The organism is Thermomonas brevis (genome assembly GCF_014395425.1).
GTDB classification, from domain to species: domain Bacteria; phylum Pseudomonadota; class Gammaproteobacteria; order Xanthomonadales; family Xanthomonadaceae; genus Thermomonas; species Thermomonas brevis.
In genome coordinates this window covers 794,781-849,977 of the sequence record NZ_CP060711.1, presented here as the reverse complement: position 1 = coordinate 849,977, position 55,197 = coordinate 794,781, and the positions used below count along the sequence as shown (strand labels likewise).

Below are 55,197 nucleotides of genomic sequence, written 5' to 3'. Positions count from 1 at the left end.
GCGCTGGCGGACAGCCCGCACGGCGGCTTCGCCCTGCTGCCGCTGGCCGAGCTGCGCCCGGAGTCCTCCACCGAGCTTCGCCGCCGCATCGCCGCGGGCGAGCAGTGGCGGGACTGGGTTCCTGAACGGGTCGCGGCCCGTATCGTCCAGCTCAATCTCTACCGCGACCCGGCCGTTATACTGCCTGCATCTTCATCGAGCGTTCGCCCTTGACCACTGCCGCCCACGTCATCAAGACCAGCCTGCCCACCCCGCCGCCCTCCGTGGAGGCCCTGCTGAAGGCCGTGCACGGCGGACTGGAGGAGCTGAAAGCCAAGGACGTGGTGCAGATCGACGTGCGCGGCAAGAGCAGCGTCTGCGATTTCATGGTCATCGCCTCCGGCACCTCCACCCGCCACGTGAAGTCGGCGGCGGACGAAGTGGTGCGCTTCGCCAAGAAGCTCGACGTCGTCCCGCTCGGCGTGGAAGGCGAGCGCGAGGCCGAATGGGTGTTGGTCGATCTCGGCGACGTGGTCGTCCACGTCATGCTGCCGCGCGTGCGCGAGTTCTACGCGCTGGAGCGGCTGTGGTCGGTGGGCGACCAGCCGCCGGCCGCGGCGAGTGCCGACGAAGAGGAGTGAGCCGCAGCGCCCGCTGCGCCTTCCTCGTCGCTGATTTCTCGGAATGAAAGCCCGCCTCGTCGCCGTCGGCGAACGCGCCCCCGGCTGGGTGGCGCAGGGTTTCGCCGAATACCAGAAGCGGCTGTCGCACTGGCTGCCGCTCGACCTCGTCGAAGTGGAGCCCGGCGTGCGCGGCAAAGGCCGCGACACCGTCAGGGCGACCGCAGACGAAGGCGCGCGCGTCCTCGCTGCGCTGCCGAAGGGCGCCCACGTCGTCGCATTGGACGGACGCGGCAAGATGCACAGTTCCGAACACCTCGCCCAGCGCCTCGAACACTGGCGCGGGCAGGGCCGCGATCTCGCCTTCCTGATCGGCGGCCCGGAAGGCCACGCGCCCGAGGTCATCGCCCGCGCCGACGAACACTGGTCGCTCGGCCCACTGACCCTGCCGCACATGCTGGTGCGGCTGGTGCTGGCCGAGCAGCTCTATCGCGCGGCGGCGCTGCTGGCGAACCATCCCTACCATCGCGCCTGAAGCGGACGCGGGCGGCCTGCCGCGCTGCATCACCCCGTGCGCTCGTGCTCCAGCGGCAATTCGCACAGGAACAGCACGGCATGCACCTTGCGCAGTTCCTCCGCGTGCTCGCGCATGAAATCGCGCAGCCGCTGTTCGGTGTCCAGCAGCTCCAGGCACTGCGGATGGCGCATGTCCGTGAGTTCCGGATGGTGGTGCGAGAGTCGCTCGCCGGGAAGATAGCCGGAGCTGACGTGATGCAGGATCGCTTGCACGATCTGCGCCTCGCGGGCCGCCAGCAGCAGATGCCGGGCGAGCGCCGGCGCGCTCAGCCGATGCCAGAAACGCGTCGGCCTGGCTTGGGCGACGTGCGGGAAGTAGAGCCGCAGGGCGGCGATGGTCGGTGCCTGCCGGGAGCTCATGGACGCGTTTCCTCGGTGGTGGTCGCGGTCGGGAGATCGCATGCCGGCCGCGCGCCGGCGCGTTCGGCTTCCGCGCTGCGGAACAGCGCGAGCTCGGCGAGGCGCAGGTGTTCCGGAGCGGCGAGCCGCCGCTTGTGGTGCTTGCCGTGGCCGATGCGCTGAGCGCGGTAGATGCCGGTGTGGCCCGAGAACAGGTAGGCGGTGACGCAGCCGATGGCCGCCAGCGGGCCGATCTCGGCGCCGAATAGTTCCATCGCCATCAGCGTGGTCGCGATGGGCGTGTTGGCCGCGCCGGAGAACACCGCGACGAAGCCGATGCCCGCCATCAGCGAAAACGGCATGTGCAGCAGCGGCGCCAGCGCGTTGCCCAGTGTCGCGCCGATATAGAACAGCGGCGTCACTTCGCCGCCCTTGAAGCCGGTGCCCAGCGAGACCACGGTGAAGCCGAACTTGCCGAAGAAATCCCACGGCGCCATCGGCTGCTGAAACGCACGCACGATGTCGGGGATGCCCAGCCCGATATAGCGATAGCCATCCAGCGCCCACAACGCAAAGGCGATCGCCAGGCCGCCCGCGAACGGCCGCAGCGGCGCCTGCGCGATCCGCCGCTTGACCAGCGCGCCAAGGCCATGCGCCGCGCTGGAAAACAGCATGCCGACAAGGCCGAACACGATGCCGGCGATCACCACCGCCAGCACGCTCCACGCACCCACAGGCACGATCCCGGCCACCGCATACGGCGTGTGATGGATGCCCCAGGCCAGACACACCTGATCGGCCACGATGCCGGCGACCATGCACGGGAACAGCGCGTCGTAGCGCATCCGGCCGATGGCGAGGATTTCCAGCCCGAACACCGCCCCGGCCAGCGGCGTACCGAACACCGACGCGAAGCCCGCGGCGATGCCGCACATCAGCAGCACGCGGCGGTCTTCGCGCTGCAGGCGCAGCAGGTGGGTGAGCTGGTCGGCCAACGCGCCGCCCATCTGCACGGCGGTGCCTTCCCGGCCCACCGATGCGCCGAACAGGTGCGACACCACCGTGCCGCCCAGCACCAGCGGCGCCATGCGCAGGGGCACGACCTTCTTCGGATCGTGGATTTCGTCGATGATGAGGTTGTTGCCGGCATTCACCTGCTTGCCCAGCAGGTGATAGACCAGCCCCACGCCGAAACCGGCGACGGGCAGCAGCCAGATCGCCCAGCGATGGGCCTCACGCCAGGCGGTGGCGCGGTCCAGGGCGAGCAGGAAGAACGCCGACGCGCTGCCGGCGAGGACGGCGACGAGGCTGGCGATGATCAGCCACTTCCCCAATCGGGGAAGCAGTTCGATCTGTTCGGAACGATGGAAAAAGGATGGCATTGGTCGTTGCTCGAAGATTCATCGGGCCGACCAATGCGGGGCGTGGGCGCGTGCCTACAGCCCCGACGTTGGTCAGGTGGCTGTAGGCGTCATCAGCAGCGGACGCTGCGGTTCGATTCACGGGAGGAACGCCATCTCCTGCGCGCACTCTAGCCGGCGGCACGGCGTCCGTCGAGTGGATGCCGCGCAACAAAAAACCCGCCGTCGCCGGCGGGTTCTTCGTGCATCGGGTGAAGCGGAAGATCAGACCTGCATCGCCTTGGCGACTTCGGCCAGATAGTCTTCCTGCACCTTCTCGATGCCTTCGCCGACCACCAGGCGCTGGAAGCCGACCACGTCGGCGCCGGCGGCCTTCAGCACGGCTTCGACGGTCTTGTCGCTGTCCAGCACGTAGTTCTGGCCGTACAGGGTCACTTCGCTGACGATCTTGTTGAGCTTGCCGCTGATGATCTTCTCGAGGATGTCGGCCGGCTTGGCCTTGTCCTTCTCGCTCATCTTCGCCAGTTCGATTTCCTTTTCCTTGGCGATGAACTCGGCCGGCACGTCGGCGGCCTTGTTGTGCGGCGGGTTCATGGCGGCGACGTGCATCGCCAGGCCGCTGGCCAGTTCGGCGCTGCCGCCGGCCAGGTCGACCAGCACGCCGATCTTGCCGTTGGTGTGCACGTAGGCGCCGACCGTGTTGTTGCCGTCGATCTTGACCAGGCGGCGGATCTGGATGTTCTCGCCCAGCTTCTGGATGGCAGCGGCGCGGGCTTCCTCGACGGTCTCGCCGGAGGCCAGCTTGGCGGCCTTCAGGGCTTCGACGTCGGCGGCGCCGGACGCCAGTGCGGCCTGCGCGACGGCATCGACGAAGGACTTGAAGTTGACGTCGTTGGCGACGAAGTCGGTTTCCGAGTTCACTTCGACCAGCACGGCCTTGCCGCCGGCCTGGGCGACGCCGATGCGGCCTTCGGCGGTGACGCGGTCGGCCTTCTTGTCGGCCTTGGCGGCGCCGGACTTGCGCAGCGCTTCGGCCGCGGCGTCGATGTCGCCGTTGGTTTCGGTGAGCGCCTTCTTGCACTCCATCATGCCGGCGCCGGTGCGCTCGCGCAGTTCCTTCACGAGGGAAGCGGTGATTTCAGCCATTGGGGAATACCTCTAGATGTATGTAAACGTCATCCCCGCGAAGGCGGGGATCCAGCGGTTGATCCGCTGAAATGCTGGGAAAGCTGGATTCCCGCCTTCGCGGGAATGACGAGCAAATGCAAATGCGAAACCGCAGCCGCGCACTATGACGCGGCCGCGTGACGGGACGATTACTCGCCCTTCTTGCCGCGACGCGCCGGCTTGGCAGCTTCCTCGCCTTCGACGGCGGCGGCGAAGTCCTCTTCGCGCACCGAAGCCGAGTTCGGCGCGGCGGCCTTGCCTTCCAGCACGGCGTCGGCGGCGGCGCGGGCGTACAGCTGCACGGCGCGGATGGCGTCGTCGTTGCCGGGGATGGCGTAGTCGACCAGGGCCGGATCGTAGTTGGTGTCGACCACCGCGATCACCGGGATGCCGAGCTTCTTGGCTTCCTTGATGGCGATGTCTTCATGGCCGATGTCGATCACGAACAGGGCGTCGGGCAGGCGGTTCATGTCCTTGATGCCGCCCAGCGAGGCCTGCAGCTTGTCGCGCTCGCGGCGCAGGCCCATGACTTCGTGCTTGACCAGCTTCTGGAAGGTGCCGTCGGTTTCCGCGGCTTCCAGTTCCTTCAGGCGGGCGACCGACTTCTTCACGGTGGCGAAGTTGGTCAGGGTGCCGCCCAGCCAGCGCTGGGTCATGTACGGCATGCCGCAACGCTCGGCTTCTTCCTTGACCGCCTCGCGCGCGCTGCGCTTGGTGCCCAGGAACAGGATGGTGCCGCGCTTCTGCGCCACGCCGCTGATGAAGTTCATCGCGTCGTTGAACAGCGGGACGGTCTTTTCCAGGTTGATGATGTGGATCTTGCCGCGGGCGCCGAAGATGTACGGGCCCATCTTGGGATTCCAGTAGCGGGTCTGGTGGCCGAAGTGGACGCCGGCTTCCAGCATCTGGCGCATGGTGATCTGGGGCATTGCAGAAACTCCGATGTATGGAATCCGCGCCGGGGGAATGAAGGCGCTGCGCCTGGCCGCGAGCGGCGGGCGCTGGATTCCGGGGTTGGGCCTCCCCGTCGTCACCGCTTCCGAACCCGCTTGCGCGGGCACCCCGGAGCGGGGATTGCCGACAGGTGTGGATTCGACGATGCGCTCGTCGTGGCGGCGATAAAGCCTCGGAAGTATGACCGAATCTGGCATTCGGGGCAAATCGCCGGGGATCGCGGGCGCGGAGGCCGCGCATCCGCAGCCTTCCAATGCGGGGAAGGGCGGGCATGGCGCGGGCGGTTGATCTGCGTCAAATGAAATGAGAATCAGTTTCGTTAACGTCTGCGGCATTCGCCCTGGACGCCGTCGCAGGGCCGCGTCTTTCCCTCTGGAGATCGTCCCGTGACCCGTCTTTCCCGCGTTTCCCCCCGACGGCGGCAGCGCCGCCGGCTGCTGGCCCTGTCGATGCTGCTGGCGCTGCACGCGCCGGCGTTCGCCGCCGATGGCGACGCCGACAAGGACAAGCCGGTCACCGAGTTGCAGAAGGTGGTCGTCACCGCCACCACCAGCGAGCGCAGCGCGGACACCGCGCCGGCCAGCGTCACCGTCGTCACCGGCGAGGAACTGCGCGCGCGCCCGGCGCGCGACGTGCTGGACGCCCTGCGCGACGCGCCCGGCCTGAACATCCGCGCGGTCGGCGGGCTGGGCCGGCGGGTGGTCAGCATGCGCGGCATGGAGAGCCGGCACACGCTGGTGCTGGTGGATGGCGAGCGCATCGCCGCCACCGACCAGGTGTTCGGCCTGAGCGACCTGCAGTTCGGCTGGGTGCCGATGGAGGCGATCGAACGGGTCGAGATCGTGCGCGGGCCGCTGTCCTCGCTGTACGGCTCCGATGCGCTCGGCGGCGTTATCAACATCATCACCCGCGACGCCGGCAGGCAATGGAGCGGCGGCGCGCGCCTGACCGCGGGCAACACCACCCGCGACGCCGGCGGCGACAACAAGCAGGCCAGCGTGCACCTGGCCGGGCCGCTGGGCGAACGCGTCTCGCTGGTGGTCGATGCGGCCTGGCAGAAGCAGCAGCCGCAGCCCGATCCGGCCAACGCGCGGATCGACCAACGCGAGGGGCAGGAGCAGTCCAGCCTGCGCGCCCGCCTGCAGTGGCGGCCGAGCGAGAACCAGCGGCTGGCGCTGACGATGATGAAAAGCGACGAGGATCGCTGGTACGGCACCAGCACCGGCAAGGTGCCGCTGTACTACCGGCAGTCCTACGATTTCGACCGCAGCCAGATCAGCTTGAGCTACGACGCCGGCATCGGCGGCGGCACCCTGCACCTGGCCGCGCAGGTGGCCGACATCCACCAGGTGCAACGCAACACCAACGGCGTCGCGCCGTCGCCGGAGCAGGGCGCGCGCGAAACCACCGTCAACGGCCACTACGGCATCGCGCTGGGCGAGGACCACCAGCTCACCGCCGGCTTCGAGGCGCGCGAGGAATGGCTGGAGCATCCCTCGTTCGCGCGCGGCCACGAAGCGCTGCGCCAGTACGCCGGCTTCTTGCAGGACGAGTGGACGCTGACCGACCGCTTCGACCTCGTCGCCGGCGCGCGCCTCGACCACCACGAGCTGTTCGGCAACGAAGTCAGCCCGCGCCTGTACGCGGTCTGGCAGCCGGCGGACGGCTGGATGCTGAAGGGCGGCTACTCGCGCGGCTTCAAGGCACCGATGCTCAAGCAGATCTCGCCCGAGTACCGCTTCGACGGCCCGCACAGCTTCATCGGCAACCCGGACGTGAAGCCGGAGAAGAGCGGCAACTTCGAGCTGTCGCTGGGCTACGCCAACGCGGACTACTGGCTGCGCGCCACCGCCTACCGCAACAAGGTCGAGGGCCTGATCGACGCGGTCTGCATCAGCCTGTGCGCCAAGCCGCTGGGCCGGCTGTACCGCTACGAGAACGTCAGCGACGCGCGCATTCGCGGCGCGGAGCTGGAAGCGGGCGTGGAGCTGCCGCACAACCTGCGCCTGAGCGGCAACTACGGCTACACCGACGCGCGCGACGCGACCGCCGACCGCCGCCTGGCCGAGCGGCCGCTGCAAAGCGGCAACGCGCGCCTCGCCTGGAGCAGCGCCGACCGCGCCTGGCAGTGGGAACTGCGCCACGACTACATCGGCAACCAGCTCACCGCCGCTGGCCAACATCAGCGTTCCTACCGCCTGTGGAGCGCCTCGCTCAAGCGCAGCCTGTTCGGCAACGCCAGCGTGCAGGTGGGCGTGGAGAACCTGGCCGATCATCGCGTCGAGGATGACGGCGCCTACAACTACCTCGAACGCGGCCGCTACGTGTACGCCATGTTCGGGATCGGGTTCTGACGATGACGCGCTGGGCACGATGGTGCGGCGCCGCGCTGCTGGCCGTCGCGGGAATGCTCACGATGCCGTCCGCCGCCGTGCGGGCGGCATCGCCGCAAGCGGGGGAGGCGCGGCTGGCGCTGGTGGGCAGCGGCTTCTTTCCGCAGGGCAAGCTGGCCCTGTACCGGCAGCTTGCCGCGCGCGAGGGAGTGCGGCTGGACTACGCGAGCACGCCGCTGACGCCGGAGGCGCTGGCCGCGCTCGACGGCGCGGATCTGGTGCTGGCCGAACTGCCGCCGGTGCAGCAGTGGCGCGACGAGAAATTGCCGCGGCAGCTGGGAGGGCTGCCGCGCACGCTGGTCATCGACCGCGACGGCGAGCAGGCACGGGGATTGGACAAGGCGCAGGCCACGCTGCTCGCGGCCTACGCGCGCAACGGCGGCGAGCGCAACCTGACCGCGCTGCTGCGCTACCTGCGCCAGTGGAAGGCCGAGGGCAGGCCGCCCGCCGATCCGCAGCCGGCGCTGGTGATGCCGCGCACCGGCATCTACCACCCGGACTACCGCGACCTCGCGTTCTCCTCGCTGGACGACTATCTGCGCTGGCTGGGGCCGAAGGTGAAGCCGGGCCAGCCGGTGGTCGGCATCTCGATGTTCGCCTCGGCGATCGGCAGCGATTCCACCGCCCACATCGACGCGCTGATCCGCGAGATCGAAGCGCGCGGCGGCATCGCGCTGCCGTTCTTCCGCGACACCGACGGAGGCGTGCCGGTGGAGTCGCTGCTGATGCGCGACGGCAAGCCTTTCGTGGACGCGTTGGCGAACTTCGAGATCCTCTACCGCGGCGACATCGGCAGCGACTACGCGCGCCTCGGCGTGCCGGTATTGCAGGCGATCACCTACTGGGACGGGCCGGAGCCGGTGTGGCAGGCCGACCGTCAGGGCATCTCGCCGGGCATGACCTCGTTCTACCTGGCGATCCCCGAACAGGCCGGCATGATCGACCCGCTGATCGTGGCCGCCGGCAAGTCGCGCACGCCGCCGCAGCCGATCCAGGCGCAGATCCGCGCGCTGGCGAACAAGGCGCTCAACTACGCCAAGCTGCGGCACCTGCCGGCGGCGGACAAGCGCGTCGCCATCGTGTTCTACAACTATCCGCCGGGCGAGAAGAACCTCGGCGCATCGGGCCTGAACCTGCCGCGCAGCCTGCACGCCGCGCTAGCGGCGATGCGCGAGGCCGGCTACGGCACCGACCTGCCGACCGAGGACGGCCTGCTGGCCTCCTTGCAGCGGCTGCTGTCGCCCTCGTATCGCGGCGTCGGCGAAGTGGACGCGCTGCTGCGCGAAGGTCTGGCCGGCTGGCTGCCGCTGCGCGATTACCGGCGCTGGTTCGATGCATTGCCGGAGGCGACGCGCGCGAAGATCGTGTCGGCGTGGGGCGAGCCGGAATCCAGCCCGTGGCTGCGCCATCGCAACGGCGAAGCCGGCTTCGCCATCCCGCGCCTGCAATTGCGCAACGTCACCCTGCTGCCGCAGCCCGCGCGCGCCGCGCCCGGCAGCGACGGCGCGCACGACAGCAGCGCCAGCTACCACGACGTCACCCGCCCGGTCGATCACTTCTACCTCGCCGCTTACCAATACTTGCGCGAGCAGGCAGGACGCGACGCCATCGTCCACTTCGGCACCCACGGCACGCAGGAATGGAGCTATGGCAAAGAGCGCGGATTGTCGGTGTTCGACAATCCGATGCTGCTGGTCGGCGACGTGCCGGTGGTGTATCCGTACATCGTCGACGACGTGGGCGAAGCGCTGCAGGCCAAGCGGCGCGGGCGCGCGGTGATCGTCAGCCACCAGACGCCGGCGTTCGGCGCGGCGGGCCTGCACGGCGACGGGCTGCGGTTGCAGCAGCTGATCGAGGAATACCAAGCGCTCGACCACGGCGCGGTGCGCGATGCGGCGGCGCGGCAGTTGCGCGAACTGGCCGGCAAGAGCGGCATCGCGAAGGATCTGAAGTGGGATGCCGCGCGCACCGAGGCCGACTTCGACGGCTTCCTCGGCGCACTGCACGAATACCTGGACGAGTTGGGCGAGCAGGCGCAGCCGCTGGGTCTGCACAGCTTCGGCGTCAGCGAGGACGCGGCGCGGCGCGGCGACACCGTGCGGCTGATGCTGGGCAAGCGCATCGACGCGGCGCTCGGCCTCGGCAAGAAGGCGCCCGCCGACTACACGGCGCGCGCAGACGAAGCGGGCCGCGTGTGGCTGCAACGGCATCTGATCGAACAACAGCCGCTGCCGGTCGATGCGTCCGCCGCGCAGCGCGAGCTGTTGCAGGCCGCGCAGCGCACTTACTCTTCGCTGGACGCAGCGCCGGAACTCGCCGGCCTGCTGGATGCGCTGGCCGGCCGCTATTCCACGCCGGGCCTCGGCGGCGACCCGCTGCGCACGCCGGAGAGCCTGCCGACCGGGCGCAACCTGTACGGCTTCGATCCGCAGCGGGTGCCTTCGCGCGCGGCGTGGGAAGCCGGCCAGACTGCGCTGCAACAGCTGGTCGACAGCTATCGCGGAAGCCACGCAGGCGCATATCCGGACAAGCTGGCGTTCTCGCTGTGGGGCGTGGAGACCATGCGCCACAACGGCATCCTCGAAGCGCAGGTGTTCGCCGCGCTGGGCGCGCGTCCGGTGTGGGACGACGGCGGTCGCATCGAGAAGGTCGAGCTGATCCCGGCCTCGGAACTGGGCCGTCCGCGCATCGACGTGGTGCTCTCGGCTACCGGCCTGTACCGCGACCAGTTCGGCGTGCTGATGCAGCGCATGAACGAGGCGGTGGCGCTGGCCGCGGCGGCGGACGGCGGCGACAACACTATCGCCCGCCACACCGAAGCGGTGCGCAAGCGCCTGCTGGACAAGGGATTGGAGGCCGACGTCGCCGACCGCTACGCGCGCACCCGCATCTATTCCAGCGAACAGGGCAGCTACGGCAGCGGCCTCGGCGGCAAGGTGCTGGAAACCGGCAAGTGGGATGGCGACGGCGAACTGGCCGAGTCGTACCTGGCGCGCATGCAGTACGGCTACGGCCCCGACCCGAAGCACTGGGGCGAGATCCCCAAGGGCGTCAACGCCTACGCCGAGCAGCTGCGCGGAACGCAGGCGGCGGTGCTGTCGCGCTCGTCCAACCTGTACGGGATGCTGACCACCGACGATCCGTTCTCCTACCTCGGCGGGTTGTCGCTGGCGGTGCGCCATCTGGATGGCGCGGCGCCGTCGCTGTACATCTCCAACCTGCGCAATCCCGCCGGCAGCAAGGTCGAGGACGCCGCGCGCTTCCTCGCCAGGGAATTGCAGACCCGCCAGTTCCATCCGGGCTGGATCAAGCAGATGCAGGCCGAAGGCTACGCCGGCACGCTGGAAGTGGTCAGCTCGATGGACAACTTCTGGGGCTGGCAGGCGGTCGATCCCGGCACGGTGCGCGCCGACCAGTGGCAGGAGTTCAACGACGTCTACGTCAACGACAAGCTGAACCTGGGCACGCGCGAATGGTTCGAGCGCAGCAACCCGAACGCGCTGGCGCAGATCGTCGAGCGCATGCTGGAAGCCAACCGCAAGGGCTACTGGAAGCCCGACGACGCCACGCTGCGCAAGCTGGTGCGCACCTGGCGGCAACTACAGGCCGAGCATGACGTGTTGCCCGGCAGCGACAAGCTGCTGCCGCACGTGGCGAAGCTGGCAGCGGCGTTCGGCCTGAACGCGCCGCGCCCTGCGGCGAGCAGATCCGCACCCGCACCGTCCGCAGCGGCGCCTCCCGCGCCCGCACCGGGCGCCGATGCGCCGAAACCCGCGCCGCCGAAGCCGGCCGCCCAGCGCGTCAGCGGCATGCAGCTGCGGCAGGTACTGCCATCGCCGCCGCGCTCGCCGCTGTCGCTGTGGCTGGCGCTGCTGCCCGCGCTGCTGGCCTTCGGCCTCGGCGGCTGGCGGCAGTCGCGCGCCTGATTTTTCCTTCCTCCATTCCCTTCCGATTGAAAGGCCGTTCCCATGAAGTTGATCGAATCCCTGTTGCACCAGCTGTCCGGCTGGTTCCTCGCGCCGGTGCTGGTGCTGATCCTCGTGCTGTTCCTGTACGCCTGCTATGCGCTGGGCGCGTTCGCGGTCGAGGCGTGGCAGCGCCGCGGCGGCCGCGCACATGCGATGGAGCGCCACTGGCAGCGCCACGGCGGCGGGCTGGAGGAAATGGAACTGTGGATGCTGAAGCGGCTGGAGCCGCTGCGCATCGGCACCCGCACCGCGCCGATGCTGGGGCTGGTGGCGACCATGATCCCGATGGGCCCGGCGCTGACCGGATTGTCCAATGGCCGCATGGAAGAAGTGGCGCATCACGTCGGCGTCGCCTTCGCGGCGGTGATCGTCTCGCTGCTGGCGGCCTCCGCCATCTACGCGGTGCTGGTGGTGCGGCGGCGCTGGCTGCTGCAGGACCTGCGCCGGATCGAACTCGCCATCGCCGCAAGGAGCGCCTGAGCCATGCGCCGCCGCTATCTGGACGAGGAAGAACAGGACGATCCGATCCTGTCGGTGGTCAACCTGATCGACGTGTTCCTGGTCATCGTCGCGATCCTGCTGATCGCGCTGATCCGCAATCCGTTCAACCCCTTCAGCCACGACAAGGTGGTGATGGTCGCCAACCCCGGCCAGGCCAACATGGAGATCGTGGTCAAGGACGGCAAGAAGCTGGAGCGCTACAAGGCCAGCGGCGAGATCGGCGAAGGCGAGGGCATGCGCGCCGGCACCGCCTATCGGCTCAAGGACGGCAGCATGATCTACGTGCCGGAGAAAGCGCCGGCAGGCTGACGCGTCGGCCATGGCGGGATGATGGTAAATAAATATTGACAGTCATGGTTGTTTGACTATCATCCCGGACATGGACAAGCGCGAACGCGACGAGATTTCCTTTCCCGCACTGCTGCGGGCGGCGCGGGCCACCTACGGCCGGGCGATCCGCGCCGCGCTGGCGGAGGCGGGCTTCGACGACATTCCCGGCAACGGCCTGTTCGTGATCGGCGCGGTGGCGCGCGAGCGCCTGCCGATGGCGACGCTGGTGCGCGCGCTGGGCGCGACCAAGCAGGCCGCCGGGCAACTGGTCGATACGCTGGCGCTGCGCGGCTACGTGGAGCGCGTGGCCGATCCCGACGACCGCCGCCGGCTGCTCGTCGCGCCCAGCGCGCGCGGCGCCGCGGCGGCGGACGCCATTCGCGCCGCGACCGCCGGCATCGACGCCAGGCTGGCCGCGCGCGTGCCGGCCGCGAAGATCGCGCACGCGCGCTCGGTGCTGCTGGCGCTGGCGGCCATTCAGGACGACGCGGCGGAGGGCGGCGCATGAACCTCGCGACGGTGGAGATGAAGGCGTTCGTGCCGGCGCGCGATTTCGCGGCATCGCTGGCGTTCTACGCGGCGCTGGGCTTCGAGATTCCGTGGCCGTCGGACGATCTGGCCTACGTGCGCTACGGCGATGCCAGCTTCCTGCTGCAACGGTTTTACGTGCCGGAACACGCGGGCAATTTCATGATGCACCTGCTGGTCGAGGACGCCGACGCCTGGCATGCGCATGTGGCGGCGTCCGGCGTGGTCGAACGCTTCGGCGTGCGGCTGTCGGCGCCGGAAGACCGGCCGTGGCGCATCCGCGACTTCACCCTGACCGATCCGTCCGGCGTGCTCTGGCGGATCGGCCACAACCTTCCCGTCGATGGAGCCGTTCGATGACGCGTCCTGCGTTCACCCAGCTGGCGCCGGTGCTGCGCGTCGCCGACCTCGGCCGCGCGCTGGCGTACTACCGCGACGCGCTGGGCTTCGAGGTGGAATTCGTCCATGCGGCGTTCTATGCCGGCCTGCATCGCGACGGCTGCCGCCTGCACCTGAAGCTGGCCGCGCCGACGCCGCGCGACCAGCGCGCCTTCGAGGCGGAGCAGCACATCGACGTGTGCATCGGCACCGGCGATGCGGACGCGCTGCTGGCGTGCCTGCTGGCGAACGGCGCGGACATCGCGCTGCCGTTGCGCGAGATGCCCTACGGCCGCGAGTTCCACGTGCGCGATCCGGACGGCCACGTGCTGGGCTTCGTGCAGCCGCGCGAGGGCGCCTGAACGCGGGCAGGGCGCGCGCAAATGGCGGATAATCCGCCCATGAGCATCCATCTGAAAACCCCCGCCGACCTCGAGAAGATGCGCGTGGCCGGCCGCCTGGCCGCCGAAGTGCTGCAGGTGGTCGCCCCGTTCGTGAAGCCGGGCGTCACCACCGAGGAACTCGACCGCATCTGCCACGACCACATCGTCAACGTGCAGGGCGCGATTCCGGCCAACGTCGGCTACCGGGGCTTCCCCAAGACCGTGTGCACCTCGGTCAACAACGTGATCTGCCACGGCATCCCCAGCGACGCGAAGGTGCTGAAGGACGGTGACATCGTCAACATCGACGTCACCGTCATCAAGGACGGCTGGCACGGCGACACCAGCCGCATGTACATGGTCGGCACGCCGTCGGTGATGGCCAAGAGGCTGGTGGACGTGACCCGCGAGGCGATGTTCCGCGGCATCCGTGCGGTGCGTCCGGGCGCGACGCTGGGCGACATCGGCCATGCGATCCAGCAGTACGCCGAGGCCGAGCGCTTCAGCGTGGTGCGCGAGTACTGCGGCCACGGCATCGGCAAGGTCTACCACGACGATCCGCAGATCCTGCACTACGGCCGCCCCGGCGAAGGCATGGTCTTGCAGGAAGGCATGACCTTCACCATCGAACCGATGATCAACGAAGGCGCGCGCCACACCCGCCTGCTGCCGGACGGCTGGACGGTGGTGACCAAGGACCGCAAGCTGTCGGCGCAGTGGGAGCACACCGTGGCGGTCACCCGCGACGGCGTGGAGATCCTGACCCGCGTGCCGGGCGACGACAACGACCTGTGAGCGCGCAGGCGGGCGACGATCCTGCCTGGTCCGCCGCGGCCAAGGCCGCACTGGCGCAGGCCGATGCGCGCCTGGCCCGCCGCTTCGACGCCGGCGCACGCGCCGACCGCCTGATCGCGCTGCGCGCGCGCGCCGTCGACGTGCAGGTGCGCGCGGCGTGGCGGCGCTGCATTCCCGCTGACGCGCCGCTGGCCCTGTTCGCGGTGGGCGGCTACGGGCGCGGCGAACTGTTCCCGCAGTCCGACGTCGACCTGCTGGTGCTGGCCGAACCCGACGCGCAGCAGACGTGGCAGGCGGCGCTGGCGCGCTTCATCGCGCTGCTGTGGGACGCCGGCCTGCAGGCCAGCCACGCGGTGCGCTCGGCGGGCGAATGCACCGAAGCCGCCGCCGACCAGAGCGTGCTGACGGCGTTGATCGAAGCGCGTCCGCTGGCGGCGGGCGAAGACGAGGCGGCCCGGCTGGCGGAAGTGTTGTCGCCGCAGAAGGTGTGGCCGCCCGAGGACTTCTACGAAGCCAAGCTGGAGGAGCAGCGCCTGCGCCACGCGCGCTTCGGCGACACCTCCGACAATCTCGAGCCCAATCTGAAAGACGGCCCCGGCGGCCTGCGCGACCTGCACCTGCTGGGCTGGCTGGCGCTGCGCAGCCTCGGCGTGCACACGCTGGACAAGCTCATCGAGCTGGGCCGGCTGGGCTGGGACGAGGCCGCCGCGCTGGAGCGCGAACGCCGCGCGCTGTGCCGGCTGCGCTACGGCCTGCACCTGGTGGCGGGGCGGCGCGAGGAGCGGCTGCGCTTCGATTACCAGAAGCTGCTGGCCGCGCGGCTGGGCTATGCCGACGATGCCGACTCGCTCGGCGTCGAGAAGATGATGCAGGGCTTCTACCGCAGCGCGGCGGTGGTGCGGCGGATCGGCGACCGGCTGCTGCAACGCTTCGAGGAACATTTCGAGGGTGTCGCCGCGCCCGAACCCATCGACGCCGAGTTCGAGCGCCGCAGCGGGTATCTGGCCGCGCGCGTGCCGGGCTGGCTGGGCAGCGATCCTGCGCACATCTTTGCGCTGTTCGCCGCGTGGGCCGTCGATCCGTCGCTGCGCGGCCTGCACTCGCAGACCGCGCGCGAGCTGGCGCAGGAGCTGCCGCAGATTCCCGCCTACACCGACGCATCGCCCGCGCTGCGCGAGGCGTTCATGCAGCTGCTGCGCGGCCCGCAGCCGGTGCAGACGCTGGAGCGCATGGCCCGCGCGGGCGTGCTGGGGCGCTGGATTCCGGCGTTCCAGCGCGTGTCCGGGCGGATGCAGTTCGACCTGTTCCACGTGTTCACCGTCGACCAGCACACGCTGGCGGTGCTGCGCAATCTGGCCGGCTTCGCCAGCGGCGAGCCCGATCCGCGCTTCTCCATCGCGCATCAGGTCTGGCCCTCGCTGCGCAAGCCGGAACTGCTGCTGCTGGCCGGCCTGTTCCACGACATCGGCAAGGGCCGGGGCGGCGATCATTCCGAACTCGGCGCGGTGGATGCGCGCGCGTTCTGCGAGGCGATGGGATTGTCCGAGGCCGACACCGCGCTGGTGGAATGGCTGGTGCGTCGGCATCTGCTGATGTCGGTGACCGCGCAGAAACAGGACATCACCGATCCCGAGGTGATCCACCGTTTTGCCGGCGAGGTGGCCGACCGCCAGCGCCTCGACCATCTCTACCTGCTCACCTGCGCCGATATCGCCGGCACCTCGCCCAAGCTGTGGAACAGCTGGAAAGACCGCCTGCTCGCCGACCTGCACACCGCCACGCGCCTGGCGCTGCGGCGCGGGCTGGGGCAGCCGGTGGCCGCCGACGAACGCATCGCCGAGAACCGCGAAGCGGCGCGTGCGCTGCTGCTTGCCAGCGGCCACGACGATGCAGCCATCGACGCGCTGTTCGCGCGCATGCCGGCCGAGAATTTCCTGCGCAGCCGCCCCGACCAGATCGCGTGGCAGGCTGCCGCGCTGCGCGATGCGCGCGCCGGCGAGCCGGTGGTCGCCTCACGCGCGATGGCGGGCCGCGACGGTCGCGACGGACTGGACGTGCTGGTGCACATGCCGGACCAGGACGGCCTGTTCGCGGCAATCGTGATCGCGCTCGACCGCCTGGGCATGAGCGTCTTGCAGGCGCGCGTGCTGGACGGCCCGGACGGCACCATCTTCGATACTTTCCACGTCTTGCCCGCCGAACAGCGGCAGGCGCCGGAACCCGCGCTGCTGGCGGCCTCGCTGGCACGCGCCTTGGGCGGCGACCTGTCGCGCATGCTGCCGGCGCGGCGCAGCCAGCCGCAGCACCTGCGTCACTTCCGCGTCGCCCCGCAGCTGGACTTCGCCGAGATCGCCGGCGGCACCCGCATCGGCCTGATCTGCACCGACCGCCCCGGCCTGCTGGCCGACGTGGCGCGCGTGCTGCGCGAACAGCACCTGCGCGTGCACGACGCGCGCATCGCCACGTTCGGCGAGCGCGCCGAAGACCTGCTGCTGGTCAGCGATGAACACAATCACCCCCTCGCGCCCGACCGCTGCGACGCTTTGCGCGCCGCGCTGCTGGCCGCCCTCGACGGAGACAAGCGATGACCCTCACCGATACCGACGCCCTGCGCGCCACCCTGGACGATGCGTGGGAGCGCCGCACCGACCTCACCGCCGACGAGATCGCCGCGCGCGTGCGGCCCGCCGTGGATCGCGCGATTGCCGGGCTGGAAAGCGGCGAGCTGCGCGTGGCCGAACCCGACGGCAACGGCGGCTGGCGCGTCAACCAATGGTTGAAGAAGGCGGTGCTGCTGTACTTCCGCACGCAGGACATGGCGCTGGTCGATGCCGCGCCCGCGCCGTTCTGGGACAAGGTGCCGGCCCGTTTCGCCGGCTTCGACGAGGTCGCGTTCCGTCAGCTCGGCGCGCGCGTGGTGCCGGGCGCGGTGGTGCGCGCGGGCAGCCACATCGGCAAGGACGTGGTGCTGATGCCGAGCTTCGTCAACATCGGCGCCTACGTCGGCGAAGGCACGATGGTCGATACCTGGGCCACGGTGGGGAGCTGTGCGCAGATCGGCAAGGACTGCCATTTGTCCGGCGGCGTCGGCATCGGCGGCGTGCTGGAACCGCTGCAGGCCGGCCCGACCATCATCGAGGACCACTGCTTCATCGGCGCGCGTTCGGAAGTGGTGGAAGGCTTTGTGGTCGGCCATCACAGCGTGGTCGGCATGGGCGTGTTCCTCGGCCAGAGCACGCGCATCTACAACCGCATGACCGGCGAGGTCAGCTACGGCTCGGTGCCGCCGTACAGCGTGGTGGTGTCCGGCTCGCTGCCGGCGGCCGACGGCAGCCATTCGTTGTACTGTGCGGTGATCGTCAAGCAGGTGGATGAGAAGACGCGCAGCAAGACGAGCGTGAACGAGTTGTTGCGTGGGTTGGCGGATTGAGTTGTTGAATGCGTGCATCGTCGCGGGGCCGGCCGGCAGGCGGTGTCCGCGACACGCCGCAAGTACGTCCATGTAGGCTCATCGGCGGAATCCATGCCGCCGATGGTCGCGAACACCGCCTGCCGGCCAGCCCTCCAGACAGTTGTGCATGTCCGGTTGAGAGCTTTCAGGATCGAGGAGTTGCGCCATGAAAACGCCGTTGCTCACTACCTTGCTGGTTGCCGCGCTGGCCGCCGCATCCGCCAATTCCGCCCAGGATCTTTCGCGCTACAGCGACGACGGATTGCGCGCGGAGCTGGCGTCGATCGCCGATGCCGACACCGCGCTGCTGGTGCCGATGCGCGATGGCGTCGGCCTGTCCACCAACATCTGGCGGCCCAAGGGCGCCAGCGGCCCGTTGCCGACCATCCTGTGGAAAACGCCGTACAACGAGCACGTCCTGCGCGGCACCACCGCGCGCTTCGCCGCCGAGGCGGTGCGCAATGGCTATGCCTTCATCGTGCAGAACGAGCGCGGCCGCTACTTCAGCCAAGGCAAGTACGAAATCCTCGGCTACCCGCAGACCGACGGCTACGACACGCTGAGCTGGATCGCCAAGCAGCCGTGGTCGAACGGCAAGGTCGGCACGCTGGGCTGCTCCTCGTCGGCCGAGTGGCAGCTGGCGCTGGCGGCGATGAACCACCCCGCGCACGCGGCGATGGTGCCGATGGCGGCGGGCGCGGGCATCGGCAAGGTCGGGCCGTTCTGGGAGCAGGGCAACTTCTTCACCGGCGGCGTGCCGCGCACGCTGTTCGCGATCTGGATGTACGGCGTCGACAACCCGATGCGCGCGGAGTTGCCGCAGGACTTGAACGGGCCGATGCGCGCGCGGATCGCGCGGTACAATGACCTCGATGCGAAGAAGCCCGAGGTCGAGTGGAAGAAGCACATCTGGCATCTGCCCTACGCCAGCCTGCTGTCCTCGCTGGGCGAACCGCCGGCCACGTTCGAGTCGATGATCGCGCGCGGCCCCGGCGATGTGGCATGGAAGAACGGCGGCCTATACGACGATTCGATGGGCTGGGGCGTGCCGGCGCTGTGGTTCAACAGTTGGTACGACGTGTCCATCGGCCCGAACATGGCGCTCTACAACCACGCCAGCAGCGTCGACAGCGACCGCGAAGCCAGCGCCAACCAGTACGTGGTGGTGGGGCCGAACCCGCACTGCCAGTTCGCACGGCTGGGCAAGGACTACAAGGTCGGCGACCGCGCGATGGGCGATGCCAGCTTCCCGGTCGACCAGCAGATCTTCGCGTTCTTCGATCGCTGGCTGAAGAACCAGCCCAAGGCGTTCCCGGCGACCACGCCGCACGTGCGCTACTTCACGATGGGCGCGAACCGCTGGCAGTCCGACGCGCAGTGGCCGCCGAAAGCCGCGCAGCCGGTGCGCATGTACCTGCGCTCGAACGGCAATGCCAATTCGATGTACGGCGACGGCGTGCTGTCGTTCGAGGCGCCGCGCGGCGACGAGCCGAAGGACAGCTACCGCTACGATCCGGCCAACCCGGTGCAGACCATCGGCGGCGGCGACTGCTGCAACGGCGGCGTGGTGATTCCGGGCGCGTTCGACCAGCGCCCGATCGAGTCGCGCCACGACGTGCTGGTCTATACCAGCGAGCCGTTGAAGGAAGCGATGGAGGTCACCGGCTTCGTCGATGCGGTACTGAAAATTTCATCCAGCGCGCGCGACACCGATTTCGCGGTCAAGCTTGTCGATGTGGATACCGACGGCACCGCCTGGATCATTGGCGACACCATGCTGCGCGCACGCTACCGCGACAGCTACGTCAAACCGGAAGTGATGCAGCCGGGCACGATCTATACGCTCAAACCCACGCCGATCACCACCTCGATCCAGTTCGGCAAGGGCCACCGCATCCGCGTGGAAATCACCAGTTCCAACTTCCCCAAGTTTGCCCGCAACCTCAACACCGGCGGGCCGAACGAAACCGAAAGCGAGGCGGTGGTGGCGGACAATGCCGTGCATCATTCGCTGGATGCCGCCAGCTACATCGAACTGCCCGTGGTGAAACACTGACATGACCGCAACGCTGTACGGATTGAAGAACTGCGACACCTGCAAGAAGGCGCAGAACTGGCTCAAGCGCTTCGGCGTCGAACATGCGTTCGTCGATTACCGCGACGAACGCCAGTCGCCGGAGACGCTGCTGGCGTGGAAGGATGCGGTGGGCGGTTGGGACGCGCTCATCAACAAGTCCTCGACCACTTGGCGGCAATTGCCGCCGAACCGCAAGGCGCCGGGCAGTGACGCGGAGTGGAAGCTACTGCTCAAGGAATACCCGCAGCTGATCCGGCGGCCGGTGGTGGTGCTGGACGACGGCAGCGTGTCGCAGGGATTTTCCGACAACGGCTTCAAGAAGCTGTTCGGCGTCGGCTGACATGCGGGACGTCCTTGCGCTGGCCTGCGAGCTGATCGCGCGTCCGTCGATCACGCCGGACGATGCCGGCTGCCAGCAGCTGATCGCGCAGCGCCTGCAAGCCGCCGGCTTCGCCATCGAACACTTGCGCTTTGGCGAGGTGGACAACCTCTGGGCCACCCACGGCAACGATGGCCCGCTGCTGGCGCTGCTCGGCCATACCGACGTGGTGCCGCCCGGCCCGCGCGAGGCATGGGCCAGCGATCCGTTTGCGCCGGAAATCCGCGACGGCGTCCTGTACGGACGCGGCGCAGCCGACATGAAGGGCAGCGTCGCCGCCTTCGTGATTGCGCTGGAGCAATTCGTTGCTGCGCATCCCAACCATCCCGGCACGGTCGCTCTGTTGCTGACCTCGGACGAGGAAGGCGACGCCATCGACGGCGTGCGCAAGGTCGCCGACACCTTCCGCGAACGCGGCCAGCGCATCGACTGGTGCGTCACCGGTGAACCTTCGTCGAAGGACACGCTGGGCGACCTGCTCCGCGTGGGCCGTCGCGGCACCCTGTCGGCCACGCTGACGGTGCGCGGCGTGCAGGGCCACGTCGCCTATCCGGACAAGGCGCGCAATCCCATCCATCAGGCCATGCCGGCGCTGGCGGAACTGGCGGCCAAGCGCTGGGACGAAGGCTACGAGAGCTTCCCGCCCACCAGCCTGCAGATCAGCAACATCCACGCCGGCACCGGCGCGAACAACGTCATCCCCGGCGAACTGCAGGCGCTGTTCAACCTGCGCTACAACCCGCACTGGCGCGCGCAGCAATTGGAGGCCGAATGCGAGGCCATCCTGCGCGCGCACGGGCTGGAGTACGCGATCCACTGGCATCGCGGCGGCGAGCCGTTCCACACCCCGGAAGGCGCGCTGCGCCGCGCCGCGCGCGACGTGCTGGCCGGATTCGCCGGCGGCGTGCTGCCCGAGGAAAGCACCGGTGGCGGCACCTCCGACGCCCGTTTCATCGCCCCGCTGGGCGCGCAATGCATCGAGATCGGCCCGGTCAACGCCAGCATCCACAAGGTGGACGAGCACGTGCGCGTGGCCGACCTGGAGCGCCTGCCGGATGTGTATCTGGCGCTGATGGAACGCTTGCTGCTGCGCTGATCCGGCGCAGCTCAGGCAGCGCGCAGCTGAAGCTTGGCGACGCGGCGCAGATCGACGTTCTGGCGAGCCACCCAAAGATCGTGGCTGTCCTGCATCGCAAGCCAGCTCTCCGGGCTGCGTCCGAGCGTCTTGGACAGGCGCAGCGCCATTTCCGGCGTGATGCGGCTGCTGCCATTGAGCACGCGGCTGAGCGTCGATGGTGCAACGTCCAACTTGGTGGCGAGTTCACGGCCGCTGATGCCATTCGGTTCCAGGTACACGCCTGAAATGAATTCGCCTGGATGGGGCGGGTTGTGCATGGGCATCAGTGGTAGTCCTCATAATCAAGCACGAATACGTTGCCATCGGCGAACTCGAAGGTCAGCCGCCAGTTGCCGTTGACCCAGATCGACCAGCGGCCCTTGAGCTCGCCCTTGAGCGGATGCAGCCGAAACCCCTGGATATCCAGATCGCCGATGGCCTGTGCGGTGTCCAAGGCAGCCAGCTGGAAGCGCAGGCGCTTTGCATGGCTTGGCCGGATGCCTGCGGCATTGCCGGAGCGATAGAACCTGGCAAGGCCCTTGTGGCGAAAGGATTTGATCACGGTCAGCCTATCGCGGATGTTGCGTGGTGCGCAACAGCGGTGGGGCGAGCGAATCGCCTGGATACGGACAGGTTGTCGTGAGTGAGGCGAGTTCGGGAATCAGTGCATCTCGCCATTGCGGGGTGGGGATTCCCCGAATCCGTCAGGCCAGCAGTTCCGTCACATCGACGCCCAACGCGGTTGCCAGCCGCTCCAGGCCGTCGATGGAGATGTTGGTGACGCAGCGCTCCAGCTGCGAGACATAGGTGCGGTGGAAGTCCGCCAGTTCCGCCAGTTGTTCCTGGCTCAGTCCGCGCGTGGCGCGCAGGCGCTTGAGGTTGGCCGAGATGCGTTGCCGGGCGGTAGCGGCGGCAGGTCTGGATTTCAGGGCAGGCGTCATGCCCGCGAGAGTTGTGTTCTACCGTTTGACAATCTACAGAAAATAACTCTACTGTTTATACATCTCATAAACGACAGGGAGTGGCGCCATGCGATGCAATCTCATCCTTGCGAGCTTGATCGCGTTCGCCTTGTGCGGCTGTGCCGGCATGGCGGATGGCATGTCCAAGGTGGCGGGCCTTGGGGTGGTGAAGCAGGAAACGTCCACGTTCGACAACGCTGCCGTCGTCACGGCATCTCCCACGTTCCTGTACGGGAAAGGCTGGCCGGGAAACAGAGTGAAGCTTGGTGCGCGTTGGACCAGTGCTTCGCCTGACCGGGTTGCCTTGGTCCTTGCCTACGACTCGAACGTGACCGGCTACGGCGATGCCTACATGAACCTGACGGGCATCGACATCAATATCGATGGAGAGATTTCAAGCCACGCGGCCAATGCGCCGACGGCGCTGGACAGCAGCGGCTACAACAGCGTGTCCAGGACCATCTACACGTCCAGCCGCAATGCGGTTGTCATTCCCTATGCGCTGCTGGAGCGGATGGTGGCCGCCAAGGATTGCCGCATCCGCATCCATACCGGCAAGGGTTACGAGGATGCGCAGTTCTCGGTCGAACGCATTCCGGGCGGGCAGGGGACGGCGATCCTGGCGATCCGGGAGTTCCTGGCCAAAGTGTCGGTAGTCCGATGAGCGAAGGCACGTACTTGCGCCCTTGCGATCCCGCGTGCCATAGTCGGTCCATGCGCTCCTCCTTCGCCAACGCCAACAATCGCAACCGCAATAATCGCGGCACGGACCATCGTGCGCGGCTGCGGGCCCGCGCATAGGCGAAGCAAGAGCAAGCCGGAATCACCCAAAGCCCGCATCGAAAGATGCGGGCTTTTTCGTTGCGCGATGTTTGTACCAATCCCTCCGTAAAAGCCCGGCCATCCCTGGCCGGGGATTCAAGAACCCCTCACCCACCAAGGAATCCCCACCATGTGCTCCATCTTCGGCATCTTCGGGCTGCAGCCCGGCGACGACGTCCAGACCCTGCGGCGCCAGTCGCTGGAACGCTCGCAGCGGCAACGCCACCGCGGGCCGGACTGGAGCGGCGTGTACCTCGACGACGGGGCGATCCTGGTGCACGAACGCCTCGCCATCGTCGATCCGGCCGGCGGTTCGCAGCCGCTGCTGTCGGACGACGGCCAACTGGCGCTGGCGGTCAACGGCGAGATCTACAACCACGTCGCGCTGAAGGGCGAGCTGGCGCGGCCGTACGCGTTCCAGACCGCGTCGGATTGCGAAGTCGTCAACGCGCTCTATCGCGAGGACGAACCGGCGTCGTTCCTCAACCGCCTCAACGGCATCTTCGCGTTCGCGCTGTGGGACAAGGCCAAGAGGCGCGCGATCATCGCCCGCGATCCGATGGGCGTGGTGCCGCTGTACTGGGGCACGATGCGGAAGGACGGCTGCGGGTGGCGTCGGAGATGAAGTCGCTGGCGGACGACTGCGCGGACGTGGCGCAGTTCCCGCCGGGCCACTGGTACGACACGGCGACCGGCGAGCTGACGAAGTACTACGAGCGCCCGTGGCGCGACTACGCCGCGGTGGAGGGCGTCGAGGTGCCGCTCGATGAACTGCGCGAGGCGTTCGAGGCCGCCGTGCACCGCCAGCTGATGACCGACGTGCCCTACGGCGTGCTGCTGTCGGGCGGGCTGGATTCCTCGCTGGTCGCAGCCGTGGCCGCGCGCTATGCGCGCCATCGCATCGAGGACGGCGACAAATCGGAAGCCTGGTGGCCGCGCCTGCACAGCTTCGCCATCGGCCTGAAGGGCTCGCCCGATCTTGCGGCGGCGAAGGTCGCGGCGGACATGCTGGGCACCGTGCACCACGGCTTCGAATACACCTTCGAGGAAGGGCTGGACGCGCTGCCCGAGGTGATCCGCCACATCGAAACCTACGACGTCACCACCATCCGCGCGTCCACGCCGATGTTCCTGCTGGCGCGGCGGATCAAGGCGATGGGCGTGAAGATGGTGCTGTCGGGCGAGGGCAGCGACGAGGTCTTCGGCGGCTATCTCTACTTCCACAAGGCGCCGGACGCGCGCGCGTTCCACGAGGAGCTGGTGCGCAAGCTCGACGCGCTCTACAACTACGATTGCCTGCGCGCCAACAAGGCGATGATGGCCTGGGGCGTGGAGCCGCGCGTGCCGTTCCTGGACCGCGAGTTCCTCGACGTGGCGATGCGCATGGACGCCGCGCACAAGATGGTGAAGAAAGGCAGCGACGGTTCGCAGCGGATGGAGAAGGGCGTGCTGCGCGCAGCGTTCGAGGGCTACCTGCCGCCGGAGATCCTGTGGCGGCAGAAGGAGCAGTTCAGCGACGGCGTCGGCTACGGCTGGATCGACGGGCTGAAGGCGCACGCCGAGGCGCAGGTCAGCGACCGCGTGCTGGCCGCCGCCGACAAGCGCTTCCCGGTGAACCCGCCGCAGACCAAGGAGGGGTACTGGTACCGCCACCTGTTCGAGCAGTTCTACCCGAGCCGCGCCGCCGCGGAGACGGTGCCGGGCGGCAAGTCGATCGCCTGCTCGTCGCCGGCGGCGATCGCCTGGGACGCCGCCTTCGCGTCGATGGCCGATCCGTCGGGCCGCGCGGTGGCCGGCGTGCACAACGACGCCATCGCGGCGGCCGGCTGAGTCAGGCCGCTTCCAGCCCGCGTACCTGGTTGCGGCCGCCGGCCTTGGCCAGGTACAGGTGGCGGTCGGCCTCGCCCAGCAGCTTGTGCAGGGTGTCGAACTGCGGCGAATGCCGGCTGGCGCCGATGCTGATGGTCATGCGCAGCGGGCGGCCGTCGATGTCCAGCTCCAGCGCTTCCACCGCCTGCCGCAGCGTTTCCAGATGGGCGCGGCTGGCGGCGGCGTCGAGGCCGTGGATCAGCACGCAGAACTCCTCGCCGCCGAAGCGCCCGCAGTGGTCCTCGCGGCGGGTGTGCGCGTGCAGGATGTCGGCCATCGCGCGCAGCGCGCGGTCGCCGGCTTCGTGGCCGTAGCTGTCGTTGATGTGCTTGAAGTGGTCGATGTCGATCATCGCCACGGTGAGGTCGCCGCCGCTGCCCTGGGCCACGACCTTCTCGCTCTGTTCGAGGAAGCTGCGGCGGTTGGGCAGGCCGGTGAGGAAGTCGCGGGTGGCGAGGTCCTGCAGGGTGCCGATCAGCTCCAGCTGGTCGATGTTCTGCGAGACGCGGCAGAAGAACTCCTCGCGCGAGAAGGGCTTGCGCAGGAAGTCGTTGGCGCCGTTCTTGAGGAAGCGCGGGATCAGCGAGGCGTCGCTGCTGCCGGACACGCCGATCACCGCCATGCGGTCGCGCGCGCGCAGGTGGCGCAGGCGGCGGGTCAGCTCGATGCCGTCCATGCCCGGCATCTCCTGATCGACGATGACGAGGCGGATGCCCGGATCGGCCTCGACCATGCGCAGCGCCGACTGCCCGTCGGCCACGTGCGAGACCTGATAGCCCTGCAGCGCCAGCAGCGAGGCGATGTAGGAGCGCGCGGACAGCGAATCGTCCACCACCAGCGCGTTGATGCGGCGGTTGCGCTCCAGTCGCTGCACCAGCCAGGCCAGGTAGTCGATGCTGTCCGGCGTGCTCTTCAGCACGTAGTCGATGATCTGCTGCTGCAGCGCGCGCTCGCGCAGCGCGTCGTCGTAGACGCCGCTGACCACGATGGTGGGCAGCCGGCGTTCGACGAAGAAGTCGATGACCGCATCGCGGTCGCCGTCGGCCAGCACCAGCCCGGTCAGCGCCAGGAACCAGTCGGACTCGCGTTCGAGCAGCTCGCGCGCTTCCGCCAGGGTGGTGGCGACGCTGATCGGCAGCTGCGTGCGCTGTTCGATGGCCTCGCGCAGCATCGACGTGTAGGCGCGCGAGTTCTCCAGCAGCAGGATGCGCTGGGGCAGGGCGGCGATCGGTTGTCGGGCGTGGGCCAAGTGGGAACCGGCCGGCATCAGGCGTCTTCCGGTGCTGCGGGAGGTGTTGCCGATGGACGGCAACTCGCGATTATGCAACAGGCGTCCCGCCGGAGTTTGATCTGGGTCACAGAAGCGGCGCGCGCCGTTTACCCCGGCAGGCTGCGGCAGCCCAGCGCCGCCAGCACGCCGTGCATCGCCGGCAGCCGCATCAGCCACGGCGCGGCCAGGGTGAGCAGGCCGGAGGCGATCACCAGCAGGCCGGCGGCGTTGCGGAACGCACCGCGCTGCAGCCGCTGGCCGATGCGCGCGCCGGCCCAGGTCAGCGACACCATCACCGGCAGCGTGCCGAGGCCGAACGCGGCCATGGTCAGCGCGCCGTGCAGCGCGCTGGCGCTCAGCCACGCGGCGGCCAGCAGGGTGGTGGACAGGCCGCAGGGCATCCAGCCCCACAGCATGCCGAGGGCTATGCGTTTGCCGGCGGTGTCGGCGGGCAGCAGGCGGCGCTGCAATGGACGCAGCGCCTGCCACAGCCGGTTGCCCGGGCCGCCGGAGAAGCGCGGCAGGCGGCCCCTGCGGTCCAGCATGCGCAGCCCGGCCACGACCAGCACGATGCCCACCAGCGCGCGCATCGCGATGCCGAGCTGCGGAATGCGGGCGATGCCGAGCAGGCCGCCGCCGAGGCCGCCGACCAGCGCGCCGGCCAGCACGTAACCGCCGACGCGGCCGAGGTTCGGTTGCAGCGCCGCCCACCAACCGCCGCGCGAATGCACGGAGAAGCCGGTTGCTATCCCGCCGCACATCGCCACGCAGTGCGCGCCGCCGAGCAGCCCGGTCAGCAGCGCCGCGCCGAGGACGAGCAGGTCAACCGGCATCGGGCTCGTCGGCCGGCGCTTCCGGCTTCACCGCCGGCCGGGTTGCCTCATGCGTGTCGTCGTCGCGCAGGATGTCCAGCGCCGGCGTGTCCAGGTCCTCGAACTGGCCGTGCCGCACCGCCCATGCGAACAGCAGCGCGGCCGCGCCGATCATCACCAGGCTGATGGGAATCAGGAACAGCAGGATGTTCATCGTCTCGGAACCCGGGTGAGCCGCAGCGCGTTGGCGGTGACCGCCAGCGAGGACAATGCCATGCCCAGCGCCGCCAGCCACGGCGTGACCACGCCGGCGGCGGCCAGCGGCAGGGCGAGCAGGTTGTAGCCGACCGCCCAGGCCAGGTTCTGGCGGACGATGCGGCGGGTGCGGCGGGCGATGTCGATGGCGGCCGGCACGTTGCCCAGCGAGCTGCCGGACAGCACCAGATCGGCGGCGCGCTGGGCCAGCGCCGCGCCGTCGCCGATGGCGAGAGACACGTCGGCGCCGGCCAGCACCGGCGCATCGTTGAGGCCGTCGCCGACCATCGCCACCACGCGGCCTTCGTCCTGCAATGCGCGCACCCGCGCCAGTTTGTCTTCCGGCGACTGCCGCGCGTGCGCATCGTCGATGCCGACCGCTTCGGCGAAGCGCGCCACCGGCGCGGCGGCGTCGCCGCTGGCGAGGTGCAGCGCCAGTCCCTGCTCGCGCAGGCGCGCGACCGCGCGGGCGGCGTCCGGGCGTTCGCGCTCGGCGAAGGCGAAGCGCGCGCGCGCGCCGGCATCATTGCCCAGCCAGACCGCGCCGTCGTCGGGCTCGAAGGTGGCGAACGGCGCGGTGCCGATCCGCCAGCGGCGGCCATCGACCGTGCCTTCCACGCCCTGTCCGGCCACCGCGCGCAGGTGGCCGGCGGCGGGCACGTCCGATACCTGCGCGAAGGCGGCGGCCAGCGGATGGCTGCTGTCGCGCTCCAGCGCGGCGGCGATGCGCAGCGCCGTGTCGGCGTCGATGCCGGCGCAGGCGTCCACGCCCTGCAGGTGCGGCTTGCCGTCGCCGAGGGTGCCGGTCTTGTCGAACACCACGTCGGTGGCGCGCGCCAGCCGGTCCAGCGCGTCCGGGCGCACCGACAGCACCCCGATCTTCGCCAGTGCGCCGTGGGCGGCGGCCAGTGCGGCGGGCACCGCCAGCGACAGTGCGCAGGGGCAGCTGATGACCAGCAGCGCCAGCGTCACCTCGAACGCGCGCGCAGGCTCATGGGCGCGCCACCAGAAATAGACCACGGTTGCCGCCAGCAGCAGGCCGGCCACGAACCAGCCGGCGATGCGCTCCGCGCCGCGCGCCAATGCGGGGCGGTGCGCCTGCGCGGTTTCCACCAGCCGCGCCAGTTCGGCGAGGCGGGTACCGGCGCCGATTTCGGTGACGCGCATCCTTGCGGCGTGTTCGCGGCAGGCGGTGCCGGCGTACACCGGATCGCCCGCGCGCTTGGCGACCGGCGTGGATTCGCCGGTGAGCAGGGATTCCTCGAAGCGGGCGTCGTCGTCCAGCAGCACGCCGTCGGCCGGCACCGGCTCGCCGACCGCGACGCGCACGATGTCGTCCACGGCCAGCGCATCGACCGGCACCGATTCGCGGCCGCCGTCGGCCAGTTCGCGGGTGGCGAACGCGGGCCGCGCGCGCGCCAGCGCATCGACCTGCGCGCTGGCGATCCCGCGCGCGCGCTGCTCCAGCTGGCGCGCGACCAGCAGCAGGAACACGAACATCACCGCCGCATCAAACCAGACGTGGACGCCGCCGCGCACCGTTTCCAGCGTGCTGGCCGCCCACGCCAGCAGCGTCGAGCCGGCGATCAGCACGTCCATGCCCAATCGCCGCCCGCGCAGTTCGTTCCACGCGCCGACGAGGAACGGCCAGCCGGCCCAGAACACCACCGGCGTGGACACCATGAAGGTGATCCAGCGGAAGAAGTCGCGGGTGGGCAGCGGCATTTCGCCGCGGGTGTCGAGATACAGCGCTTCGGCGAACATCATCGCCTGCATCGCGCCGATGCCGGCCAGGCCGATGCGCAGCAGATCGCGGTTGCGTTCGCTGCGGCGGGCGCGTTCGCGCGCTTCGCCGGTGGCGAGGTAAGGCCGGTAGCCGAGCGAGGCCAGCCGCGCCAGCGGCTTCGACAGCGCGGTGCGTGCCGGGTCCCAGGCGATGCGGATGCGCCCGGTGATGGCGTTGGCGGTGGAGTCCAGCACGCCGGGTTCGCGCGCCAGCGCGCGGTCGATCAGCCAGGCGCAGGCGGCGCAGCGCATGCCGTCGGTGAGCACGGTGATCTCGCGCCCGCCTTCGACGTCGCGGGCGTGGCCGGCCAGCAGTTCCTCGCGGTCCCAGGCCGCCAGCGCCGGCGCGTCGGCGTCCACGCGGCCGGCCGGCGCGCTGCGCAGGCGGTAGTAGTCGTCGAGGTGCGCGTCGAGGATCCAGCGCGCGGCGGCGGCGCAGCCTTCGCAGCAGAACGCGCGCGCGGCGCCATCGACGTCGGCGCGCACCGGCGGCTGCGGCAGCGGTTCGCCGCAGTGGTGGCAGGCCCCGGCCACGGCGTCCACCGCGTCAGGGTTGCGCGTCGTCGCCCACCGCCGGACGCAGCTGGGCGGCGAGCTGGCCGCGCGGCATCCGCCCGCGCAGGCGCCAGGCGTCGCCGCCGGCGGGCTCCAGCTGGAGCAGCCAGTCGTGGTCGGTGGCGGGCTTGGCGTCGGCGCGCCAGCCGGTGTCGGTGGCGGCCAGCTCCAGCGCCACGTCCTGCTCGGCGCGGGTGGGGTGGTGCAGCTTCAGCCGGAGCGTGGCCGCGCGGTCGAAGTCGCCGCTCACCGGCAGCACTTCGACGAAGCCGTGTTCGTCGTCGATCCGCGCGATCGCGCCCAGCTTGCGCTGCGCCGCCTGCGCGTCCGGGCCGAGGTCGGCCTGTTGCACCTGGCCGGTGCGCTGCACCTCGTCCGGCACCGAGTCGATGGCGTCGCCGTTGCCGGCCACCTTGAGCATGATCGCGCTGCCGACCACCACGGCGCCGACCAGCGCCACCATCAGCCAGACGATGGGTTGCCGCCAGGGCGACGATTCGCGTTCCATTCCGTATCTCCTGAAGGCGCCTGCCACCGGTCCGCCGCGGCGGACCGATGCAGGATTACATGGGGCCGAAGAACGTGCTGTCGACGCGCGCCTTGGCGCTGCCGTCGTCGGCCTCGACCACGAACACCAGCGCGTGCCGGCCCTGCACGCCGTCGGGCGCGCCGATCTCGATCGCCTGCGACACCACCGCGCCGGCCGGCACCTTCACCTCCAGCGGCGCGTCCTTCAGCGACAGCGGCGCGCCGTCGGCCGGTTCGATGCGCACGCGGTAGCTGCGGTCGGCGTCGGTCTTGTTGACCAGCTTCAGCGTGTAGCCGTTGGCGATGCGATCGCCCTGCTGCTGGTACAGCGCGTTGCGGTCGCGCAGCACGTCGGCGATCAGCGGGCTGCGGTTGAACACGCCCCAGGTCCAGCCGGCCACCAGCGCGGTCAGCAGCGCGGCGTAAACGAAGATGCGCGGGCGCAATACCTGGACCTGCTGCCCGTCCAGCGCGTGCTGGGTGGTGTAGCGGATCAGGCCGTGCGGCATGCCCATCTTGTCCATCACCTCGTCGCAGGCGTCGATGCAGGCGCCGCAGGCGATGCACTCGTACTGCAGGCCGTTGCGGATGTCGATGCCGACCGGGCAGACCTGCACGCACATCGTGCAGTCGATGCAGTCGCCGAGTTCCTCCTGCTGGAACTTCGGCAGCGGCGCGGCCTCGGCGCCGATGTCGCCCAGCATCACCGTGCCGCCCGCCTGCAGCCGCGCCTGCGCGGCGCTGGGGTGGCGGCTGGCGCGGAACACGTAGTCGTAGGCGGCGCGCACGTCGAGCAGGCCGCGCGCGCGCTCCAGCACGCTGGGCAGGCCGCGCTTGCGCGGGCCGCGCGGCTCGCCGCGCATCGGGTCGTAGGCGATGATCAGGGTGTCGCGGTCGAACATCGCGCTCTGGAAGCGCGCGTACGGGCACATGTACTTGCACACCTGCTCGCGCAGGATGCCGGCGTTGCCCCAGGTGGCGAGCGCGTAGAACAGCACCCAGAAGGTTTCCCAGCCGTTCCAGTCGAACGGCACCAGGCGCGCGCCGAGGCTGGCGATGGGGGTGAAGAAGCCGACGAAGGTGAAGCCTGTCCACAGCGCGAACGCCAGCCACAGCAGGTGCTTGGCGCCCTTGCGCAGCAGCTTCTCGCGGTTCCATGGGCCGGCGTCCAGCTTCATCCGCTTCTGGCGGTCGCCTTCGGTCCAGCGCTCCATCCACAGGAAGCATTCCGTCCACACCGTCTGCGGGCAGGCGTAGCCGCACCACAGCCGCCCGGCCATGGCGGTGGTGAAGAACAGGGTGAAGGCCAGGATCATCAGCAGCATCGCCAGCAGGCTGAAGTCCTGCGGCCAGAAGGTCAGGCCGAACACGTGGAACTTGCGCGCCGGCAGGTCGAACAGCACCGCCTGGCGGCCGTCCCACTTCAGCCACGGGAACAGGTAGTACATGCCCAGCAGCCAGAACACCGCCAGCTTGCGCAGGCGGTCGAAGCGCCCGGACACGTCGCGCGGATAGACCTTCCGCTCGCTCACATAGACGGAATCGCCGCCGGAATCCAGCAGGTCGATGTCGATGCGTTTGTTCACTGCCGTGTTACCTGGTCTTGGGTCCGTTGAAGCGGCTGGAGGGCCGCAGCAGGATCCAGGTGAAAAGGCTGGACGACGCCGTCGCCAGCCAGAAGGTGAAGAAGCCGATGCTGTAGCCCAGCCCGCGCGTGATCGACAGGTGCGAGAAGGTCAGGTCGCGCAGTTCCAGCGGATCGATGAAGGCGAAGAACACCATCGTCGCCACCCCGGCCGCGAAGAAGCTGGGCCACAGGATGGCCCCGATCCGCTGCGCCATCGGGCGCGGCGGATGGTCGAACTCCGGGGTTGTGAAATCGGTCATTGCTGGGCAGGGGCGCCTGGCTTGGCCTGGTGGGAGAGCGACCAGACGTAGGCCGCGACCAGGCGTGAACGGGTATCGCCGAGGATTTTACCCCACGCCGGCATCACCCCGTGACGGCCGTTGCCGATGGTCTCGCGCAGCGCCTCGCGGCTGTCGCCGTACAGCCAGTAGCCGTCGGTCAAATCCGGCGCGCCGACCTTCGGGTCGCCCTTGCCGTCCTTGCCGTGGCAGGCCACGCACACGCCCTCGTACAGCGTCTTGCCGCGCGCCGCCGCGTAATCGCTGCGGTTGCCGCCGTCCGCCTCGCCGAGCTGGTGCACGTAGGCGATCACGTAGTCCACCGCGTCCGGGCCGCCCATGCCTTCCAGCACCTTGCCCCACGGCGGCATCACGCCGTCGCGGCCGTCCTGCACGGTGTGCAGGATCTGCTCGGGCGCGCCGCCCCAGTGCCAGATGTCGTCGGTCAGGTTGGGGTAGCCGATCGCGCCCTTCGCCGACGAGCCGTGGCAGGTGGCGCAGGTGTTGGCGAAGATCGACTTGCCCAGCTTGACCGCCTGCGGGTCGCGCGCCAGCGCGTCGATGGCCTGGCCCTTGAACGGGGCGAAGGTCTTTTCCAGCTGCGCGTTCGCCACCGCCGCCTCGCGGTCGTGCTCGGCCTGCGAGCTCCACTTGCCGAAGCCGGCGTAGGTGCCGAAGCCGCCGTACCAGAACAGGTAGCCGAAGGCGAACGCGATGGCGATGTAGAAGCCGTTGATCCACCAGCGCGGCATCGGCTTGTTGTACTCGGTGATGTCGCCGTCCCAGTAGTGGCTGGTGTCCTCCGGCTTGGGATCGCCGGGGCGGCGCTTGGCCGTCCACCACAGTAGCCAGGTGATGCCCAGCAGGTTGAACAGCACCAGCGCGATGACGTACCAGTTCCATGCGGTGGTCATGCGTTCGTCCTCGCGTTGTTGGCGTCGTCGCCGTTGAGGGCCTCGCCGGCCGGCACGCCGTCGTCCACCGCCAGCCGCGCGGCGGCCTCGAAGCCGCTGCGCAGGCGCGGCTGCCACGCCCAAACCCACAGGCCGACGAACAGCAGCAACAGCACCGTAGTCACGATTCCGGAAATCATCGTCAGTTCCCCCGCGGCGCGTGCTTGCCCAGCCCTTGCAGGTAGGCCACCAGCGCGTCCAGTTCGGTCTTGCCGTCGACGGCGGCGGGCGCGCCCGCGATGTCGGCGTCGGTGTAGGGATCGCCCAGGCGCTGGATCGCGCGCATGTGCGACTGCACGGTGGCGCCGTCCAGCTTGTTCTTCGCCAGCCACGGGAAGGCGGGCATGTTCGACTCCGGCACCACGTCGCGCGGGTTCAGCAGGTGCACGCGGTGCCAGTCGTCGGAGTAGCGGCCGCCGACGCGGGCCAGATCAGGACCGGTGCGCTTGCTGCCCCACTGGAACGGACGGTCGTAGACCGATTCGCCGGCCAGCGAGTAGTGGCCGTAGCGCTCGGTCTCGAAGCGCAGCGTGCGCACCATCTGCGAGTGGCAGTTGTAGCAGCCCTCGCGGACGTAGACGTCGCGGCCGGCCAGCTCCAGCGCCGGGTAGGGCTTGACGCCCGGCAGCGGCTTGATCGCCTCGGCCTGGAACATCAGCGGGACGATCTCGGCCAGGCCGCCGATGGAGACGGCCACGGCCACCAGCACGGCCAGCAGGCCGATGTTCTTCTCGAGCTTCTCGTGTGCGATACCCATGGTTTCGTCCTCAGGCCTGCGCTTCGGCGGCGTCGGGCGCCATGACCGGGTGTTCGGCGACGCCGCGCGCCATCTGCCAGGTCTTCCACATGTGCCAGCCCATCAGACACATGCCGGCCAGGATCAGCAGGCCGCCGAGCAGGCGCCCCAGGTAGTACGGGTAGGTGGCGACCAGCGACTCGACGAAGCTGTAGGTCAGCGTGCCGTCGGCGTTGGTGGCGCGCCACATCAGGCCCTGGGTGATGCCGGCGATCCACATCGAGACGATGTAGAACACGACCCCGATCGTGTGCATCCAGAAGTGGGTGTCGATCAGCTTGGTCGAGTACATCCCCGGCAGGCCCAGCAGGCGCGGGTACAGCGAGTACAGCGAGCCGATCGAGATCATCGCCACCCAGCCGAGGGTGCCGGCATGCACGTGGCCCACCGTCCAGTCGGTGTAGTGCGAGAGCGAGTTGACCGTCTTGATCGACAGCAGCGGGCCCTCGAAGGTCGCGATCATGTAGAAGCTGATCGCCACGATCAGGAACTTCAGGATCGGGTCGGTGCGCAGCTTGTGCCACACGCCGGAGAGCGTGAGGATGCCGTTCATCGCGCCGCCCCAGCTCGGCGCCAGCAGGATCACCGAGAACACCATGCCCACCGACTGCGCCCAGTCGGGCAGTGCGGTGTAGTGCAGGTGGTGCGGGCCGGCCCACATGTAGATCGAGATCAGCGCCCAGAAGTGGACGATGGACAGGCGATAGGAGTAGATCGGGCGCTGCGCCTGCTTCGGCACGAAGTAGTACATCATCGCCAGGTAGCCGACGGTGAGCAGGAACGCCACGCCGTTGTGGCCGTACCACCACTGCGCCATCGCGTCGACCGCGCCGCTGTAGACCGAGTACGACTTCCACAGCCCGGCCGGCATCACGATGTTGTTGACGATGTGCAGCAGCGCCACCGCGATCACGTACGCCCCGTAGAACCAGTTGGCGACGTAGATGTGCTTGACCCGGCGTTTTGCAATCGTGCCGAAGAACAGCCAGCCGTAGGCCACCCAGACGACCGCGATCAGCAGGTCCAAGGGCCATTCCAGCTCGGCGTATTCCTTGCTCTGGGTGATGCCCAGCGGCAGGGTGATGACCGCGCCCAGCATCGCCGCCTGCCAGCCCCAGAACACGAACTGGGCCAGCTTGTCGCTGATCAGCCGCACGTGGCAGGTGCGCTGCACCACGTACAGCGAGGTGGCGAACAGCACCGAGCCGCCGAACGCGAAGATCATGCCGTTGGTGTGCAGCGGCCGGATCCGGCTGTAGGTCAGGTAGGGAATGTCGAAATTGAGCGCCGGCCAGTAGAGCTGCGCGGCGCACAGGACGCCGACGGCCATGCCGACGATGCCCCAGAACACGGTCGCGACCGCGAACTGGTGCACCACCTTGTCGTTGTAGGTGCCGGTGATGGCTTGCATGCGGGTCTCCGGAGTAAACATGGACATGCTAGCCAAGCACCGCTTGCGGGTGCTTGACCTCGATCAAATTGACGTGGCCTATCGCGGCCGATGTAGCCGGCATGATGCGGGCAACTGGCGACGGGATCGGCGATAATTGTACGCGTGGCTTCCCGCGGTGTGCAGGGCATGAGCGAACCGATCCCGCTGAATCTGGTACGGCTGCGACGCAGTTGCGCGGAATGCTCGTTGCAGCAGCTGTGCCTGCCCGCCGGCGTGGACGGCGCCGACATGGGCCGGTTGGACACGGTGGTGCAGCGCCGCCGGCCGCTGGCGCGCGGCGACAGCCTGTTCCGGCTGGGCGACCCGTTGCGCGCGGTCTACGTGGCCAGCGAGGGCAGCTTCAAGACGGTGGTGGTGAACGCCAGTGGCGAGGAGCACGTGCTCGGCTTCCACCTGCCGGGCGAGCTGTTCGGCCTGGACGCCATCGGCAGCGGCCAGCACCGCTGCGAGGCGGTGGCGCTGACCGACGCCAGCGTGTGCGAGCTGCCGTTCTCGCAGCTTTCGTCCATCGCCTCGCAACTGCCCAGCCTGCAGCAGCAGCTGCTGCGCGTGATCGGGCAGAGCGCCGACCGCGACCACGACCACGTGGACCTGCTGTCGCGGCGCCAGGCCAGCGAACGCATCGCCCTGTTCGTGCACGGGCTGAGCGCGCGCTACCGCCGCATCGGCCGGCCGGCGGACGACTTCCAGTTGCCGATGAGTCGCGACGAGATCGCCCGTTACCTCGGGCTGGTGCTGGAAACCGTCAGCCGCGGCTTCAGCCGCCTGCACGACGAAGGCGTGATCGAAGTGCGCGGCCGGCGCGTGCGCATCCTCGACGAGGAGGCGCTGGAGGTGGCCGCCAGCGGCTGCGGCGACGACCAGAACCCGCAGCCGCGCAGGCGCGACCGCGCCTGACGTTGCCCGCGGCGGCGCGTTCCGCGAAGCTGCGCCGATGACGTTCGATCCGGACACCCTGAAAGGATTGGCCACGGCGCTGGGCCTGGGCCTGCTGGTGGGCGTGGAGCGCGAGCGCCGCCGCGACGACGCCGGTCATGCGGTGGCCGGCGTGCGCACGTTCGCGCTGATCGGACTGGCCGGGGCCATCGCGGAGCGGATCGGCGGCGTCGGCGTCGCCCTGGGCGGCGCGTTCGTGGCGCTGGCGGCGCTGGCCAGCTACCGCGCCAGCCGCGAACGCGATCCGGGGCTGACCACCGAGGTGGCGATGCTGGTGGTGTTCCTGCTCGGTGTGCTGGCGATGCGCGAACTGGCGCTGGCCGCGGGCCTGGGCGTGGCGGTGGCGCTGCTGCTGGCGTCGAAGACGCGCGCCCACCATTTCGTGCGCGGCGTGCTGACCGACCGGGAACTGCACGACGCGCTGCTGCTGGCGGCCGCGGCGACGCTGGTGCTGCCGTTGCTGCCGGACCGCGCGGTCGATCCATGGCAGGCGATCAACCCGCGCAAGCTGTGGCTGCTGGCGGTGATCGTGATGGCGATCAGCGCGCTGGGGCACGTGGCGCGGCGCGCGTTCGGCGCGCGCACCGGGCTGCTGCTGGCGGGGCTGGCCGGCGGCTTCGCCTCCAGCACCGCCACCATCGCCAGCATGGGCGCGCGGGCGCGGCGGCATCCGGAACTCGCGGTCGCCTGCGCGGGCGCGGGGGTGATTTCCAACATCAGCACGGTGGTGCAGCTCGGCGTGGTGGTCGGGCTGCTGTCGCCGCCGCTGCTGGCGCGGCTGTGGCCGGCGCTGCTGGCGTCCGGCACGGTGCTGGCGGTGTTCGGGCTGGCCGCCGCGCGCGCGGCGCGGTCGGTGCCGGCCGATGCGGAGGCGCCGCCGGGGCGGGCGTTCGAGCCGAAGCAGGCGCTGCTGTTCGTGGCGATCCTGGCGGCGGCGATGCTGGCCTCCGCCGCCATGCAGGCGTGGTTGGGCGAGGCGGCGCTGGACGTCACGCTGGCGCTGTCCGGCTTGGCCGACGTGCATGCGGCGGCGGCTTCGGCCGCGCAGCTGGTCGCGGCGGGGCGCATCGACGCGCCGGTGGCGCTGCCGGGGATCACCTTGGCGTTCGCCGCCAACTCGGCGTTGAAGTTCGGGCTGGCCTGGGCCAGCGGCGGTCGCGGTTATGCGCTGCGGCTGCTGCCCGGCATCGCCGGCATGCTGCTGGCGTTCGCGCTGGCGCTGTGGTGGCGGTAGGCGACGCGGGCGGCCTCAGCCGCCCACCGCCTTGCGCACGGCGGCCACGAAGTCCGGGTCGGGCTGGCTGCCGATCTTCTCGGTGCGGGCGAGGATGCGGCCGTCGGCATCCACCAGGATCAGCGCGCTGCTGTGGTTGAACTCGCCGTCGGCCAGCTGCCGGTAGCGGATGCCGAGCACGCCGGCCACCGCGCGCACGTCGTCGGCGCGCGGCGAGGCCAGCGTCCAGCGCGCGGCGTCCAGCTTGCGCTGCTCCACCACCTTCTTCAGCGCGGCGGGATCGTCGCGCGCCGGGTCCATGCTGATCAGCGCGACGCCCAGCTGCTTCTGCTGCGCCGGGGTGAGCTGGCGCTCGACCGCCTTGCCGGATTCCACGATCAGCGGGCAGATGTACTGGCACGAGGTGTAGAACATCGACACCAGCCGCGGCTTGCCGCGCAGCGCGCGCCAGTCGCGGGTCTGGCCGTTGCTGTCGGTGAGCGGCAGCGGCAGCTGGTAGATCGAATCGCCGGGCAGCGCCGGCGCGGGCTGGGCGGCGCCGGCGATCGCGGCGAAGCCGAGCAGGACGGTCGCGGCGAGGCCGCGCAGCAGTCGTTTCATCGAATCCTGTTTCATGGTGCGCTCCTTGCGCAGCGGAAACCCATGTTGGCGGTGGCGTCGCGGCCTTCCAGCGAAGACAGCATCGCCACCCGCATCAGCACCGCGTAGTTTTCGCGGTCGTTCATCGACAGCGCGCCCGCGCCGCAGAACTTGCCCTTGTCGGGGTCGCCCTGGTTGCGGTTGTCGCCGTCCACCATCAGCGAGGACGCGTCCTCGGTCCACTCCCAGACCAGCCCGTGCAGGTCCTGCACGCCGTACACGTTCGGCGATTGCAGGCCCACCCGCGGCAGCGCGTCCTTGGACGAGCGCGCGTACCAGCCGAGGATGCGCTCGCGCCAGGCCGGATCGCTGCGGGCATCGACGCGGGTTTCGTCGGCCGCCGCGGCGTATTCCCATTCGTTCCAGGTCGGCAGGCGCGCGTCCAGCGACTTGCAGTAGGCCTCGGCCGCGAACCAGCTCACCCACACCACCGGCCTATCCGGCAGCGCGTTCGGGCCGAGCGTGTCCGGCCCGGCCCAGTGCGAGAGGTAGCGCGATTCGGCGAACACCCCGGCGACGCGGTCGCGTCGCCATTCCGGATGGCGTCCGAGGAAGGCCAGGAACTCGGCGTTGGTCACCGGCTTGCGCATCAGCGCGAAGGTCTTCACGCGCACGCCGTTCTTGGCGTCCTCGTAGCCCAGCACCGACTTGAACTGGCCGCCCGGGATTCCGGCATAGCGCCCCGCCACTGCGCCGGCCGCGAGGCCGGCGAGTGGCAGGACGACGAGGCCCAGAACGAGAAGCGGGGCGGCCAGTCGCGCGCGCATGGCTCAGTGGCCGTCCGAGGCGTTGGCGGGCTTGGTGGCGCGCGCCTTGGCGGCGTCCTCGCGGCTCACCTGGCCGCCCGGGTTGCCCCAGCTGTTGAGCACGTAGGTGGCGATGTTGGCCACTTCGTCGTCGGTCAGCTGGCTCATCGGCGGCATGTTGGAGTTGTAGTCCTTGCCGTTGACCTTCACCGGGCCGACCAGGCCGTGCAGGATGATCTCCGGCACGCGCTTCGGATTGGCCTTGATGAAGTCCGAGCCGGCCAGCGGCGGGAACACGCCTTCCATGCCCTTGCCGTCCGGCTGGTGGCAGGTCGAGCAGGTGCCGGCGAACAGCACCTTGCCGGCCGCGATCTGGTCGTCCTTGGTCAGCGTGCCGGCCTCGTGCGCGGCGGCGGCGGCGGCCACCGGCGCGCGGCTGGTGCCGGCGGCCTGGTCGCCCAGGTACACGGCATCGACTTCCTTGCCGGAGTAGATCGCCTTGTTCTCCTTGCCCTCGGCCTTGAGGATCGCCAGCGCGCCCTTGTTGAAGGCGCGGAAGATGCTGTGGTCGACCAGCACGTAGCTGCCCGGCACTTCCATGTGGAACTCCATCATCGCCGCGCCGCCGGCCGGGATCAGCGTGGTCTGCACGTTCTCCTGGAAGCGGGTGCCGCCTTCGTACCAGACCTTGTCGAAGATCTCGCCGATGACGTGGAAGCTGGACACCAGGTTGGGGCCGCCGTTGCCGACGTACAGGCGCACCTTCTCGCCGGTGTTGGCGGTCAGCGCCTTGTCGCCGGTCATCGAGCCTTCCATGCCGTTGAACAGCACGTAGGTCGGGTTCTCGTCGATGGCCTTCTCCATGTCGAACGGCTGGTGGCCCTTCTCGCGGTACTTGCCGGTGGTGTAGAAGTCGCCCTGCATCACGTAGTACTCGCGGTCGACCTTCGGCAGGCCTTCCGGCGGCTCGACCAGGATCAGGCCGTACATGCCGTTGGCGATGTGCATGCCGACCGGCGCGGTGGCGCAGTGGTAGACGTACAGGCCGGCGTTGAGCGCCTTGAAGCTGAAGCGGCTGACGTGGCCGGGCGCGGTGAAGCTGGAGGCCGCGCCGCCGCCGGGGCCGGTGACGCCGTGCAGGTCGATGTTGTGGGGCATCTTGCTGTCCGGCATGTTGCGCAGGTGGAACTCCACCGTGTCGCCCTGGCGCACGCGGATGAAGCTGCCGGGCACGGTGCCGCCGAAGGTCCAGAACGTGTAGGTCACGCCCTCGGAGATCGGCATTTCCTTCTCGATCACGTCGAGCGTCACGATCACCTTGGCCGGCGCGGTGCGGCCGGTCGGCGGCGGCACGTTCGGCGGCGAGGTGAGGATGGCCTCGACCGGCTCGCCCTGCGGCGGGCCGAAATCGCCCTTGGCGGAACCGCCCGTCTCTTCCTGGTGGGTGGCGCCGCTGGCGGCCGGGTTCGGCTGCTCGACGCGGCAGGCGGACAGGCCCAGGGTGGCCGCGACGGCCAGGGCCAGAGTGGCATACCGGACTGCGGGTTTCATCGTGGAGTTCCCTTCTGAGGTGGTGTGTGCGTTGTCGGGGGCAAGCATCGTCCGATCGCGGGGGACCGCACGTTGATCCAGATCAAACTGCGACAGCGGATCGAACACTTCGCGCACGCGCTTGACCTGCATCAACATGCGGGCCGCGCGAAGCGCAGAACCTTGCGCCCAACTTCCCCAACGGGCGCGCCTCATGTCCAACCATACACGACTGATTTCGCTGCTTGCCATCGCCCTCGCCGCCGCGCCGCCGCTGCATGCCGGCGACGCGCCGCCGGCCTCGTTCGAATGGGACCTGCGGCTGCGTCAAGAGCATGTGGACGCCGCCGGATTCGCCCGCGACGCCAACGCGTCCACCGCGCGCCTGCGCGCCGGGCTGCGCCTGCAGCCGGCGGCGGGCTGGACGGTGCTGGTCGAAGGCGAGGGCGTGGCCGGCGCGGGCCGCTACAACAGCGGCGCCAACGGCGAAACCGCGTATCCGGGCGTCGCCGATCCGACCGGCGCGGAACTCAACCAGCTCTGGGTCGGCTGGAAGAACGCGCGCGGCGGCGTGACCGTCGGCCGCCAGCGCATCGCGCTGGACAACCAGCGCTGGGTGGGCAACGTCGGCTGGCGGCAGAACGAGCAGACCTTCGACGCCATCGCGTTGCAGTGGAAGCCGGCAGCGTCGCTGACCGCGAGCTACCACTGGCTGGACAAGGTGCATCGCGCCGCCGGCGACAAGGCGCTCAATCCGCTGATGCGCGAGCGCGACCTCGACAGCCACCTGCTCAACCTCGCATGGAAGCGCGGCGCGCAGCAGCTGGTCGGCTACGCCTACCTGCACGAGGACCGCGACGTCGCCGGCGCCTCCACCGCCACCTGGGGCCTGCGCTGGACCGGCAGCGCCGTGCATGACGGCCGCGGCTTCGGCTGGACCGCGGAGACCGCGCGGCAAACCGACTACGCGCGCAACCCAGCCGACTTCGGCCACGACTACTGGCTGCTGGAGCCGAGCTGGACGCAGGGCGCGCTGATCCTGCGCGGCGGCTGGGAACACCTGGGCGGCGACGGCGTCACCGCGGTGCAGACGCCGCTGGCGACGCTGCACGCGTTCAACGGCTGGGACGACCAGTTCGCGACCACGCCGGCGAAGGGACTCGAAGACCGCTACCTCGGCGCGGGCGGCAAGTTCGGCCGCGGCCGCTACGACGGCAAGCTCGCCTGGGCACTGGCGTGGCACGACTACCGTTCCGACGTCGGCGGCCTGCGCTACGGGCGCGAGTGGAACGCCTCGCTGGGCTTCCCGCTGCCGGGCGGCCTGAGCGGGCTGGTGAAGCTGGCCGACTACCGCGCCGACGGCTTCTCGCGCGACAACACCAAGCTCTGGCTGCAGGTGGAGTGGCGCGGCGCGCGGGCATTGACGCGATGAACCGGATCGACCTGCGCCAGCTGCCCGCGCCGGAGCCGCTGACCCGCGCGCTGGCCGCCGCCGATGCGCTGGAGCCGGGCCACGTGGTGGAAGTGCTGGTGCCGCAGATGCCGGTGCCGCTGCTGGAGATGCTGGAGGAGCGCGGCCTGCGCTGGCGCGTCGAAACCTGCATCGACGGCGGCGTGTGGGTGGCGATCCTGCGCCCGGCGCAGTGACCGCGGCGCGATGGCGAAGCTGGCGACGCAGCAGGCTCCCGCGCCGGCCGTGCCGCGGCGGTTCCTGCTGTCGGCATCGGCCTGGGGCGTGATCGCCGGCGCGCTGCTGGCGTTCGACGGCGGCGCCGCGCTGGCCTCGCGTTGGAGCGGCGCCACGCTGGCGCTGGTGCACGCGATGGCGCTGGGCTTTCTCGGCAACGCGATGTTCGGCAGCCTGCTGCAGTTCCTGCCGGTGGCCGCCGGCGTGCGGGTGCGCGGCGGACGCGGCGCGGCGCTGTGGCTGCACGGGTCGTTGAACGCGGGGGCGCTGCTGCTGGTGGCGGCGTTCCGCTGGCCGGCGCTGCTGTCGCCACAATGGGGCGGGATGGTGCTGGCGATGACGTTCGTCCTGCTGGCCGCGCTGGTGCTGCCGGGGATGCGGGTAGCCGAGGGCCAGCGCTTCCTGCGCTGGGGCATGGGCGGCGCGGTGGTCGCGGCGCTGGTCGCCGCCATGCTTGGCCTGTCGCTGGCCCTGGCGCTGTCGGGCCGATGGACGCTGCCGCTGGCGCCGCTGACCGACGCGCACGCCGGCTGGGGCGTGCTGGGCTGGGTGCTGGCATTGCTTGCGGCGGTGGCGCGGGTGGTGATGCCGATGTTCCAGGGCACTTCCACCACATCGACGCGTGCGCAGGGCGCATGGCAGGCGGCGCTGTACGTCCTGCTGCTGGCGGCGCTGGCGATGGCGTCGCGCGGCGTCGCGCTGCCGGGGCTGCGCATCGGTGCGGGCCTGCTTGGTTTAGCTTTCGCGATGGCGGGCCTGTGGCTGCAACTGCGCGCGTCGAAGCTGCGCGATGCGCCGCTGACGCTGTTCTGGCGCGCGGGCTTCGTCGCGCTCGCGGCGGCGGCCTGCGCGCTGCTGGCCGGCGGCGAGGCGAACGCGCTGCGGGCCGGCGTGCTGGCGCTGGGCATCGGCCTGCCGCTGCTGGTGACCGGCATGCAACTGGAGATCGTCGCCTTCCTCGGCTGGATCGGATTGCAGCGCCGTTGCGGGCGCGGCGTGCGCCTGCCGGGCGTGCAGCTGCTGTTGCCGGAGCGCGACAAGGCCACGGTGCTGGCGCTGCACGGCGCGTCCGCGCTGGCGCTGCTGGCGGCGCTGGCGCGTCCGGCGGCGGCGCATGCCGCGGGGCTGGCGCTGGGGTTGGCGCATGCCGCGGCCTTCGCCGCGCTGTGCGGCGTGGGCTGGCGGGAGGGGCGGTTCGTCGGGGAACGGGAGGCGGGGGAATGAGCAAGGCGTTGCCGCTGGTGTATTCGTGCTCGGGCTGTTCCAGCGCGGCGCAGATGGCCAACCATCTGGCGCTTCGATTGGACCGCGCCGGCGAGGCCGAGATGTCCTGCATCGCCGGCGTCGGCGGCGGCGTGGCCGGGCTGGTGCGCACCGCGCGGAGCCGGCGCCCGATCCTCGCGCTGGACGGCTGCGTGCTGCGCTGCGTGTCGGCCTGTCTTGCCAACGCGGGCGTGGTCGCCGACACCCATCTGGTGCTGTCCGACTACGGGGTGAAGAAGCGCAAGCACGCCGACTTCGACGCCGGCGAGGCCGAAGCGCTGTACGCCGCGTACGCGCTGCCCGCCGCGCGCGCGTTGAACGCGGGAGGCGGCCATGACTGAGCGCGCGCCCGGCCTAGCGCCCGTGCGCCTCGCCATCGACGGCGTGGACGACGGCTTGGTGCTGCTGCTGGCGGCGCGAACGCGGCTGGCGCGGCTGGCCGGGCGGATCAAGGCCGACGCTGGCGTGACCGGACGCGACGATGCGCGCGAGCGGCGCGTGCGCCGGCGCGCGGAAACCCTGGCGGCGACGCTGGGCGTCGCGCCGGACACCGCCGCCGGCGTGCTGGCGCTGGCGATCGGCGACGCCTGCCGCGCGCAGGGGCTGGCATCTGATCTGGATCAAGGAGCGGCGGGGGACGCTGGCGGCATGATCGCGGCCACCATGCAGACCCATACCGACTCCGCGCCGGCGCCGGCGCATCCGCTGCTTCGGCTGGTGCCGCCGCCGCGCCGCCTCGCCCCGCTGCTGCGCGCGCTGCCGCCATCGGCGCAGAAGCGCCTGCTGGAGCGCGCGATGGCGAAGGTGCTGGCCGGGCCGATGCAGGACGGCACGCTCGACTTCATGGCCGGCCGCCGGCTGGGCATCGAGGTCAGCGACCTCGGCCTGCGCTGGGTGGTGGAACTGCAGGGCCAGCGGCTGGCGGTGATCGATGCGCCCGCCGAGGCCACCGTGCGCGGCACCGCCACCGACCTGCTGCTGCTGGCCGGCCGGCTGGAGGACGCCGACACGCTGTTCTTCCAGCGCCGGCTGGTGCTGACCGGCGACGTCGAGCTGGGCCTGACCGCGCGCAACATGCTCGACCGGTTGCCGTGGGAGAAGGTGCCGCTGGGCCTGCGCATCGCCCTCAACCGCGGCGCCCGCTTCGCCCGCGAGGCGCGCGCCGCACATCGCGCGAAAACCTGAGCGGCGTTCCGCTTGCACCTCGCCCGCGCCGTTGCCGCGCGGGCATTCCACGTTCCCGATTCCGACACGAAGGCCGCATGAACGCATCCGCCGCGCCGTCCTGGCATCCCGCACTCGAAGCGCGCCACGCGCCGCTGGTCGAGAAGCTCGAACGCCTGATCCCGTGCATGGAAGTGCCGCTGCATCTGCCGTGGATCGACGCCATCCTCGAACTCAAGCGCCAGCGCGGCGCGACGATCATGGCGCACAGCTACCAGTCGCCGGAGATCTTCCACGGCGTGGCCGACGTCACCGGCGACTCGCTGGCGCTGGCGCAGGCGGCAGCGGAGTGCGACAGCGACCTGATCGTGCTGTGCGGCGTCCACTTCATGGCCGAGAGCGCCAAGATCCTCGCGCCCGAAAAGACCGTGCTGATTCCGGACCTGGACGCCGGCTGCTCGCTGGCCTCCTCGATCACCGCCGCCGACGTGCGCGCCTTGCGCGCGCAGCATCCGGGCGCGCCGGTGGTCAGCTACGTCAACACCAGCGCGGCGGTGAAGGCCGAGTCCGACGCCTGCTGCACCTCGGCCAACGCCGCGCAGGTGGTGGAGGCGATCGCCGCCGAGTTCGGCGCGGACAAGGTGATCTTCCTGCCCGACCGCTACCTCGGCGCGTGGGTGGCGCAGCAGACCGGCATCGAACTGGTGCTGTGGAACGGCCAGTGCGAGGTGCACGAGAAGTTCACCGCGATGGAAGCGCGGCATACCCGCGAGCGCTTCGACGCGAAGATCGTGGCGCATCCGGAATGCCCGCCGGAGGTGCTGGCCGAGGCCGATTTCGTCGGTTCCACCAGCGCGATGGGCGCGTGGCTGGAAAAGGAGAAGCCGTCGCGGGTGGCGATGATCACCGAGTGCTCGATGGCCGACAACCTGCGCAACCGCTTCCCGCAGGTGGAGTTCATCAAGCCCTGCAACCTGTGCCCGCACATGAAGCGGATCACGTTGCTGAACATCCACGCCTGCCTGCGCAAGATGAAGCACGAAGTGACGGTGCCCGACGCGACCATCGCCGGCGCACGGCGCGCGCTGGAGCGCATGCTGGCGGTCGGCCGCCGCGACCGGGTGTGAGCGCGCCCACGCCCGTCGTCATCGTCGGCGGCGGCATCGCCGGCCTGACCGCCGCGCTGGCCGCCGCGCCCGCGCCGGTGCTGCTGCTCAACCGCGCGCGCGGTGCGGAGCATGCGGCCAGCGCGCTGGCGCAGGGCGGCATTGCCGCGGCGGTCGGCACCGACGACACCCCGCAGGCGCACGCGCGCGACACCTGCGACGCCGGCAGCCACCGCAACGACCGCGCGATGGTCGACGTGCTGACCGAGGGCGCGCCGGCCGCCATCGAATGGCTGCAATGGCAGGGCGTCGCGTTCGACCGCGACGAGGGCGGCGCGCTGCGGCTCGGCCGCGAGGGCGGCCACGATCGCCCGCGCATCGTTCACGCCGGCGGCGACGCCACCGGCGCGAAGGTCATGGAGGCGCTGGTCGCGGTCGCCCGCCGCTCCCCGCACATCGAACGGCGCGCGGGGGTGGACGTCGACGGCCTGGTGCTGCGCGACGGCCGCGTCTGCGGCGTCTGCGTGACGAACCCGGACGGCACCCGCGAAGCCCTGCACGGGCGCGCGGTGGTGCTGGCGACCGGCGGCATCGGCGGCCTGTTCGCGCAGACCAGCAACCCGCCCGACGCCGACGGCAGCGGGCTGGCGCTGGCGCTGGCGGCGGGTGCGGCGATGCGCGACCTGGAGTTCGTGCAGTTCCATCCCACCGCGCTGGCGCTGCCTGGCCTGCACAGCCTGCCGCTGGTGACCGAGGCGCTGCGCGGCGCCGGCGCGCGCCTGCTCGACGCGGATGGCAACTCGCTGATGGACGGCCTGCATCCGCTGGCCGACCTGGCGCCGCGCGACATCGTGGCGCGGCGGGTCTGGCGGGCCTGTCGCGAGGGCGGCGCGTGGCTGGACGCGCACCGGATAGGCGCGGCGTTCCCGTCGCAGTTCCCCACCGTGTTCCGCGCCTGCATGGAGCGCGGCATCGACCCGCGCGTGCAGCCGATCCCGGTCGCGCCGGCGGCGCATTTTCACATGGGCGGGATCAAAGTGGATGCCGACGGCCGCACATCGCTGCCGGGCCTGCACGCGGTGGGCGAGGTGGCCTGCAACGGCGTGCATGGCGCCAACCGCCTAGCCAGCAATTCGCTGCTGGAAGGTGTGGTGTTCGGCCGCCGATTGGGCCGGCTGCTGCGCGTGCTGCCGGAGTCCGGCAACGAGCATGGGCGGTTCACATTGGTGCGCCGCAAGCCGTCGCTGGATGCAGCGAGCCTCGCGGGCCTGCGCGAGCTGATGATGCGGGCGATGGGGCCGGTGCGCGAAGGCGAGGCGCTGCGCCCGGCGCTGGAGGAATGCGCGGCGCTGGCGGAGCTGGGTTGGCAGGGCGGATTGGCGCGTGCGATGGTGGAGGCCGCGCTGCGGCGGACGGAAAGCCTCGGGGCGCATTTCCGGCTTGATTGAAGCGGGAAGCTCGCGGGGCAGGCATCGCCCAGGCAGGAGCAGGTTCGTGTGCCGTCGTCACCTCAACCCCGTCGTCCTGAGCGCAGCGAAGGATCTGCTTGTTCGCACCATCAACGGCAGAAGCAGCTCCTTCGCTGAGCTCAGGACGAAACCGGAAATGCGAGGGCGGCAGCATTGGGCGTGGCGCGACAGTTACAGGGCGCGTTGCTTGCCCTGCATCCCGTCCTAGTCGCTTGCATCCGAACCTGCGGGAAAAAAACGGCACGTCCCTGTGCCGAAAGGAACTTGCCGGCTCAGGCCGGCATCCGCATTCCCGGTTCCCCGTGCCAGTAGCCGTTGCGCTCGCCGATCCGCGCCGGAATCTCCGCGCCTTCGCGCGCCGCGTCGAAGTGACGCACCACCGCCTCCATCCCTTCGGCCTGCGGATACAGGCGCAGGATGTCCACGCCCAGCGCGCGCAGCTCGGGCAGCTCCGGGCCAAGGTCGGTGACTTCCTCGCCCTGCACCGAAATGCCGTTGATGCGCAGGAACGGCCGGCCTTCGCGGGTCGCCAGCGGCATGCCGTCGGGATAGTCGATGCAGCGGAAGCCGCACTGGTCCTTCGGCACGTCCAGAGCGCGCGCGGTGAAGCAGCGTGCCGAGTACGACAGCGGCAGCCGGCCCCAGGCAATCACCTCCAGTTCCGGCATCGCGCCGCCATCGGCGACGAAGGCGTCCTTCAGTTCGCCGATCAGCGTGCGGCCCTGTTCCACGCCCGGCACCCAGCGGCGCAGGCCGTCCTCCGCCAGCATCGCCAGCGCGCGATGGTTATAGACGTTGAGCGACGGGCCGGCCACGAACGGGCGGCCCTTCTCGCGGCACAGTTGCACCGCCGACAGGTCGTTGGCCTCGATCCAGAAACCGCCGTGCGAAATCTGCCGATCCAGCACGCTCAATTCGGACTCGGCTTCGATCAGCGCCAAGGTCGAAAGCACGATCTGCTTGCCCGACGCCGCCAGCTCCCCGGCCAGCGCTAGCCAGTCGGCGGTGCGCAGTTCGCGGCGCTTGCTGCACACGGTTTCGCCCAGATAGACGATGTCCACCGGCCAGCGGATCGCTTCGCGGTAGAAGGCCAGCGTGCGTTCGCGCGGCCAGAAGTATTGCAGCGGGCCCAGACTGAGTTTCATCGATGTTCCTTCAGTGCCAGGCGCGGTGGTATGGGCCCAACGTGGTCTGGTGGCCTTCGGCGTGACGCGACAGTTCCGCCTGCCATTCCGGCCTGAGCTGCCAGTGCGCCTCGTCGGCCATGACCTGGTCGATGGCCCTGCGCCAGGTGCGCGTGACCGAGCCGACGTAGGCCACGCCGCGCTGGCGGCCCTCGATCTTCAGCGCGACCACGCCGATCTGCTTCAGCCGCGGCAGCAGCTCCATCGTGTTGAGGCTGGTGGGTTCCTCCAGCGCGTGGAAGACCTCGTTGCCGACTTCGAAGCGGCCCTTGCACACGGTCGGGTAGCCGGCGGGTTCCTCCGGCTTGAACTCGTCGATCAGCACGTCGTTGAGGCGCACGCTGCGGCTGCCGTCGGCCTGTTCGTCCCAGCGCACGAACTTCGCCGGCGAACACACGCCGTGGCGGTTGGGCGAGGCGCCGGTGACGTAGCTGGAGAGCTGGCAGCGGCCTTCCACCATGATGCACAGGCTGCCGAAGGCGAACACTTCCAGCGCCACCGGCGACTTCTCGCACAGCCGCTCGACCTGCTGCAGCGACAGCACCCGCGGCAGCACCGCGCGGCTGATGCCGAAGCGTTCGTAGGCGTAGCGCAATGCCGGTGCGGTGGTGGCGCTGCCCTGCACGGACAGGTGGCGCGGCAACTGCGGATGGGTGCGCGCGGCGTAGTCGAGCACCGCCATCTCGGCGGCGATGATGGCGTCCGCGCCCAGCGCGGCGGCCTTGTCCACGGCGGCGTGCCAGTCCGCGAGGCGCGCGCTGTCGGGATAGGTGTTCAGTGCCAGGTAGACCTTGGCGTTCTTGGCGTGCGCGTAGCGGATGCCGGCGCGCAGTTCGTCGTCAGAGAAGTTCAGGCCGGGGAAGGCGCGCGCATTGGTCTGGTCGCGGAAGCCGGCATAGACCGCGTTCGCGCCCGCGTCCACCGCCGCCTGCAGGGCCGGCAGGTTGCCGGCGGGACACACCAGTTGCATGCGGAAGGCTCCGACACGGGGAAGCCGGCATGGTCTTGCGGCGGACGCGCGGGCGTCATTGATTTGGATCAATCGGCGGGACTTGCGCGCGTTGACGTGGGTCATGGCCGGCCGCGCGGGCGGATGCGATGGTGCGGCTGGCGCGGGCGCTCTGCCCGCGATTGCCCTGGAGAAACCCATGCAGTCCAGCAAGTCCGTTCTCGTTTCCGCAGCCGCGCTGCTCGCGGCGCTGGCCGTGGCGCCGGCGATGGCGCAGTCGGCGCACGATGCGCATGCGGCGCATTCGCACGCCGCGCCCGCAGCCGAACCCGCGCCGGTGCCCGCGCAGCGCTGGGCCACCGACGCGCCCCTGCGCGAGGGCATGCGCGGCATCCGCCAGGCGGTGCAGGCGCTGGAGCACTACGAGCACGGCCACATGGACGCCGTGCAGGCCCGCAACACCGCGCAGCACATCGACGAGGCGGTCAAGGGCATGATCGCGGCCTGCAAGCTGAAGCCCGACGCGGACGCCGCGCTGCACGGCCTGCTGGCGAAGTTCCTGGTCGGCGCCAAGGCGGTGCGCGAGTCGGAAGAAGCGCCGGCGGCGGCGATCGCGGACATGCGCGCGGCGCTGGCGCGCTATCCGCAGCTGTTCGACGATGTGGAGTGGAACACGCCGGCTGATTGAGTGGCAGATCGCGCAGAGGCGATGGCCGCTTGAAGTCCCGATCCGTCATGCCCGTGAAGGCGGGCATCCAGCTCCTGAAATGCCCGCAGAGCATCAAGCTGGACTCCCGCCTTCGCGGGAGTGACGAACAGAAAGCACGCAGGGAGGCGTTGCGCAGCCGCTGTCTGTTTCGGTGTGCGGGCCCCGCCCTACGCCATCGCGGAGCCGCCCGCTTTTTCCTGTCCGGCCGCGACCTGCCGCCACAGCGCATCCACCCGCTTCTCCACGCCGGGATCAAGCTGGATCGGCTTGCTCCAGGTGCGCGTGGTCTCAGCCGGCCATTTGTTGGTGGCATCCAGCCCGAGCTTGGAGCCGAGGTTCGGCGTCGGGCTGGAAAAATCCAGATAGTCGATCGGCGTCCTGTCGATCAGCACGCTGTCGCGCGCCGGATCGACGCGAGTGGCGATCGCCCAGATCACCTGCGACCAGTCGCGCACGTCGATGTCCTCGTCGGTGACGATCACGAACTTGGTGTAGGTGAACTGGCGCAGGTATGACCAGATCCCCATCATGATCCGGCGCGCGTGGCCGGGATACTGCTTGCGGATGGACACCACCGCGATGCGGTAGGAGCACGCCTCCGGCGGCAAGTGGAAATCGACGATCTCCGGAAACACCTTGCGCAGCAGCGGCACGAACACGTCGTTCAGCGCCATCGCCATCACCGAGGGCTCGTCGAACGGCGCGCGGCCCATGTAGCTGCCCTGGTAGATCGCGTCGCGGCGCAGGTGCATGCGCCGGATCGTCATCACCGGGAAGTGGTCCTGCGCGTTGTAGTAGCCGGTGTGGTCGCCGAACGGGCCTTCCAGCGCGGTTTCCGCCGGGTCGATGAAGCCCTCCAGCAGGATCTCGCAGCCGGCCGGCGCATCCAGCCCGGTCAGCGCGCTGGGCCAGACGCGGGTGCGTTCGCCGCGCAACAGGCCGGCGAATTCGTATTCGGACAGCGTGTCGGGAATCGGCGCGACCGCCGCCAGCAGCGTGGCCGGGTCGGCGCCGATCGCCACCAGCACCGGGAAGGGCTTGCCGGGATGCGTGGCCTTCCAGTCGGCGAAATCCAGCGCGCCGCCGCGATGCGGCAGCCAGCGCATGATGATGCGGTTCCTGCCGATCACCTGCTGGCGATAGATCGCCACGTTCTGGCGCGGCTTGCGGGTGCCGCGCGTCACCACCAGCCCCAGCGTGATGAGCTTGGCCGCGTCCTCCGGCCAGCAGCGCTGGATCGGCAGGCGGGAAAGATCGACCTCGTCGCCTTCCAGCGTCTCGTACTGGAACGCGGCCTCGCGCACTTTCTGCGGCGCGACGTGCGCCAGCTGGGCCAGTTCCGGCCAGGTGCCGAGCGCTTCGCGCAGGCTGGACGGCCAGCGCGGTTCGCGGATCGCCGCCAGCAGTTCGCCGAGTTCGCGCAGGCTGGCGAGCGGCCGGCCGGCCAGCGCCGCCTCGATGCGGTCGCGGTGGCCGTAGAGGTTGCCGAGGTAGGCGTGGTCGCTGCCGATCGGATGCTCCATCAGCAGCGCGGGCCCGCCGTTGCGCAGGGCGCGCAGGCTGAGCGACGTAGTTTCGAGTTCTGGATCGACCGGCGCGCCGACGCGCTTCAGGCGTCCTTGGCGTTCGAGTGCTTCGATAAAGGCGCGCAGGTCGTGGAAGCTCATGAAGAACCGTCGGGTGGCGTGAATGTTCCGGTGGCGAGCGCATCGCCCAGCGAGCGCTGCCAGGGCGCGATGTCGATGCCGTGCGCGTCGCGCCAGCCGGGATCGAACAGGGTCTGCTGGTAGCGCTTGCCGCGGTCGCAGAGGAGGCTGACGATGCTGCCGCGCTCGCCGCGCGCGCGCATGTCCGCGGCCAGCTGCAGGCAGGCGGCGAAGTTGGTGCCGGAGGAGCCGCCATAGCGCGTGCCGATGAGGTCTTCCAGCAGTAGCGCGGCGGCGATGGAGGCGGCGTCCTCGACCTCGACCACCTCGTCCACCACGTCGAAGATGAAGCCCGGCTCCACCCGCGGGCGGCCGATGCCCTCGATCCGCGTGGGCCGGCTGGCCACCGCGTCGCGGCTGCGTTCGCGCCAGCCGTGCACGTAGCCGCTGCCGGTCGGTTCGGCGACGCACAGCCGGGTGGACAGGCGGCGGTAGCGCAGGTAGCGGCCAATGGTGGCGGAGGTGCCGCCGGTGCCGACGCCGCAGACGATCCAGGTCGGCTCCGGCCGCGGCTCGCGGCGCAGCTGGCCGAGGATGGACTCGGCGATGTTGTTGTTGCCGCGCCAGTCGGTGGCGCGTTCGGCCAGGCCGAACTGGTCGAGGTGGCAGGCGCCGTTGGCGGCGTGCTGCGCGGCGCGCGCGTGCACCTGCGACGGGTCTTCGACCAGGTCGCACTGGCCGCCCTGCGCCTGCACGTCGCGGATCTTCTGCGGCGCGGTGCAGGCCGGCATCACCGCGATGAACGGCAGGCCCAGCAGGCGCGCGAACCACGCCTCGGAGATCGCGGTGCTGCCCGAGGACGCATCCACCACCGTCTGGCCCGGACGCAGCCGGCCGTTGCACAACGCGTACAGGTAGAGCGAGCGGGCGAGGCGGTGCTTGAGGCTGCCGGTGGGATGGCTGGCCTCGTCCTTGAAGTAGAAGGCGATGTCCGGGAAGCCGGGGAAATCCAGCCGCAGCAGGTGGGTGTCGGCGGAGCGCGTCGCCTCCTGTTCCAGCAGGGCGAGCGCGTCGCTCACCCAGGCGCGGGCGGCGGAATCGGAGCGGTTCGTGGTCGTGTTCATGCGCCCATGATCCCGCGTCCGCCGCCGATCCTCAATTTCCCGCCGCCAGCAGCGCGCGCACCCGCGCGCCGAGGTGCTCGAAATAGCGGTCGATGTAGCTGATCCCGTTCTCGTGGTCGATCAGGTATGGGTTCATCAGCGTGTGGCGCAGGATTACCAGCCGGTCGCCGCCGTCCTCGGCCAGGGTGGCGGGATCGAGGTCGAGCGCGTCGAGGATGCGCCGCGTCTCCGTTTCGCCCAGCGCCTCGGGCCGCAGCGTGGTCACCGAGCCGAAGAACTGCTTGTCCTGCAAGGGGCGGCTGGTGTCGACGCGCAGTTCGTCGTGCAGGCGGCGGACGAAGGCGTTGGCGACGGCGGCGCTGCGGTTGCCGGCGGGGTTCAGCGCGAAGCAGACCAGGTTGCTGTCGGGCGCGAACGGCACCACCGCGCGCACCACCTCGCGCAATTCGTCGGCGAAGCGCAGCGCGCGCGCGTGGAAGGCTTCCGCCGCGCGGATGGTCTGCGCCGGCAGCTGGCCGAAGTGGGCGTGGTCCAGCGGCAGCACCTTGTGGGTCACGTACACGCCGGCCACCGTCGCGCCGGACTTGGAGCCTTCCGGAATGAACTGGCCGAGGCTGCGGTAGCGGCCCATGTAATCCTTGGGCGCCGCGCCGTGGAACACGTAGTCGGCTTCCTCCGACAGCAGCGCGACCGCGCGGTGGTCGCGGCAGATGAAGGCGCCGGCGCCGTAGGGCAGGTAGCCCAGCTTGTGCGGATCGACCGTCACCGAATCGGTGTCGCCCAGCGCGGCGATGGCTGAATAGACCTCGGGCGAGGGGAAGTGAGCGAAGCCGGCGGCCACGTCCTCGCGCGCGCGCAGGCTGCCATCGGCGCTGCGGAACAGGGTGGCGAGGTAGCCGCCCCAGGCGGCGTCGACGTGCACCGCGAAGCCCAGCCCGCGCGCGGCGAAGCGTTCGCGCGCGGCGACCGCGGCGTCGATCGGATCGACCGTGCCGTATTCGGTGGTGCCCATCACCGCCACCGCCATCAGCACCGGCTGGCGCTCGCGCAGGCAGCGCTCCAGCGTCGCGTCCAGCGCGTCCACGTCGATGCGCATGCCGCGCTCCGGCAGCAATTCCAGCTGCGACCGACCCAGCCCCAGCAGCTTGCAGCCCTTGCTCCACGAGTAATGCGCGGTGATCGGCGCCAGCACCTTCGGCACCTTCAGCGTCGGGTGCGCGGCGAAGAAGCCGGCCAGCCCGCGCTGCTCGATGCGCTCGCCCTGCACGCGCGCCTGCCAGCGGCGGCGCTCGGCCGGCGTCGCCTGCGCCAGCCACTGCTGCCATGCGTCCACCAGTGCGGTGGCGGCGTGCGGATGCAGGTTGAAGGCGCTCCAGACGTCCTCCGGCATTGCGAGGTCGGGCACGCCCGCCGCCAGCAATGCGACCGGGAACGCCTTCTGCGCCAGCGCCAGTCGCAGCGCCTGATAGTTCGCCAGCGTGCCGCCGGAAGTGAGGTGGCCGAAGGCGCAGTCCGCGCGCTGCGGATCGTTGACGTAGCCCAGCATGCCGGCCAGTTGCAGGCCGACCTTCACCTCCAGCTCCACCGTCACTGGCGCGGCGTCTTCGGAGACGTTGTTGGGGTTGTAGGGCAGGGTGAGGATCTGAGCGGCGAGGCCGGGCAGCAGCAGGTCGGAGGCCATGTGGCCGATGTAGCGCGGGCTGTGGAACGGCACCGACTTCTTCAGCGCCGCCGACAGCTGGTGCAGCTCGCGGCGCATGCGCGCCTCGAACGCCTGGTAGTCCGGATGCTGCGCCGCCGTGGTGGAGATCGCCGGCGGATCCTCGGGATGGAAGTTGCGCCGCCAGTAGACGTGGTCGCGCAGGAACTCGACCACGAGTTTTTCCAGCAGCGCGTCGTTCTCGCCGTAGGGGCCGAGGAAGCAGGCGTCGAGCGTGCGCGTGCGCGCGTCGGAAGCGGGTTGCATCGAAGAGGACTCCGGGGTGTTCAGCCGAACAGCCGCAGCAGCCATCCGGCGGGATGGTGCATGCGGGCGATGCCGAACATGAAGACGAAGGTGGCCAGCGCGGCCACGTAGAAGACCGTGCGCTGGGCGCGACTGCGCTTCTCGCGCATCGCCAGCACACCCAGCGTCACGTACAGCACCAGCAGGAGCAGCTTGGCGGTCAGCCAGCCGTTGCCGAACATCGCCCCCGGCAGCATCGAGAACAGCATCGTGGCCGAGGTCAGCAGGATGGTGTCGACGGTGTAGCTGCCGTACTTCGGCAGCCAGTGTCGCGGCCAGCGCGCGCCCAGCAGCGAAGCAAAGCCGCGCAGCGCGAAGATCGCGCCGCTGCACATCACCGCGTGCACGTGCGTCCATTTGATCTGCGGGTAGAACTCCATCATCGGCGACATGCGCGCGTCCTCAGCCCGGCCGCCCGTCGGCGCGCGGATGCAGGTAGATCGACAGCGAGCGCAGCACCCACGGCAGGAACGCCAGCAGCCAGCCGGCCGCGGCCACGACCTGCCAGAAGTAGCCGTCGGGCGCGGCCTCGGCGGCGATGCGGG

Annotated in this window: 55 protein-coding genes, 1 pseudogene and 1 riboswitch (2 of these 57 running past the window's edge); of the genes and pseudogenes, 28 read left to right on the top strand and 28 right to left on the bottom strand. The window is 70.0% G+C overall.

The genetic code is table 11. The annotated features are described in order from the left end of the window. The 3 genes in view from nadD to rlmH are tightly spaced (at most 43 nt apart) and all read left to right on the top strand, a layout consistent with a single transcriptional unit that may run on beyond the window. Positions 1-213 carry the end of a nicotinate-nucleotide adenylyltransferase gene (nadD, locus tag H9L17_RS03920; RefSeq protein WP_246455158.1) on the top strand. It extends 489 nt beyond the left edge of the window, so only the last 213 of its 702 coding nucleotides appear in the window; its start codon lies beyond the left edge, outside the window; it ends in the stop codon at positions 211-213. Beyond that, a complete protein-coding gene (gene rsfS / locus H9L17_RS03915; RefSeq protein WP_187571055.1) occupies positions 210-620 on the top strand; it encodes a ribosome silencing factor in 411 nt (136 codons plus the stop codon). The genes nadD and rsfS overlap by 4 nt, the downstream gene beginning before the upstream one ends. A 43-nt stretch (positions 621-663) precedes the next feature. Next, on the top strand, positions 664-1,134 hold the full coding sequence (gene rlmH, locus H9L17_RS03910; protein WP_187571054.1) for a 23S rRNA (pseudouridine(1915)-N(3))-methyltransferase RlmH: 471 nt from the start codon (positions 664-666) through the stop codon (positions 1,132-1,134). Positions 1,135-1,163: 29 nt separating this feature from the next. On the opposite strand, the gene H9L17_RS03905 is transcribed toward rlmH, so the two are convergent. The 4 genes from H9L17_RS03905 to rpsB all read right to left on the bottom strand — a co-directional run bounded on the left by H9L17_RS03905 (position 1,164) and on the right by rpsB (position 4,971). Continuing rightward, the gene (locus tag H9L17_RS03905; protein ID WP_187571053.1) at positions 1,164-1,535 is read right to left on the bottom strand and encodes a hypothetical protein; all 372 of its coding nucleotides are present in this window, start codon (positions 1,533-1,535) and stop codon (positions 1,164-1,166) included. Then, positions 1,532-2,896, bottom strand: a complete 1,365-nt coding sequence (locus H9L17_RS03900) for a voltage-gated chloride channel family protein (RefSeq protein WP_187571052.1) — start codon at positions 2,894-2,896, stop codon at positions 1,532-1,534. The genes H9L17_RS03905 and H9L17_RS03900 overlap by 4 nt, the downstream gene beginning before the upstream one ends. A gap of 76 nt (positions 2,897-2,972) precedes the next feature. Then, positions 2,973-3,044, bottom strand: a riboswitch (Fluoride riboswitch). Between the two features lie 95 nt (positions 3,045-3,139). After that, positions 3,140-4,021 (bottom strand): translation elongation factor Ts, encoded by an 882-nt coding sequence (tsf, locus tag H9L17_RS03895; RefSeq protein WP_187571051.1) that lies wholly within the window; start codon positions 4,019-4,021, stop codon positions 3,140-3,142. Positions 4,022-4,191: 170 nt separating this feature from the next. Continuing rightward, positions 4,192-4,971, bottom strand: a complete 780-nt coding sequence (gene rpsB / locus H9L17_RS03890; RefSeq protein WP_187571050.1) for a 30S ribosomal protein S2 — start codon at positions 4,969-4,971, stop codon at positions 4,192-4,194. A gap of 411 nt (positions 4,972-5,382) precedes the next feature. Between rpsB and H9L17_RS03885 the strand changes: the two genes are divergently transcribed. The 13 genes from H9L17_RS03885 to dapE all read left to right on the top strand — a co-directional run bounded on the left by H9L17_RS03885 (position 5,383) and on the right by dapE (position 21,275). Beyond that, positions 5,383-7,350 (top strand): TonB-dependent receptor plug domain-containing protein, encoded by a 1,968-nt coding sequence (locus tag H9L17_RS03885; protein ID WP_187571049.1) that lies wholly within the window; start codon positions 5,383-5,385, stop codon positions 7,348-7,350. A gap of 62 nt (positions 7,351-7,412) precedes the next feature. Next, complete coding sequence (cobN, locus tag H9L17_RS03880; protein WP_187571048.1) at positions 7,413-11,315, top strand: cobaltochelatase subunit CobN; 3,903 nt, start codon at positions 7,413-7,415, stop codon at positions 11,313-11,315. 42 nt (positions 11,316-11,357) lie between these two features. Then, a complete protein-coding gene (locus H9L17_RS03875) occupies positions 11,358-11,837 on the top strand; it encodes a MotA/TolQ/ExbB proton channel family protein (protein ID WP_187571047.1) in 480 nt (159 codons plus the stop codon). A 3-nt stretch (positions 11,838-11,840) separates the two neighbouring features. Further along, on the top strand, positions 11,841-12,167 hold the full coding sequence (locus tag H9L17_RS03870; protein ID WP_187571046.1) for a DUF2149 domain-containing protein: 327 nt from the start codon (positions 11,841-11,843) through the stop codon (positions 12,165-12,167). Positions 12,168-12,237: 70 nt separating this feature from the next. Next, positions 12,238-12,696, top strand: a complete 459-nt coding sequence (locus H9L17_RS03865) for a MarR family winged helix-turn-helix transcriptional regulator (protein ID WP_187571045.1) — start codon at positions 12,238-12,240, stop codon at positions 12,694-12,696. Next, complete coding sequence (locus H9L17_RS03860) at positions 12,693-13,076, top strand: VOC family protein (protein WP_187571044.1); 384 nt, start codon at positions 12,693-12,695, stop codon at positions 13,074-13,076. Before H9L17_RS03865 ends, H9L17_RS03860 begins: the two co-directional genes overlap by 4 nt. Beyond that, positions 13,073-13,456 carry a VOC family protein gene (locus H9L17_RS03855; protein WP_187571043.1) on the top strand — a complete coding sequence of 128 codons (384 nt, stop codon included), beginning with the start codon at positions 13,073-13,075 and terminating at the stop codon, positions 13,454-13,456. Before H9L17_RS03860 ends, H9L17_RS03855 begins: the two co-directional genes overlap by 4 nt. A gap of 39 nt (positions 13,457-13,495) precedes the next feature. Then, entirely contained in the window at positions 13,496-14,272 is a 777-nt protein-coding gene (gene map / locus H9L17_RS03850) for a type I methionyl aminopeptidase (RefSeq protein WP_187571042.1), read from the top strand. Further along, positions 14,269-16,860, top strand: a complete 2,592-nt coding sequence (gene glnD, locus H9L17_RS03845; protein ID WP_187571041.1) for a [protein-PII] uridylyltransferase — start codon at positions 14,269-14,271, stop codon at positions 16,858-16,860. Before map ends, glnD begins: the two co-directional genes overlap by 4 nt. Beyond that, positions 16,857-17,702: a 2,3,4,5-tetrahydropyridine-2,6-dicarboxylate N-succinyltransferase gene (gene dapD / locus H9L17_RS03840; RefSeq protein ID WP_187571040.1), complete on the top strand. Its 846-nt coding sequence runs from the start codon at positions 16,857-16,859 to the stop codon at positions 17,700-17,702. Before glnD ends, dapD begins: the two co-directional genes overlap by 4 nt. A 187-nt stretch (positions 17,703-17,889) precedes the next feature. Continuing rightward, the gene (locus tag H9L17_RS03835) at positions 17,890-19,779 is read left to right on the top strand and encodes a CocE/NonD family hydrolase (protein ID WP_187571039.1); all 1,890 of its coding nucleotides are present in this window, start codon (positions 17,890-17,892) and stop codon (positions 19,777-19,779) included. Position 19,780: 1 nt separating this feature from the next. After that, complete coding sequence (locus tag H9L17_RS03830) at positions 19,781-20,140, top strand: Spx/MgsR family RNA polymerase-binding regulatory protein (protein ID WP_187571038.1); 360 nt, start codon at positions 19,781-19,783, stop codon at positions 20,138-20,140. Position 20,141: 1 nt separating this feature from the next. Next, on the top strand, positions 20,142-21,275 hold the full coding sequence (dapE, locus tag H9L17_RS03825; RefSeq protein WP_187571037.1) for a succinyl-diaminopimelate desuccinylase: 1,134 nt from the start codon (positions 20,142-20,144) through the stop codon (positions 21,273-21,275). Between the two features lie 11 nt (positions 21,276-21,286). Here dapE and H9L17_RS03820 read toward each other — a convergent pair whose 3' ends face one another. The 3 genes from H9L17_RS03820 to H9L17_RS03810 all read right to left on the bottom strand — a co-directional run bounded on the left by H9L17_RS03820 (position 21,287) and on the right by H9L17_RS03810 (position 22,237). Beyond that, entirely contained in the window at positions 21,287-21,580 is a 294-nt protein-coding gene (locus H9L17_RS03820; RefSeq protein ID WP_187571036.1) for a HigA family addiction module antitoxin, read from the bottom strand. Further along, positions 21,580-21,858, bottom strand: coding sequence for a type II toxin-antitoxin system RelE/ParE family toxin (locus H9L17_RS03815; protein ID WP_187571035.1), 279 nt, complete (start codon positions 21,856-21,858; stop codon positions 21,580-21,582). The genes H9L17_RS03820 and H9L17_RS03815 overlap by 1 nt, the downstream gene beginning before the upstream one ends. Before the next feature lie 142 nt (positions 21,859-22,000). Then, positions 22,001-22,237 carry a helix-turn-helix domain-containing protein gene (locus H9L17_RS03810; RefSeq protein WP_187571034.1) on the bottom strand — a complete coding sequence of 79 codons (237 nt, stop codon included), beginning with the start codon at positions 22,235-22,237 and terminating at the stop codon, positions 22,001-22,003. Positions 22,238-22,325: 88 nt separating this feature from the next. On the opposite strand from H9L17_RS03810, the gene H9L17_RS03805 reads away from it, so the two are divergent. Then, on the top strand, positions 22,326-22,922 hold the full coding sequence (locus H9L17_RS03805; RefSeq protein WP_187571033.1) for a hypothetical protein: 597 nt from the start codon (positions 22,326-22,328) through the stop codon (positions 22,920-22,922). A 288-nt stretch (positions 22,923-23,210) separates the two neighbouring features. Beyond that, positions 23,211-24,910: pseudogene (gene asnB, locus H9L17_RS03800) on the top strand (asparagine synthase B). A gap of 1 nt (position 24,911) precedes the next feature. On the opposite strand, the gene H9L17_RS03795 reads toward asnB, so the two are convergent. The 11 genes from H9L17_RS03795 to ccoN all read right to left on the bottom strand — a co-directional run bounded on the left by H9L17_RS03795 (position 24,912) and on the right by ccoN (position 35,219). Further along, on the bottom strand, positions 24,912-26,216 hold the full coding sequence (locus H9L17_RS03795) for a diguanylate cyclase (protein WP_187571032.1): 1,305 nt from the start codon (positions 26,214-26,216) through the stop codon (positions 24,912-24,914). 110 nt (positions 26,217-26,326) lie between these two features. Further along, positions 26,327-27,052 (bottom strand): sulfite exporter TauE/SafE family protein, encoded by a 726-nt coding sequence (locus H9L17_RS03790; protein WP_187571031.1) that lies wholly within the window; start codon positions 27,050-27,052, stop codon positions 26,327-26,329. Next, the gene (ccoS, locus tag H9L17_RS03785) at positions 27,042-27,245 is read right to left on the bottom strand and encodes a cbb3-type cytochrome oxidase assembly protein CcoS (protein WP_187571030.1); all 204 of its coding nucleotides are present in this window, start codon (positions 27,243-27,245) and stop codon (positions 27,042-27,044) included. Before ccoS ends, H9L17_RS03790 begins: the two co-directional genes overlap by 11 nt. After that, entirely contained in the window at positions 27,242-29,614 is a 2,373-nt protein-coding gene (locus tag H9L17_RS03780) for a heavy metal translocating P-type ATPase (protein WP_187571029.1), read from the bottom strand. Before H9L17_RS03780 ends, ccoS begins: the two co-directional genes overlap by 4 nt. 4 nt (positions 29,615-29,618) lie before the next feature. Next, entirely contained in the window at positions 29,619-30,134 is a 516-nt protein-coding gene (locus tag H9L17_RS03775; RefSeq protein WP_187571028.1) for a FixH family protein, read from the bottom strand. 55 nt (positions 30,135-30,189) lie between these two features. Further along, positions 30,190-31,740, bottom strand: coding sequence for a 4Fe-4S dicluster domain-containing protein (locus H9L17_RS03770; protein WP_187571027.1), 1,551 nt, complete (start codon positions 31,738-31,740; stop codon positions 30,190-30,192). Positions 31,741-31,747: 7 nt separating this feature from the next. After that, positions 31,748-32,041, bottom strand: coding sequence for a hypothetical protein (locus H9L17_RS03765; RefSeq protein WP_187571026.1), 294 nt, complete (start codon positions 32,039-32,041; stop codon positions 31,748-31,750). Beyond that, positions 32,038-32,973, bottom strand: coding sequence for a cytochrome-c oxidase, cbb3-type subunit III (gene ccoP / locus H9L17_RS03760; RefSeq protein ID WP_187571025.1), 936 nt, complete (start codon positions 32,971-32,973; stop codon positions 32,038-32,040). The genes H9L17_RS03765 and ccoP overlap by 4 nt, the downstream gene beginning before the upstream one ends. Continuing rightward, a complete protein-coding gene (locus H9L17_RS03755; RefSeq protein WP_187571024.1) occupies positions 32,970-33,152 on the bottom strand; it encodes a cbb3-type cytochrome oxidase subunit 3 in 183 nt (60 codons plus the stop codon). The genes ccoP and H9L17_RS03755 overlap by 4 nt, the downstream gene beginning before the upstream one ends. 2 nt (positions 33,153-33,154) lie before the next feature. Next, complete coding sequence (gene ccoO, locus H9L17_RS03750; protein ID WP_187571023.1) at positions 33,155-33,769, bottom strand: cytochrome-c oxidase, cbb3-type subunit II; 615 nt, start codon at positions 33,767-33,769, stop codon at positions 33,155-33,157. Positions 33,770-33,779: 10 nt separating this feature from the next. Continuing rightward, complete coding sequence (ccoN, locus tag H9L17_RS03745; RefSeq protein WP_187571022.1) at positions 33,780-35,219, bottom strand: cytochrome-c oxidase, cbb3-type subunit I; 1,440 nt, start codon at positions 35,217-35,219, stop codon at positions 33,780-33,782. 168 nt (positions 35,220-35,387) lie between these two features. On the opposite strand from ccoN, the gene H9L17_RS03740 reads away from it, so the two are divergent. Then, positions 35,388-36,158 (top strand): helix-turn-helix domain-containing protein, encoded by a 771-nt coding sequence (locus H9L17_RS03740; protein ID WP_187571021.1) that lies wholly within the window; start codon positions 35,388-35,390, stop codon positions 36,156-36,158. Between the two features lie 37 nt (positions 36,159-36,195). After that, complete coding sequence (locus tag H9L17_RS03735) at positions 36,196-37,431, top strand: MgtC/SapB family protein (protein WP_187571020.1); 1,236 nt, start codon at positions 36,196-36,198, stop codon at positions 37,429-37,431. A 15-nt stretch (positions 37,432-37,446) separates the two neighbouring features. Here the strand turns inward: H9L17_RS03735 and H9L17_RS03730 are convergent, their stop codons facing one another. The 3 genes from H9L17_RS03730 to nirK are packed head-to-tail and all read right to left on the bottom strand — an operon-like array spanning position 37,447 to position 40,367. Then, entirely contained in the window at positions 37,447-38,046 is a 600-nt protein-coding gene (locus tag H9L17_RS03730) for an SCO family protein (protein ID WP_246455157.1), read from the bottom strand. Then, a complete protein-coding gene (locus tag H9L17_RS03725; protein WP_187571019.1) occupies positions 38,043-38,837 on the bottom strand; it encodes a formylglycine-generating enzyme family protein in 795 nt (264 codons plus the stop codon). The genes H9L17_RS03730 and H9L17_RS03725 overlap by 4 nt, the downstream gene beginning before the upstream one ends. A gap of 3 nt (positions 38,838-38,840) precedes the next feature. Beyond that, positions 38,841-40,367, bottom strand: coding sequence for a copper-containing nitrite reductase (gene nirK, locus H9L17_RS03720; RefSeq protein WP_187571018.1), 1,527 nt, complete (start codon positions 40,365-40,367; stop codon positions 38,841-38,843). A gap of 193 nt (positions 40,368-40,560) precedes the next feature. On the opposite strand from nirK, the gene H9L17_RS03715 reads away from it, so the two are divergent. The 7 genes from H9L17_RS03715 (at position 40,561) to H9L17_RS03685 (ending at position 47,014) form a co-directional block, all read left to right on the top strand. Continuing rightward, positions 40,561-41,778 carry an alginate export family protein gene (locus H9L17_RS03715; RefSeq protein ID WP_187571017.1) on the top strand — a complete coding sequence of 406 codons (1,218 nt, stop codon included), beginning with the start codon at positions 40,561-40,563 and terminating at the stop codon, positions 41,776-41,778. Then, complete coding sequence (locus H9L17_RS03710) at positions 41,775-41,993, top strand: DUF2249 domain-containing protein (protein WP_187571016.1); 219 nt, start codon at positions 41,775-41,777, stop codon at positions 41,991-41,993. The genes H9L17_RS03715 and H9L17_RS03710 overlap by 4 nt, the downstream gene beginning before the upstream one ends. Positions 41,994-42,003: 10 nt before the next feature. Next, complete coding sequence (locus H9L17_RS03705) at positions 42,004-43,257, top strand: hypothetical protein (protein ID WP_187571015.1); 1,254 nt, start codon at positions 42,004-42,006, stop codon at positions 43,255-43,257. After that, complete coding sequence (locus tag H9L17_RS03700) at positions 43,254-43,637, top strand: putative zinc-binding protein (RefSeq protein WP_187571014.1); 384 nt, start codon at positions 43,254-43,256, stop codon at positions 43,635-43,637. The genes H9L17_RS03705 and H9L17_RS03700 overlap by 4 nt, the downstream gene beginning before the upstream one ends. Further along, positions 43,630-44,481: a ubiquinone anaerobic biosynthesis accessory factor UbiT gene (ubiT, locus tag H9L17_RS03695; protein ID WP_187571013.1), complete on the top strand. Its 852-nt coding sequence runs from the start codon at positions 43,630-43,632 to the stop codon at positions 44,479-44,481. Before H9L17_RS03700 ends, ubiT begins: the two co-directional genes overlap by 8 nt. Positions 44,482-44,558: 77 nt before the next feature. Then, a complete protein-coding gene (nadA, locus tag H9L17_RS03690; protein WP_187571012.1) occupies positions 44,559-45,587 on the top strand; it encodes a quinolinate synthase NadA in 1,029 nt (342 codons plus the stop codon). After that, positions 45,584-47,014, top strand: coding sequence for an L-aspartate oxidase (locus tag H9L17_RS03685; RefSeq protein ID WP_187571011.1), 1,431 nt, complete (start codon positions 45,584-45,586; stop codon positions 47,012-47,014). Before nadA ends, H9L17_RS03685 begins: the two co-directional genes overlap by 4 nt. Before the next feature lie 293 nt (positions 47,015-47,307). Here the strand turns inward: H9L17_RS03685 and H9L17_RS03680 are convergent, their stop codons facing one another. Both H9L17_RS03680 and ubiU read right to left on the bottom strand, forming a co-directional pair. Beyond that, entirely contained in the window at positions 47,308-48,180 is an 873-nt protein-coding gene (locus tag H9L17_RS03680) for a U32 family peptidase (protein ID WP_187571010.1), read from the bottom strand. A gap of 10 nt (positions 48,181-48,190) precedes the next feature. Next, positions 48,191-49,189 carry a ubiquinone anaerobic biosynthesis protein UbiU gene (gene ubiU / locus H9L17_RS03675; RefSeq protein ID WP_187571009.1) on the bottom strand — a complete coding sequence of 333 codons (999 nt, stop codon included), beginning with the start codon at positions 49,187-49,189 and terminating at the stop codon, positions 48,191-48,193. A gap of 178 nt (positions 49,190-49,367) precedes the next feature. On the opposite strand from ubiU, the gene H9L17_RS03670 reads away from it, so the two are divergent. Continuing rightward, positions 49,368-49,856, top strand: a complete 489-nt coding sequence (locus tag H9L17_RS03670; protein WP_187571008.1) for a DnrO protein — start codon at positions 49,368-49,370, stop codon at positions 49,854-49,856. 188 nt (positions 49,857-50,044) lie between these two features. Here the strand turns inward: H9L17_RS03670 and H9L17_RS03665 are convergent, their stop codons facing one another. The 5 genes in view from H9L17_RS03665 to H9L17_RS03645 are tightly spaced (at most 31 nt apart) and all read right to left on the bottom strand, a layout consistent with a single transcriptional unit that may run on beyond the window. Continuing rightward, complete coding sequence (locus H9L17_RS03665) at positions 50,045-51,544, bottom strand: UbiD family decarboxylase (protein ID WP_187571007.1); 1,500 nt, start codon at positions 51,542-51,544, stop codon at positions 50,045-50,047. Further along, entirely contained in the window at positions 51,541-52,647 is a 1,107-nt protein-coding gene (locus H9L17_RS03660; RefSeq protein ID WP_187571006.1) for a PLP-dependent cysteine synthase family protein, read from the bottom strand. The genes H9L17_RS03665 and H9L17_RS03660 overlap by 4 nt, the downstream gene beginning before the upstream one ends. 31 nt (positions 52,648-52,678) lie before the next feature. Further along, positions 52,679-54,613 carry a pyridoxal phosphate-dependent decarboxylase family protein gene (locus H9L17_RS03655; protein ID WP_187571005.1) on the bottom strand — a complete coding sequence of 645 codons (1,935 nt, stop codon included), beginning with the start codon at positions 54,611-54,613 and terminating at the stop codon, positions 52,679-52,681. A gap of 20 nt (positions 54,614-54,633) precedes the next feature. Further along, positions 54,634-55,044 (bottom strand): SirB2 family protein, encoded by a 411-nt coding sequence (locus H9L17_RS03650; protein ID WP_343044056.1) that lies wholly within the window; start codon positions 55,042-55,044, stop codon positions 54,634-54,636. 10 nt (positions 55,045-55,054) lie between these two features. Then, positions 55,055-55,197: the 3' portion of an NnrS family protein gene (locus tag H9L17_RS03645; RefSeq protein WP_187571004.1), read on the bottom strand. The gene runs 1,108 nt beyond the window's last position; 143 of the gene's 1,251 nt are visible here — the last part of the coding sequence; its start codon lies beyond the right edge, outside the window; its stop codon occupies positions 55,055-55,057.

Bases quoted from the DNA above. Each gene is read 5' to 3' on its own strand.
- H9L17_RS03900 (WP_187571052.1), bottom strand. From the start codon at position 2,896: ATGCCATCCTTTTTCCATCGTTCCGAACAGATCGAACTGCTTCCCCGA.
- H9L17_RS03655 (WP_187571005.1), bottom strand. From the start codon at position 54,613: ATGCAACCCGCTTCCGACGCGCGCACGCGCACGCTCGACGCCTGCTTC.
- H9L17_RS03805 (WP_187571033.1), top strand. From the start codon at position 22,326: ATGCGATGCAATCTCATCCTTGCGAGCTTGATCGCGTTCGCCTTGTGC.
- nadA (WP_187571012.1), top strand. From the start codon at position 44,559: ATGAACGCATCCGCCGCGCCGTCCTGGCATCCCGCACTCGAAGCGCGC.
- H9L17_RS03725 (WP_187571019.1), bottom strand. From the start codon at position 38,837: ATGCGCGCGCGACTGGCCGCCCCGCTTCTCGTTCTGGGCCTCGTCGTC.
- H9L17_RS03820 (WP_187571036.1), bottom strand. From the start codon at position 21,580: ATGCCCATGCACAACCCGCCCCATCCAGGCGAATTCATTTCAGGCGTG.
- H9L17_RS03700 (WP_187571014.1), top strand. From the start codon at position 43,254: ATGAGCAAGGCGTTGCCGCTGGTGTATTCGTGCTCGGGCTGTTCCAGC.
- H9L17_RS03765 (WP_187571026.1), bottom strand. From the start codon at position 32,041: ATGACCGATTTCACAACCCCGGAGTTCGACCATCCGCCGCGCCCGATG.
- cobN (WP_187571048.1), top strand. From the start codon at position 7,413: ATGCCGTCCGCCGCCGTGCGGGCGGCATCGCCGCAAGCGGGGGAGGCG.
- H9L17_RS03775 (WP_187571028.1), bottom strand. From the start codon at position 30,134: ATGGAACGCGAATCGTCGCCCTGGCGGCAACCCATCGTCTGGCTGATG.
- rpsB (WP_187571050.1), bottom strand. From the start codon at position 4,971: ATGCCCCAGATCACCATGCGCCAGATGCTGGAAGCCGGCGTCCACTTC.
- H9L17_RS03810 (WP_187571034.1), bottom strand. From the start codon at position 22,237: ATGACGCCTGCCCTGAAATCCAGACCTGCCGCCGCTACCGCCCGGCAA.
- H9L17_RS03835 (WP_187571039.1), top strand. From the start codon at position 17,890: ATGAAAACGCCGTTGCTCACTACCTTGCTGGTTGCCGCGCTGGCCGCC.
- ccoS (WP_187571030.1), bottom strand. From the start codon at position 27,245: ATGAACATCCTGCTGTTCCTGATTCCCATCAGCCTGGTGATGATCGGC.
- H9L17_RS03865 (WP_187571045.1), top strand. From the start codon at position 12,238: ATGGACAAGCGCGAACGCGACGAGATTTCCTTTCCCGCACTGCTGCGG.
- H9L17_RS03740 (WP_187571021.1), top strand. From the start codon at position 35,388: ATGAGCGAACCGATCCCGCTGAATCTGGTACGGCTGCGACGCAGTTGC.
- ccoP (WP_187571025.1), bottom strand. From the start codon at position 32,973: ATGACCACCGCATGGAACTGGTACGTCATCGCGCTGGTGCTGTTCAAC.
- H9L17_RS03830 (WP_187571038.1), top strand. From the start codon at position 19,781: ATGACCGCAACGCTGTACGGATTGAAGAACTGCGACACCTGCAAGAAG.
- dapD (WP_187571040.1), top strand. From the start codon at position 16,857: ATGACCCTCACCGATACCGACGCCCTGCGCGCCACCCTGGACGATGCG.
- H9L17_RS03665 (WP_187571007.1), bottom strand. From the start codon at position 51,544: ATGAGCTTCCACGACCTGCGCGCCTTTATCGAAGCACTCGAACGCCAA.
- H9L17_RS03875 (WP_187571047.1), top strand. From the start codon at position 11,358: ATGAAGTTGATCGAATCCCTGTTGCACCAGCTGTCCGGCTGGTTCCTC.
- nirK (WP_187571018.1), bottom strand. From the start codon at position 40,367: ATGAAACCCGCAGTCCGGTATGCCACTCTGGCCCTGGCCGTCGCGGCC.
- dapE (WP_187571037.1), top strand. From the start codon at position 20,142: ATGCGGGACGTCCTTGCGCTGGCCTGCGAGCTGATCGCGCGTCCGTCG.
- H9L17_RS03680 (WP_187571010.1), bottom strand. From the start codon at position 48,180: ATGAAACTCAGTCTGGGCCCGCTGCAATACTTCTGGCCGCGCGAACGC.
- H9L17_RS03705 (WP_187571015.1), top strand. From the start codon at position 42,004: ATGGCGAAGCTGGCGACGCAGCAGGCTCCCGCGCCGGCCGTGCCGCGG.
- H9L17_RS03670 (WP_187571008.1), top strand. From the start codon at position 49,368: ATGCAGTCCAGCAAGTCCGTTCTCGTTTCCGCAGCCGCGCTGCTCGCG.
- ubiU (WP_187571009.1), bottom strand. From the start codon at position 49,189: ATGCAACTGGTGTGTCCCGCCGGCAACCTGCCGGCCCTGCAGGCGGCG.
- tsf (WP_187571051.1), bottom strand. From the start codon at position 4,021: ATGGCTGAAATCACCGCTTCCCTCGTGAAGGAACTGCGCGAGCGCACC.
- ubiT (WP_187571013.1), top strand. From the start codon at position 43,630: ATGACTGAGCGCGCGCCCGGCCTAGCGCCCGTGCGCCTCGCCATCGAC.
- H9L17_RS03660 (WP_187571006.1), bottom strand. From the start codon at position 52,647: ATGAACACGACCACGAACCGCTCCGATTCCGCCGCCCGCGCCTGGGTG.
- H9L17_RS03710 (WP_187571016.1), top strand. From the start codon at position 41,775: ATGAACCGGATCGACCTGCGCCAGCTGCCCGCGCCGGAGCCGCTGACC.
- H9L17_RS03730 (WP_246455157.1), bottom strand. From the start codon at position 38,046: ATGAAACAGGATTCGATGAAACGACTGCTGCGCGGCCTCGCCGCGACC.
- H9L17_RS03860 (WP_187571044.1), top strand. From the start codon at position 12,693: ATGAACCTCGCGACGGTGGAGATGAAGGCGTTCGTGCCGGCGCGCGAT.
- ccoO (WP_187571023.1), bottom strand. From the start codon at position 33,769: ATGGGTATCGCACACGAGAAGCTCGAGAAGAACATCGGCCTGCTGGCC.
- H9L17_RS03795 (WP_187571032.1), bottom strand. From the start codon at position 26,216: ATGCCGGCCGGTTCCCACTTGGCCCACGCCCGACAACCGATCGCCGCC.
- H9L17_RS03755 (WP_187571024.1), bottom strand. From the start codon at position 33,152: ATGATTTCCGGAATCGTGACTACGGTGCTGTTGCTGCTGTTCGTCGGC.
- H9L17_RS03735 (WP_187571020.1), top strand. From the start codon at position 36,196: ATGACGTTCGATCCGGACACCCTGAAAGGATTGGCCACGGCGCTGGGC.
- H9L17_RS03870 (WP_187571046.1), top strand. From the start codon at position 11,841: ATGCGCCGCCGCTATCTGGACGAGGAAGAACAGGACGATCCGATCCTG.
- map (WP_187571042.1), top strand. From the start codon at position 13,496: ATGAGCATCCATCTGAAAACCCCCGCCGACCTCGAGAAGATGCGCGTG.
- H9L17_RS03905 (WP_187571053.1), bottom strand. From the start codon at position 1,535: ATGAGCTCCCGGCAGGCACCGACCATCGCCGCCCTGCGGCTCTACTTC.
- H9L17_RS03715 (WP_187571017.1), top strand. From the start codon at position 40,561: ATGTCCAACCATACACGACTGATTTCGCTGCTTGCCATCGCCCTCGCC.
- H9L17_RS03855 (WP_187571043.1), top strand. From the start codon at position 13,073: ATGACGCGTCCTGCGTTCACCCAGCTGGCGCCGGTGCTGCGCGTCGCC.
- rlmH (WP_187571054.1), top strand. From the start codon at position 664: ATGAAAGCCCGCCTCGTCGCCGTCGGCGAACGCGCCCCCGGCTGGGTG.
- ccoN (WP_187571022.1), bottom strand. From the start codon at position 35,219: ATGCAAGCCATCACCGGCACCTACAACGACAAGGTGGTGCACCAGTTC.
- H9L17_RS03650 (WP_343044056.1), bottom strand. From the start codon at position 55,044: ATGTCGCCGATGATGGAGTTCTACCCGCAGATCAAATGGACGCACGTG.
- H9L17_RS03790 (WP_187571031.1), bottom strand. From the start codon at position 27,052: ATGCCGGTTGACCTGCTCGTCCTCGGCGCGGCGCTGCTGACCGGGCTG.